The organism is Brevundimonas sp. SPF441 (assembly GCF_009661015.1).
In the GTDB taxonomy this organism is placed as follows: domain Bacteria; phylum Pseudomonadota; class Alphaproteobacteria; order Caulobacterales; family Caulobacteraceae; genus Brevundimonas; species Brevundimonas vesicularis.
Genome location: NZ_WJWX01000001.1, coordinates 111,863 through 167,458, shown reverse-complemented (window position 1 = coordinate 167,458; position 55,596 = coordinate 111,863). Strand labels below are relative to the sequence as shown.

Here is a 55,596-nt window from a genome sequence, read left to right as displayed (position 1 = left end):
CCAAGTCGCTGGAGGGGATAGCTGACGGTCGTCTGGCCGAGGCCCTGCGCGGACTGATCCCTTGGGACCTACAGCGGCGGCTGGACGAGCTGGCGCCCCCGCGTCTGGTCACGCCGCTGGGCTCGGCGGCCATCGATTACGCCGCCGAGGGCGGGCCGCGCGTGGATATTCGCGTGCAGGAGCTGTTCGGCGTGACGACGCATCCGACCGTGGGCGGCGTGCCGTTGACCCTGGCCCTGCTGTCGCCGGCGCGACGGCCGGTGCAAGTCACCAAGGACTTGCCGCGCTTTTGGTCGGGCTCGTGGGCGGCGGTGCGCGCGGAGATGCGCGGCCGTTATCCCCGTCACCCGTGGCCGGAAAATCCCGCCGAGGCGCAAGCGACGAACCGGGTCAAGCCGCGCGGAACCTGATCGCCTTGACGTGGCGGCTGGGAAACGGGCATCGCTGGAACAACCGGGAGAAGAAGATGTCCGACGTCCTGCCGAAGAACTCTACCGGCCGCGTGCTGTTCGCCAGCCTGATCGGCACGACGATCGAGTTCTTCGACTTCTATATCTACGCCACGGCGGCCGTGCTGGTGTTTCCGACGCTGTTCTTCCCCGGCGAGGATCCGGGTACGGCGCTGCTGTCCTCGTTCGCCACCTTCTCCATCGCCTTCTTCGCGCGGCCCATAGGCGCCTTGGCCTTTGGGCACTTCGGGGACCGGGTGGGGCGCAAGGCGACGCTGGTTGTGGCCCTGATGACCATGGGCCTGTCCACGGTGGCCATCGGTCTGTTGCCGACGCACCAGCAGGTCGGCCTCCTGGCGCCCTTGCTGCTGGCCCTGTGCCGGTTCGGCCAAGGCTTGGGTCTGGGCGGCGAGTGGGGCGGGGCGGTTTTGCTGGCGACAGAGAATGCGCCGCCCGGAAAGAAGGCCTGGTTCGGCATGTTCCCCCAACTGGGCGCGCCCATCGGCTTCATCCTCTCCACCACATCCTTCATCGTCCTGACGTCGACGATGAGCGAGACCGCGTTCGAGGGCTGGGGCTGGCGCATTCCGTTTTTGGCGAGCGCCGTGCTGGTGTTCGTCGGCCTGTGGGTGCGGCTGAAGATCACCGAGACGCCCGAGTTTCAGAAGGCGGTGGACCGCGACGAGCGGGTCAAGGCGCCGGCCGTGACCCTGTTCGCCCATCACAAGGCGGCGCTGGTGCTGGGGACGTTCAGCGGCGTGACGACCTTCACCCTGTTCTATCTGATGACCGTCTTCGCCCTCGGTTGGGCGACGACGGGAATGGGGCTGGCGCGGGCCGATGTGCTGCCCATCCAGTTGATCGGCGTGCTGTTCTTCGCCGCCTTCATCCCGGTGACAGCCTTGCTGGCGGATCGATACGGGCAGGTCAGGGTGCTGATCGCCTCGTCGGTCGGGATCGGCCTGTTCGGCTTTCTGTTCGCGCCGCTATTCGGGGGCGGCCTCAGCGGCCTGCTGGTCTTCTTTGCCCTGGGGTTCGCCCTGATGGGCTGCACCTATGGCCCCATCGGCGCGGCCATGGCGCGGCCGTTCCCGACGGCGGTGCGCTATACCGGGGCGTCGATGGCCTTCAATCTGGCGGGCATCCTGGGCGCATCGTTGGCGCCGTACATTGCGCTGAAGCTGGCCGAACGGTTCGGGCCGGGAGCCGTCGGCGGCTATCTGGCGATTTCGGCCCTGGTCACCATCGCCGCTCTTTGGGGCATGGGCCGGGTGGCGCCGGACGAGAAGCGCTAGGCTTCATCCGTCGCGGCATAGACCATGATGCCGGTGGCGATGGCCAGATTCAGGCTGTCAGCGCGGCCGCGCATCGGAATCTTGACGTTGACGTCGCAGGCCGCGGCCAGGGCGTCGGTCAGTCCTGCCTGCTCATTGCCCATCAGGATAAGCGACGGCTGTTGCATGACGGCCGAGCGGTGACTGACCTTGGCGTCCAGTCGTGTGCCGACGACGCTGCCGGGCCAAGTCTTGCGCCAGGCAAGGAAAGCCTCGGGCGTCGTCTTGGTGATCGAAACGGCGAAGACCGAGCCCATGGTCGCGCGCACGGCCTCAACCGAATAGGGATCGACGCAATCGCCGATCAGGATGACGCCGCCGCAACCGGCCGCGTCCGCCGTGCGGATGATGGTGCCGAGATTGCCGGGATCGCGCACCTGCTCCAGCGCGACCCAGCAGGGAGCCGAGGCGGGATTTAGGTTGTCGAGAGCCGCATACGCCTGTTCGAACACGCCGAGAACGGTCTGCGGATTGTCGCGGCGGCTGATCTTTTCGAGGATGGCGTGGGTGACGACGATGATGTCGCCGCCGGCCTTGATCGTCGCGGCCTTGGCGCGATCCAGCAACGGATGAGGGCGGGCGTCCTCGCCGACCAGCAGCATCCGGGGCGCGCGCCCCTGGTCCAGCGCCTCGCCGATGAATTTCAGACCTTCGGCCAGGAAGGTGCCGGTCAGGTCGCGTTCCTTGCGCATATGCAGGGCGCGGACGCCCTTGACCGTGTCGTTGGTCAAGGAGGTGATGACGCGTTCGGTCATTGGCTCCACCGCGCGAAGAAGGACAGGCCGATGGCGCGGGCGTCAGGGCCATCTTCGGACAGGGCCAGTTCGCCCCAGTCGATCCGGCCGCCACGATCCTGGGTCGCCTCGACCATCAGATGCGCCAAGGACAGGCCGGATACGCGCGCCGCATAGGCGTTCAGCAGCAGGAAGTCGGCGTCGTCGGACAGCAAGGCGGCGCAGTCCCTGAGCAGGCCCGGCATGTCCTCGAACAGGCGCCAGACTTCACCCGTAGGGCCGCGCCCGTATTTCGGCGGGTCCAGGATTATGCCGTCATACTTCGAGCCGCGACGAACTTCGCGCGCGACATACTTGCGCGCGTCCTCGACAATCCACCGGATCGGATGCTGGGCCAGGCCCGACTGCTCGGCGTTCTCTCGGGCGTAGGCGACCGACTTCTTGGAGGCGTCGACGTGAGTGACCTCTGCGCCCGCGGCGGCTGCAGCCAGGCTGGCGACGCCGGTATAGCCGAACAGGTTCAGGATCTTTGGAGCACGGCCGGCCGAACGTGTGAAGTCCCGCACCCGCCCGTCCAGCCATTCCCAGTTGGCCGCCTGTTCAGGGAAGAAGGCGAGGTGGCGGAAGGGGGTGAAGCGCCCGGTGAACTTGACGTCGCGCCACTTCAACGGGAAGGCGTCGATGGGGCCGTGCTTATCGAACCGCCAGCGACCGCTGTCATCCTCTTCCTGCTGCGGATCGAACGTCGCTGTGGCGTTGTCGAAGGCTTTCGGATCGCGGGGCGACCAGAAACACTGCGGCTCGGGCCGGACGACGGTGTAGCGACCATATCGCTCCAGCTTCTTGCCGTCGCCGCTGTCCAGCAGGGCATAGTCCGACCAGCCGGAGGTCACGAGCGTTTCGGGAGTTTTGGAAAGGACGGGCGCCATCGTCGGGCTGATAGGCGCTCAGGCCGCCTCGCGTCCAGCGTCCAGCGCCACGACGGTCAATTCCGGCATCTGATCGTCGCGATCGTGCGGGGTCTTGTCCCAGACGTGCGGTTCGACCGCCAGCCGCCAGACCGCATGGACGAAGGCCAGACTGAGCAACGCCCAATAGGCTGGCGCAGCTAGCAAATCGCCCAGCCGATAATCGAGCCCGGCGCGTCGCGCTCCGACCGCACAACTCATCCAGGCGGCTATGACGCCCAGCGCCAGCACGCCTAGCGAGCCACCGGGCAGGGGCGGCAGGACGCCCGACAGCGCCCAGACGGCGATGGCTAGAACGAGCCAAGCCAGCGTCGGAGCGTGAGCGGCCGCTGAAAGGATCGCCGCGCCCAAGGTCATGACCAGCGACAAGCTTCCGCGCCGGCCCAAGGCGTTAGGACGCCGCGTGTGTACGCCCCATGTCTGCATATAACCCTTCAGCCACCGGGTGCGCTGGGGCAGCCATCGGTCCATCGCGCCCGGCGGCGTCTCCCAGGTCGGACTGTCGATGACGCCGAGCTTCCAGCCGAGCGACCACAGGCGAAAGCCCAGGTCGGCGTCCTCGGTGACATTGTGCGCGTCCCAGCCGCCGGCGCCGCGCAGCGCCGTCATGCGGATATGATTGCTGGTGCCCCCCAGCGGGAAGGGCAAGCCCAGCCGCGCCATGCCCGGCAGAGTAACCTCGAACAGGGCCGCATATTCAAAGGCGAACTGTCGATCCAGAAACCAGGAGCCAGTCCTGCCGGATCCTCGGATGCGCAGCGGCGCCTGAAGACAACCCAGCCGCGGCTGGGCGACGAAGCGCGCCGCCGCCTGACGGAGCTGTTGCGGATGCGGTCGGTCCTCTGCGTCATAGATGGTGACTAGATCGCCCCGCGCATGGCTAAGGGCGTAGTTCAAGGCGCGCGGCTTGGTCTGGGGACTGCCCGGCGGCGCGATCAGGATTTTCAGCCAAGGCGGCTTGGGCGTCGCCTGCGCTGCGGCCAAGGTGGCCTCATCATGCGCCTCCAGCACGATGAAGGCCTCCAGCCTGTGCGCCGGATAGTCGATCCGGCTGAGGTTGGCGATCAGTTGCGGCGTCACCGCCTCCTCATCGTAAAGCGCCGCCAAGATGGTGTAGCGCGGCCATTCGATCGGGCGCGGAACGGGCGCGGGACGTCGCAGGCTGACGATGCCGATGACGGCCTTCCACAAAGCGCAGACCACGAAGGCGGCCTGGAACAACACTAAGGCGACGTTGATCGCGGTTTCGGGCCAGCGGATCAGCGCTACGACGGATGTCAGGGTAAGAAGGATCAAGGTCGTGATCTGGAAACCGCTGGGCGTGCGTCGTGAGGCGCCGTTTCGGCGGGGCCTGATCCCTGGATGCGCCCAATCCTTCACCGCATCCGCCCCCAAAGCGCCACAACCGCTAATCGCTATTTGAAACAACCTTGTTCTGCAAGTCGGTTGGCGTCCGGGACGGATTGTCGCTATTCAAGGCGCCTCACCCGGAGCAGCGGCTTGTCTGAACTTTCGAACGCCTCGCGCACGACCCGAAAGCCCAAGGGCGAAGGCCATTCGCGGAGGGGCGAAATCCTGGCGGCGGCCGAGCGCATCTTCGTCGAGCACGGCTATGAGGGCGCGACGATTCGCAAGATTGCGGACGAGGTCGGTTTGTCGTCCACGGCGCTGTACATGCATTTCCCCGACAAGGGCGCGATCCTGCAGGAAATCTGTCGCGACGCCTTTTCACGCTTGATCGCAGCCAATGCGGCTATGGCGGACGAGGATACGCCGGCCATACGCCGGTTGCGGCGGATGATCGACGGCTACGTCGATTTCGGCTTCGCCCATCCCAACGCCTATCGCCTGATCTATCTGACGCGGCCGGTCGAGGCGCGCGAGGGCGCCCAGGACATGGCGCGCGAACTGGGGGCGGGCCTGTTCACGACCTTGGAAGCGACGGTCGCCGATGCGGTGGCGGCGGGCGACCTGAAAGGCGATCGCAGCGTCCTGGCGCAAGCCATATGGGCGACGGCGCACGGGGTTGTGTCTTTGATGATCACCAAGCCGTATTTTCCGTGGACGGATCGTCAAGTGCTGGTGGACACGATGTTGGACGCCCTGTTCGCCGGTTTGCCTCGACCATGAAGCGCAGTCTTGGGGCCCTGGCGGGCCTGTTTTTGATCGCTGGGCCAAGCGTGGCCGAGTCCGAGCCGTTGCGGGTCATGGCGCTTGATCAGTGTGCGGATCAATATGTTCTGGCGCTTGCGCCGGATGCGGAACTGGCCCTGTCGCCGCGCGCCGACGATCCCGACGCCTGGTTGCGGCGCGAGGCGGCCGGACATCGGCGTTTGCGGCCGACTCTGGAGGCTGCGGTCGGTTTCAGGCCGGATGTGGTGGTCCGCTATTGGGGCGGCGAACCCCGGCTGTTGACGACGCTTGAACAGCGCGGGGTCAAGGTGATCACGATCAATGACGCCGTCGATCTGGAGCGCGTTCGCCAAAACATCCGGACGGCGGCGCGCGATCTGGGCCAAGTGGAGCGGGGACGCCGGCTGGAGCAGCGGATGGACGCCAAGCTGGCGCGGGCGGCGCCGGTCGGCCAGACGACGAAGGCGCCGGGGGCGGTCTATCTGACCTCGGGGGGCTTCACCTCCGGGCCGGGCACGCTGATGGATGCGATGATGCGCGCAGCGGGATTTCGCAATCTGACCACGGCCCCCGGTTTCGGCGCCGTCAGCGTGGAGCAGATCGCGCTGAACCCGCCGGCGCGGTTCATCCTAGGCTTCTTCGATCAGTTGCGGGCCGATCTGCGTGGGCCTGGGCGGCACCCGGTTGTGCGCCGTGCGGCCGAGGGAAGGACGGCGGCGCGGTTGCCGGCGGCCAGCCTGACCTGTCCGGCGTGGTTCGCCGCAGATGCGGTGGCGATGATGGCTGAGGGGCGACCGTGACCGGGACGGTGCGGCTGTGTTTGATTCTGTGCCTGTCGATCGTTGCGGCCATGGCCGTGGCGATCCTGGCGGGCGAGACGGCGTTCAGCGGCGCGCAATACGCCGCCGCATTCGGCGATCCGACGTCGGGCCCGGCCGAGGTGTTGTGGCAGGTAAGAGCCGCGCGCGCGGTCTGCGCCCTGGTCGTCGGCGCGGCCCTGGGGCTGGCGGGCGCTGTCATGCAGGGACTGTTGCGCAATCCGCTGGCCGATCCGGGCGTGTTGGGGGTGTCGGCGACAGCGGCCTTGGGCGCGGCGCTGGCCATCGTGTTGGGCGCGGCGGCCGTGCCGGGATTGGTCGAGGTGTCGGCCTTGGCGGGTGCGGCGCTGGCGGGGGGACTGTTGATCGCGGCGTCCAGGGCCATGCGGGCGCCGGAGGCCCTGATCCTGTTCGGAGTGGCGCTGTCCAGTTTTGCGGGCGCGGCGACGGCCTTGATCTTCAACCTGTCGCCGTCGCCCATCGCCCAGGCCGAGGTCATGTCCTGGCTGCTGGGGTCGGTGCAGAACCGCAGCTGGGTCGATGTAGCCTGGGTCACGCCCGCGGTGGTCGTCGCGGGCGTGTTCGCCGGCCTGTCTGGGGCGGGGCTGCGGATGTTGACCCTGGGTGACGAGGGGGCGGCGGCATCAGGGTTGAATATGGGACGATTGAGGGCCTTCGCCCTGATCGCGGCGGCCTTGGCCACAGGCGCGGCGGTGGCGGTGGCGGGCGTCATTGGGTTCGTGGGCCTGGCGGCGCCGCATCTGGTGCGCGCGGCGGTGCGCGGTGATGCGAAGCGGATCCTGGCGCCCTCGGCGCTGGCGGGCGGGCTGATGCTGGTCGTCGCGGACCTGCTGGCGCGGCTGACGCCGACGGATCAGGAGCTGAAGCTGGGTGTGTTTACGGCGCTGATCGGAGCGCCTCTGTTCGCCCTGATCGCCTGGCGCGCGGCGCGGGAGTGGCGACTGTGAGCCTGTTGTCGCTGGAGAAGGTTCAAGCGCGGCTAGGCAAGGCCGTGGTGCTGGATGGGGTGAGCCTGTCGGTCGCGGCGGGCGAGGTCGTGGCCCTGTGCGGGCCGAACGGCGCGGGCAAGAGCAGCGCAATCCGCGCCGCCGTAGGCCTTTTGGCCACGACCGGCGGACAAATCAGGTTGGGCGGAGAGAACATCGTCGATCTGTCCCATCGCCAGCGGGCGCAGCGCGTCGCCTATTTGCCGCAGGAACGACGCATCGCCTGGAATCTGCCGGCCATCGAGGTGGCGGCGTTAGGCGCGCCCTTCCTGTCGGGGGCCGAGGCCTTGGCGCGAGCCGGGGCGGCGCTGGACGAAGTCGGAGCCGGTCATCTGGCGGATCGCGGCGTGGCGGAGATGTCGGGCGGCGAGCGCGCGCGTGTTCTGCTGGCGCGAGCCCTTGTTGTCGATGCGCCGCTGCTGCTGGCCGACGAGCCGATCGCGGGGCTGGATCCGGATGCTCAGCGGCTGGTGCTGGAGCGCCTGAGGGCGCGCTCTGACGACGGGGCAGGGGTGCTGGTCAGTCTGCACGACCTGACCTTGGCTGCAACCGTGGCGGATCGCATCGTTGTGCTGGATCACGGACGCGTGGTCGCGGACGCCTCTCCGATCCAGGCCCTGTCGCCCGCCGTCCTGCGCGAGGTTTTCGGGCTGGACGGCGAGTGGATCGAGGGGCCGAACGGGCCGCTGCTGGCGGCCCGCCGGGCTCAATAGGCGATATAGGGCCGCGCGCCAGCCGCCGATCCGCGCGAGATGTCGGCCGACGGCGTCAGCGGCGCCGTGCCGCCGTTCAGGCGCGCCTTGTAGACCGCCATGTTTTCCATCACCCGCATCATGTAGTTGCGCGTCTCGGTGAAGGGCGCGCACTCGATGAAGTTGATGGTCTTGATCGCATCACCGCGCGGGTCGCCGCAGCGGGCGATCCACTGGCTGGGGCGTGCCGGTCCAGCGTTGTAGCCAACCGTCGCCAGCAGCATGGAGCCGTTGTTCGAGGCCATCAGCTCGCCGAGGTGATAGCTGCCCAAGGTCATGTTGTAGTCGGGATCCCACAACTGCTCGGCCGAATAGCTCATGCCCAAGCGGCGGGCGACGCCCGAGGCCGTGGACGGCAGGAACTGCATCATGCCGCGCGCATCGGCGCCGGAGCGGGCGCGGGGATCGAAGCTGGATTCCTGGCGCGTGATCGCCTGGGTGAACTCAAGCGGCGCGGCGCCAGCGACCTGAGGCGGGACGCGGACCGGATACATGCGCTCGGGCATGACGAAGCCCCGTTGGCTGGCGGCGCGCCCAACCATCATGGCGGTGAAACCCTCGCCATAGCCGCGCGACAGGTCCATCAGCAGGGCCAGGTCGTTGATGGTCGGCAGGTCGTTGTCGAGCTGATAGGCGAAGACGCGCAGCAGGCTCATCTCGCCCGTCTCGCCCAGGATTCGTGTGGCGCGGACGATCTCATTGCCTTCGAAGCGGGCGATGTCGGCCTGTGACGGCACGGGCTCCCCCGGCAGCTGAAGGGTGGTCATCCCCGCCTTCTCGGCCGCCAACTGCCCATAGAAGGTCTGCCAGTGCTGGGCGCCGTTACGATAGTAGGCGAGGGCTGCGTCGCGTTCGCCGCGCGCCTCGGCGGCGCGACCCAGCCAGTAGAAGGCGCGGCCTTGAGTGATCGGCGTGGATGATGCGGTGCGCAGAGCTTCAAAATGGCGGGCGGCTATTTCGGGCTGGTTCAGCTTGGTCAGGGCGACCCAGCCGGCGAAGAACTCGGCGTCCACCATCCGGTCGCCCGAGGTGAAGCCGTGGCCGTTCATTGCGTCATAGGCTGCGCGCCAGTTGCCCTGTTGCAGGGCGTCGAGGAAGTAGTTGCGGCGCTCGCTCCACAGGGTGTTGTCGCCGGTCGTATGGCCCGGCGCCGGCGGAAGATTGGCCAGCAGAGCAAAGCCTTCGGACTGCCGGTTCTGCGATCGCAGCAGGCGAACGCGCTCCAGCACGACCGCCGGATCGGCCGCCTGGGCCGGCGTCAGATTGGCGATGACGGCGTCGGGGCTGTAGGCCGAGCGAAGGGTCATGACCGTGTTCGCGATGGCGGCGCGATCGGGCGAGACCAGATTGATCATGCTGCGCGTCGCCGGTCCGTGCGGACCGAGCAGCAGCATACTCAGCCGCGCCTCGTGATCGGCGGGCGTCAGCCAAGAACCCCATTGACCGAGGATACGCGACTGCGGCGCGTCGTCGAACGAGCGGGTGCGCCACCAGTCGCGGACCAGGGCGCGCGCCTCATCCTGGCGGCCGCGCTGCTGCAGCGCGGAGGCGTAGGCGATGGCCCCCTCGACCGTCGTCGGCTTGCCGTCAGACATCAGGGCCAAGGCAGCGTCCGCGCCCATGCCGGAGCGGTCCAGCACCTTTTCGGCGGCGGCGCGTCGCGATTCGCCGCGCGGCCATCCCGCCAGATCGGACTGACCGCGCGCGAGGTCCGAGTAGGACAGCTGCTCGCCCGAGGTGTCGATCAGCGCCCATTCAACCAGCTTGCGAGCCGAGGCGTCCCTGATCTGCGACATGGCGGACTGGGCGCCGAACACATCACGCGCACGGGCCGCCGCTAGCCCCTGACGAAACAGCGCCGTGTCCTGATCGTTCAGCACGCGGCCCTGATAGGTCGCCGAATAGCCGGGCACGGACGAGGACGCCGAGGCATAGGGCACAGGCTGGGTGGGCAGGACGTCCTGCGGGTTCGGCGCAAGGACGGCGAGGGCCGCCGCCAGACTGGTCGCGATCATGATCTGTCCTGTTCCCATTCAATCCCGGTTGCGGCGGAGCCGCTGGCGACCTAACGTCCCGCGCTCATTGCAAAGGCGATGAACATCCGTCCATCGTCACTCCCCACGCAGGCCAGCTTAGTCTCATGAACGCCCCCTTGTTCAAGGGCGTGATCACCGCCCTGATCACACCACTTCGTGACGGAAACGTGGACGAAGCCGCATTCGCCAAACTGCTCGAGCGTCAGATCGCCGCAGGGGTTCACGGCGTCGTCCCGATGGGCACGACGGGCGAGGGCGCCAGCATGGATCTGGATGAGCACAAGCACGTCATCGAGCTGTGCGTGCGTCTGACGGCGGGGCGCGTCGCCGTCATCGCCGGCACCGGATCGCCCTACACCAAGGAAGCCATCGACCTGACCCGCCACGCCAAGACGGTGGGCGCGGACGGGGCTTTGATCGTGACGCCCTATTACATTCGTCCGTCCCAGGCGGGCATGGCGGCCCATTTCGAAGCGGTCGCTGACGCCGTTCAGCTGCCCATCCTGCTGTACAATGTGCCGGGCCGGACGGGGTCCGATCTGTCCAATGAGACAGTGGCGCGGCTGGCGGCCCACCCGAACATCGTCGGCATCAAGGACGCCACGGGCGACATGAGCCGCGTCAGCTGGATGCGCGCGAACATCGATAGTCAGTTCGACCTGATCTCGGGCGACGACCCCAGCTATCTCGGCTACCACGCCCATGGCGGCGTCGGCCTGATCTCGGTGGCGTCCAATGTCGCGCCGGAGGCCATGGTCGCCTTGCACAATGCGATGACCGCCGGCGATTATGCGACAGCACGTGACTGGCAGGACCGACTGATTAGTTTGTGCAAGGCGCTGTTCCTGGACAACTCGCCCGCGCCGACGAAGTACGCCCTGGCCAAGCTTGGCTTGTGCAATGAGGAGGCGCGTCTGCCGCTGTCGCCGACCTCCGATGCGGTCAAACCGTTTATTGATCGCGCCATGGCGGCGGCGGGCGTCATCTGATGGCCCCCAAGCCGCAATCGAAATCCAAGGTCATTGCCGAAAATCGCCGCGCGCGGTTCGACTATTTCCTGGAAGACAATATCGAGGCCGGGATCCAGCTGCTGGGCACCGAGATCAAGGCGCTGCGCGACGGCCGGGCCAATATCGCCGAAAGCTATGCGGCGGTGGAGGGGCGCGAGATCGTGCTGATCAACGCCGATATCCCGCCGTACAAACAGGCAAACCGCTTCAACCACGAGCCGCGCCGACCGCGTAAGCTGCTGCTGCACAGAAAGCAGATCGACAAGCTGATGGGCGCGGTGCAACGCGACGGCCAGACCATCATTCCGCTGAAGCTCTACCTGAACGATGCGGGCAAGGCGAAGCTGGAGATCGCGCTGGCCAAGGGCAAGAAGCTGCACGACAAGCGCGAGGCCTCGGCCGAACGCGACTGGCAGCGCGATAAGGCCCGCCTGATGCGTGACAAGGGCTGAGACTCAGGACTCGATCAGGGTTCGGGCGCGCGCGAAGATGTCTTCGAACATCTGCGGCGTCAGGCGACCGGTGTTCGTGTTCAGCCGGGAGCAGTGATAGCTGTTCAGAATGACGTAGCCGCCGGCTTCGCCCTGCGCCCCGTGACCCGCCGGCATCGCTGACGCAGGCCGTCCGAAGGCTTTCAAGATATTGCGGCGCGAGACGTCGCCCAGGGTCACGATCACCTTCAGATTCGGCAGCAGTTTGAGCCGGTCGATCAGGAAGGGACGGCAGGTCGTCTCCTCGATCGGCAGAGGCTTGTTCCCGGGCGGAGCGCATCGGACCGCATTGGTGATCATGCAGTCCGTCAGCGTCAGGTCATCGTCGCCGTTGGGATCGTAATGGCCCTGTGCAAAGCCGGCCTTCTTCAGGGTGTCGTACAGCAGCCAGCCGGCGTGATCGCCGGTGAAGGGACGTCCCGTCCGGTTGGCGCCGGTCCGGCCGGGCGCGAGACCGGCGATCAGCAGACGGGCGTTCGGATCGCCGAACGAGGCGGCCGGCCCGTTCCACCAGTCTGGATTCTGGCGCGCATTCTCCTGACGATAGGCGACCAGGCGAGGGCATAGGGGGCAGTCGCGGGGCGGTTCGGGCGTCAGGGTCATTGGGCGGCCTTCGGGCGACCGAAGTCGGTCATTAGATCGTTCAGGTCCAGGAAGGCGTCGGCCTGACGACGCAGTTCGTCGGCGATATGAGGCGGCTGCGTCTTCTGGGTCGAGATGACAGTGACCCGCACGCCCCTGGCCTGGACTGCCTGAACCACCCGCCGGAAGTCGCCGTCGCCGGAGAACAGCACCGCATGGTCGATGTGCGGCGCCAGCTCCAGCATGTCCACCGCGATCTCCATGTCCATATTGCCCTTGATCCGGCTATGGCCGCTAGTGTCCGTGAACCGCTTCACCGGCTTGGTGACGACCGAAAAGCCGTTGTAGTCGAGCCAATCCACCAGCGGTTTGACCGGCGAGAATTCTTCGCCCTCGACCACGGCCGTATAGTAGTATGCGCGGGTCAGGATGGACCTCTCGCGGAACCAGTCCAGCATCCGCCGGAAGTCCATGTCGTGCTGCAAGGCGCGGGTGGCGGAGTAGAGGTTGGAGCCGTCGATGAAGATCGCCAGCCGGTCGGTGGGATGAAACATGGTCGAAGCCGTCGAAAGAGATGAAAAATCGGATCGCGCGGTCGCTGTCGGAATCGATGACAGGTTCGACCTGAATGACGCAGTCATCGTGGCCCTGGGCTGCAATGACAAGGGGGCATGGTCGTCCTGCACCGAAGCGCTGGAGGCGGCGCTCGCGCGTTTTCGCAGCGAAGGAATTGATGTCGTTGCACGCTCGTCGTGGTGGTCTTCCCAGGCCTGGCCCGATCCGCACGATCCAGCCTTTCTGAATGGCGTGGTCATCGTCCGCACAGAACACGATCCGCATGCTCTGATGGCGGCGCTCGGCCGGATCGAGGACGCGTTCGGCCGCGAGCGGTCGGTTCGCAATGCGCCGCGGACGCTGGATCTGGACCTGATCGCCTACGGACGATTGAGTGGTGATCTGCAGGGGCTGATCCTGCCCCATCCTCGCGCGGCCGAGCGGCGGTTTGTCATGGGCCCCATCGCCGAGATCGCGCCGAATTGGACGCATCCGCATGGCGGGTCCGCGAGCGATCTGGCCGCTTCCGCCTCCGTCGGCGCCGACGCCCACCCGAGCTGACGCCCAACTTCCGCCCCTGTGGCGTTGCAAAAAGCCGTCCTCATCTGTATTTGACGCGGTTCTCCCCCGCGTTCGAGGAATTTCATGGCCCGCGTCACCGTCGAAGACTGCATCGAGAAGGTTCCGAACCGCTTTGGTCTGGTGCTGATGGCTGGCCACCGCGCCCGCAGCATCGCCAACGGCGCCGCCCTGACGATCGACCGCGACAACGACAAGAACCCTGTCGTCGCCCTGCGCGAAATCGCTGACGACACCGTTGTGCCGGACGAACTGCGCGAAACCATCATCACCACGCTGCAACGTGTCGATGAGCGGACGGAAGCCGAGGATGAGGCGGAAACGGTCGCCCTGCTGGCTTCGCCGCAGCACATGAACATGGCCGAAGCCGAACTGATCCGCGCCCTGCAAAGCGACCGCGACGGCGGTCAGGAGGAGCGGTACTGACGCCCGAGGGAGCCCCTGGCGTCACTATCCTGCCGGCGCGGACCGAGACGGTTCCGCCGGCGCCCCAAGCTGCAAACAAAAACGACCCCCAGACGGCGCTCGTCGATCCCGCGCCGCAGCCCAAGCGCGCGCCGATCCTGCGTCAGTTTGAGCTGATCGAGGCCGTCAAGGCCTATGACCCTACCGCCGATGAAGCGCTTCTGAACCGCGCCTACGTCTATGCGATGAAGATGCATGGCTCGCAGTTGCGAGCCTCGGGCGATCCCTATTTCGCCCACCCGATCCAAGTCGCGGGGATCCTTACCGACTATAAGCTCGACACCGCCACCATCGTCACCGCCCTGTTGCATGACGTGGTCGAGGACACGTCGGCGACGCGCGACGACATCGCCGGCATGTTCGGTGAAGAGGTCGCGGTCCTGGTCGAGGGCGTGACCAAGCTGTCGCGGCTGGAGCTTCAGGCTGAACACACGCGCCAGGCCGAGAACCTGCGCAAGTTCATCCTGGCAATCAGTCGGGACGTGCGGGTGCTTTTGGTCAAGCTGGCCGACCGTCTGCACAATATGCGGACGCTCCAGTTCGTGAAGCCGGAGAAGCGCGAGCGGATCAGCCGCGAGACGCTGGAAGTCTATGCGCCCCTGGGTCGGTCGATCGGCATCCACTCGATCGCGTCCGAGCTGGAAGAACTGGCCTTCACCCATCTGAACCCAACGGCCAAGACCGCCATCGAGCGGCGGCTGGAGGCATTGAAGCTGGAGCACGGTCGCGCCATCGACGGCGTGGCGAGAGAGGTCGAGCGCGTCCTGTCAGAGGCGGGCCTGAAGGCCAATGTCTATGGCCGGCAGAAGACGCCCTATTCGATCTGGCGCAAACTTCAGCGCAAGTCGGTCGGCTTTTCGTCCCTCTCGGACATTTACGGGTTCCGCGTCATCGTCGAGGCGGAGGACGACTGCTATCGCGCGCTGGGTGTGATCCACCGCGAATGGCCGATGGTGCCCGAGCGGTTCAAGGACTTCATCTCGACGCCCAAGTCTAACAACTATCGCTCGCTGCACACCACCGTCGTCGGCCCCCGGGGCCTGCGGATCGAGATGCAGATCCGCACCGAGGACATGGATCGGATCGCCGAGGACGGGGTCGCCGCCCACTGGCGCTACAAGAACCATTCCTACGGCTTTGACCGCGAGGCGATGGAGCAGGGCGGCGGGCGTGACCCGCTTCAGAACCTGCGCCACCTGGTTCAGGTGATCGAGCACGGCGAGGGCGGCGAGGACTGGGTCGAGCACGCCAAGCTGGAAATGTATCTGGACCAGGTTTTCGTCTTCACGCCGAAGGGGCAACTGGTCACCCTGCCGCGCGGGGGAATGCCTCTGGACTTCGCCTATGCCGTCCACACCGAGGTCGGCGACACCGCCGTCGGCGTCAAGGTCAATGGCGAGTTGAAGCCCATGCGCACGCCACTCCAGAACGGCGACGTGGTCGAGATCATTCGGGGCTCCAAGCGCGAAGTGCCTGCTGACTGGCGCAGCCTGACGGTGACGGGCCGCGCGCGTTCCGCCATTCGCCGCCATATCCGCACCTCCGAGCGCGAAGAGTTCATCAAGCTGGGTCGCGTCGCGCTGGATCAGACCCTGGGCCGGGTCGACAAGACCCTGACCGACGTGTCGCTGAAGCCGGTTCTGGAACTGCTGGCGGTCGCGAGTGACGACGATCTATTCGAAGGCTTGGGTCGCGGGCGGTTATCGCCGACGACGGCGGCCGAAATCCTGTTCCCCGCACTGAAGGGGCGGTTGAAGGCCGGGCCCGAGAAGCAACGGATCGAGGGCGACAAGGCGCGGCTGTTCGTGCGCGGCGGCGGGCTGACGCCCGGCGTGACGGTGCATTTCGGCCAGTGCTGCACGCCGGTGCCGGGCGACCGGATCGTGGGCATTCTGGAGCCGGAATCCGGCCTGACCGTCCACACCATCGATTGCCAGGCCTTGGCCGCCTTCGCCGATGACGATTCGGTCTGGCATGACCTGCAATGGACGCCTCAGGCCGAGACGGACGCGGTCGCCGCCGCCCGCATTCGCGCGACGATCCGCAATGCGCCGGGCGTGCTGGGTCAGGTCACGACCCTGATCGGGGAGGCCGGCGGCAACATCATCAATCTGTCGATGGCGCACCGTCAGCAGGACTTCTTCGACGTGGACGTGGATGTCGAGGTCGAAGACGCCAAGCATGCGACCATGATCATGGCGGCGCTGAGGGCCAATCCGTCGGTCGATTCCGTCGAGCGCGCGCGCGGCGAATGAGCGACCCGACAAAGCCGAATGCGGCGCAGATGGCCTCGCCGTCCTATCGCATGGCGGCGATGGATCAGGACTTCCTGCTGGGCGATTCGATGCGCGGCGTGCGGTTCCTGATGGAATACGCCAAGCCCGAGGAGGCGTTGCGGGCCTGGGGCGTGCGCTCGACCCTCGTCGTCTTCGGCAGCGCGCGCGTCCGCGAAGGGCATCGCTGGTATGACGAGGCGCGCGCCTTTGGACGTCTGGCGTCGGAGCGTGGCGGGGCTTTACGAGGACGCGTCGGCGAACCCCGCGACAATGTCATCGCCACGGGCGGCGGACCGGGCATCATGGAGGCGGCCAATCGCGGGGCCGTAGACGCCGGGGCGCCGTCCGTCGGGTTCAACATCACCCTGCCGCATGAGCAGGAGCCGAACGCCTATTCGACGCCGGAGCTGACGTTCCGCTTCCACTATTTCGCGATGCGGAAGATGCATCTGGCGATGCGCGCCAATGCGCTGGTGGTGTTTCCCGGCGGCTTCGGCACCTTCGACGAGATGTTCGAGATGCTGACCCTGCGCCAGACGAAGAAGGCGCCGCCGGTTCCGGTCGTTCTGGTGGACAAGGCCTACTGGACCTCGGTGATCGGTTTCGACGCCTTGGTCGAGCACGGAATGATCGCCGCGTCTGACCTTGACCTGATCGGTTTCGCCGAAGACGCCGAGGGCGTCTGGGCCGAACTGCTCTCACGCGGGCTGCGGCCGAACGAAAACATCGAATGAAGCGTCGCCGCAGGGTTCATCCGCGCGCGATCCGGGTCTAGAACCCTCTCATGAACACTGAAGACGTCCTCAACGAGTTTCGCGACGCCGGCGCCCTGCGCGAAGGCCATTTCGTCCTGTCGTCGGGTCTGCACAGCCCGGTCTTCCTGCAGAAGAATTTAGTCTTCATGGATGGCGCGCGATGCGAGCGGCTGTGCAAGGCCTTGGCCGAAAAGATCGTCGCCACGGTCGGCCCGGTCGATGTCGCCATCTCGCCGGCCGTGGGCGGCATCATCCCCGGTTACGAGACGGCCAAACACCTGAAGGTCCGTTCGATGTACGTCGAGCGCGAAGGCGGTCAGTTCAAGCTGCGTCGCGGCTTCTCGGTCGAGCCGGGCGAAAAGGTCGTCATGGTCGAAGACATCGTCACGACTGGCCTGTCATCGCGCGAATGCATCGCCGCCATCCAGGCCGCCGGGGGCGAGGTGATCGCCGCTGCCTGTATCGTCGATCGCTCGGGCGGCAAGGCGGATGTGGGCGTGCCTCTGATCGCTCTAGCGTCGCTGGAGGTCCCGGCCTGTGCGGCCGACGCCCTGCCGCCGGAACTGGCCGCGCTTCCGGTCGAAGATCCCGGCAGCCGTAGATTGTCGAAGTAGAGCCATGCGCGAACGGGTCAGGCTGGGCGTCAACATAGACCACGTCGCCACGGTGCGAAATGCGCGGGGAGGGACGCACCCCGATCCGGCCCGCGCGGCAGAGGCGGCGCTGGCGGCCGGGGCCGACGGCATCACCGCCCATCTGCGCGAAGATCGCCGCCACATCACCGACGCCGATATCGACGTGCTGAGCGCCCTGTGTGCGCGAGCGGGCAAGCCGTTGAATTTCGAGATGGCGGTGACGACCGAGATGCTGGCCATCGCCCTGCGTCACAAGCCGCATGCCGCCTGTCTGGTGCCCGAGCGGCGCGAGGAGGTCACGACCGAGGGCGGTCTGGCGGTGGCTGGCCACGAGGCGCGCATCGCCCCCGTGGTCAAGACGCTGGCGGACGCCGGCATCCGGGTCTCCCTGTTCATCGAACCGTCCGAAGCGCAGGTTGAGGCGGCCGCCGCCGTGGGCGCCCAGGTGATCGAGTTCCACACCGGCCGCTACTGCCACCTGACCGATCCCGGCGAGCGGGAGGTCGAGTTCGAACGCCTTGCCGCCGCCGCCGCCCAGGCCGATATCCTGGGACTGGAGGTCCATGCGGGCCACGGGCTGGATTACGACACGGCTCCGCGCATGCTGGCGATCCCGGAAATCCGCGAGCTGAACATCGGCCATTTCCTGATCGGCGACTCGATCTTCATCGGCCTGGACGGGGCGATCCGCCGGATGCGGGCTGCGATGGATGCGGCATGATCATCGGCGTCGGCGCGGATCTGTCGGACATTCGTCGCATCCAGACGTCGCTGGATCGGTTCGGGGATCGCTTCAAGACCCGCTGCTTTACCGAGTTGGAACGCGCCCGCTCGGACCGGAAGCCGGACCCGGCCTGGAGCTACGCCAAACGGTTCGCCGCCAAAGAGGCCTGCGCCAAGGCCCTGGGGACAGGTATGCGGGCCGATGTCTATTGGCGCGACATGGGGGTGGTGAACCTGCGCTCCGGTCAGCCGACGATGGCGCTGACCGGCCATGCGGCTGAGCATCTGGCGCATCTGACGCCGCCCGGACACGAGGCGAGAATTCACCTGACGCTGAGCGACGAACATCCCTATGCGCTCGCCTTCGTGGTGATCGAAGCCTTGCCGCAGTCGTAATCAGGTTATAGGCGTGCGCGATGACCGCGCGGACGCGGCGAGGATGCCTGATCGCATGAGCGAAGACCAAAAGCCCGACGACGCCAATCGCGACGCCACCCCCGAAGAACGATTTGCGGCCTCGGAGGCGGACGCTCCGGTCAAGTCGGTGCAGGAGCCGACGACGGCGACCCAGAAGGTCTATGCCAAGACGCCCAAGGGCGGTGACAAGGCGACCTCGGCGGCCAGCGAAACCGGCGAAATCTTCAAGACCATCGTCTTCGCCCTGCTGATCGCGATGGTGCTGCGCATCTTCCTGTTCCAGCCCTTCACCATCCCGTCGGCCTCGATGGAGCCGAACCTCTACGAAGGCGACTATATCGTCGTCTCCAAGTGGTCGTATGGCTTCTCCAAGCACTCGATCCCGTTCAGCCCGCCGCTGTTCGATGGACGGATCATGGGTTCGGCGCCCAAGCGTGGCGACATCGTTGTGTTCAAACTGCCGCGCGATAACAAGACCGACTTCATAAAGCGCGTGATCGGCCTGCCGGGCGACCGCATCCAGATGATCGCCAACAAGCTCTATATCAACGACAAACCGGTGCAGGACGTCGTGGTCAGCGAGCAGGAGATCAACGACATCTTCGGGCCGCGTCCTGTGACCGAGGTCCGCGAGACCCTGCCGGAAGGCAAGAGCTTCATGACCCAGGACTTCGGTCCCGGAAACGACTTGGACGACACCCCCGTCTATGAGGTCCCGGCCGGACACTACTTCATGATGGGCGACAACCGCGACAACTCGATCGACAGCCGTGTCGAACAGTCCAGCGGCGTGGGCATGGTCCCGGCCGAGAATCTGGTCGGCAAGGCGCAGATCATCCTGTTCTCGTGGAAGCCCGGTTCGTCGCTGTGGAACCCGGTCAGCTGGTTCAACGTGCGGCTCGACCGGTTCTTCAACGTCCTTCACTGATGGCCAATCTGAGAGCCGAAGCGGTCGCGGCGCTGGAAATGCGCCTGGGACACAGGTTCAAGGACAAGGCCCTGCTGGAGCGCGCCCTGACCCATGCCAGCGTGGGTGAGGGAGCGCCGGTCGGCATCCACGGTCCACGCGACAACGAGCGGCTGGAGTTTCTGGGCGACCGGGTGCTGGGTCTGCTGGTCGCCGAGCGCCTGTCGGCTCAGTTTCCGACGGCGGATGAAGGCCAACTCTCGTCCAGCTTGCACGCCTTGGTCGACAAGGGCGCCTGCGCCCGCGTGGGCGAAGCCCTGGGCGTTGGGCCCGCGCTGCGGCTATCGCCAGGCGAGACCAAGACCGGTGGGCGCCGCAAGGCCGGCGTAATCGCCGATGCGGTCGAGGCCATATTGGCGGCGGTCTATCTGGACGGCGGGCTGGATGCCGCCAAGGCCGTGTTCGAACGGGCCTGGTCCGACGAACTGTCGGCGCCGCCATCCCGCACCGTGACCAATCCGAAATCGGCGCTTCAGGAATGGGCGCAAGGGTTGGGCAGGCCGCTGCCGACCTATCGCGTCGCCGCTCGGACGGGTTCGGATCATGCGCCCACATTCACCGTCGAAGTGTCCGTGCAGGACGTGCAGCCCTTGACCGCGCAAGGGCGTTCGCGTCAGGAGGCGGAAAAGGCGGCCGCAACGGCTCTCCTCAAACGTGAAGGCGTCATTTGACCGATATCGAAAACCAGCGCGCAGGCTTTGCCGCCATCATCGGCGCACCCAACGCCGGCAAGTCCACGCTGGTGAACCGGCTGACCGGATCCAAGGTCTCGATCGTCACGCAAAAGGTGCAGACGACGCGCTTCCCCGTGCGCGGCATCGCTATGGAAGGCGACGCCCAGATCGTGCTGGTCGACACGCCCGGCATCTTCACCCCGCGCCGTCGCCTGGACCGGGCCATGGTCGCCTCAGCCTGGGGCGGCGCGGAAGATGCGGACATCGTCGTTCACCTGATCGACGCCCAGTCGCACATCAACGCCGAAGGCCGGGAGGGCACGGCGGCCGATCGTCGCTCGGCCGAGGACACCGAGACCATCATCGCCAACCTTCAGTCCACCGGAACCAAGGTTGTTCTGGCCCTGAACAAGATCGACGGCATGCGCCGCGACACCCTGCTGGCGCTGTCGCAGAAGCTGTTCGAAAGCGGTGTCTATTCCGAGGTCTATATGATCTCGGCGGCCAACGGCGACGGCGTCGAGGACCTGAAGCAGCGTCTGGCCCTGTCCATGCCCAAGGGGCCGTGGCTGTATCCCGAGGATCAGGCCGCCGACGTGCCGGTGCGGGTTCTTGCGGCGGAGATCACGCGCGAGAAGGTCTATCTGCGCGTCCATGAGGAGCTGCCTTATTCGGCGGCGGTCGAGACCACGAGTTTCGAGGACCGCGCCGACGGTTCGGCCCGGATCGAACAGACCATCTATGTCGAGCGCGAGAGCCAGCGGCCCATCGTGCTGGGCAAGGGCGGCCAGACCCTGAAATGGATCGGCCAGAAGGCGCGCGAGGAGCTGAACGAAATCCTCGGCCGTCAGGTCCACCTCTTCCTGACCGTCAAGGTCGATCCGAAGTGGCAGGACAGTCGCGCCCTCTATGCCCAGTTCGGTCTGGATTTCGACGTCTGAGTTCCTGTGTTTGATGTGCCGCGTACCGCCGGGGGTCATCCTCGGCTCGTTCTGGGCGTCCTCGGGGCGCTGATCCTCGGCGGCGCGGTCTGGGGCGGCATCGCCACGGCCGTGGCGCCCAAGACTGATGTGGAACTGGCGACCGAGCGCGCCGATGCGCCGCCACGACCACCCGTGGTCGTGGTTCAGGACCTGCCGCAACTGGCCGCGCGCCTGGATCGCGAAGCTGCTTCAGGCCGCTTCACGGGCGCGGTTCTGGTGGCCAAGGGCGACAAGGTCCTGTTCCGCCAGGTCTATGGCAAGGCCAACTACGAGCAGAATCAGCCGCTGGCGCTGGATTCGCGTTTCCGTCTGGCCTCGATCTCTAAACAGTTCACGGCGACGGCGATCCTGAAGCTTCAGGACGAGGGCAAGCTGAACGTCTCCGATCCAGTCTGCAAATGGATCCAGCCCTGTCCGCAGGCCTGGGCGCCGATCCGCATCAGCCATCTGTTGTCGCATACTTCGGGCATTCCTGATCTGATGGCGCGGCCCGGTTGGGGCATGCGCCGCACGACGCCGGCGACGCTGGACGAACTGACCGAGGATTCGAAACGGTTCGGCCTTCAGTTCGAGCCGGGCGCAAAGGTTCAGTACGACAACGCCGGTTTCAATCTAGCCGCCGCCATCGTCGAAAAGGCCAGCGGCAAGCCCTTTCAGACCTATATGCGTGAGACCTTCTTCAAGCCTCTCGGCATGAAGGATAGCGGGCTTGATCTCGATGGCGGCGATCACGGCGTCATCATGGGCTACGCCAACTTCCCCGGCGGTCTGGCGGCCCAGCCGAACGCCAACACCTCTATCGTGGCGGGCGCCGGCGCGGTCTATTCGACGCTGGACGACCTGCTGGTCTGGCAGAGGGCGCTGCACCGCGGCGGCCTGCTGACCCCCGTCAGCTATCAGCAGATGCTGGCTGACCACGCGCCGGCCGACACCAAGCCGAACGAGCGCAGCCATCCACGTCGGGACTGGGGTTTCGGCATCTTCGCCAACCGTCTTGGCGATCAGGTGCGGCCGAGCTTCCAGGACCGCCAGATCTATCACACCGGCAGCTGGGGCGGATTCCGCAACCTGATGCTCTATCAGCCGGACGCCGACGTGACGGTGATCGTCCTGTCCAACAACTATCACCTGCGTGACCAGGTCTTCTTGATCAGTCAGCAGGCGATGGCCGAGGCCTTGGGCCACGAGTTTCCGACCACGCTGGCGCGCTGAGGCGTCCGACTGTTTCCCGGCGAGGAGAACAGGAGTAGAACAAGACCATGATCGCTCTTCTTGCCGCTCTCGTCCTTTCCGCTTCGTCGACGCAGGCTGCGGGCGATCCCGTCGTCGAGGCCGGCGCCGTTTTAGACCGAATGCACGCGGCGGCCTCGCGAGCGGACGGCGAGGCCTATTTCGATCTGTTTACGCCTGATGCCCGGTTCATCGGCACGGATGCGACCGAGCGCTGGTCGCTGGCTGAGTTTCGCGCCTATGCCACGCCCTATTTCTCACAGGGGAAAGGCTGGACCTATCGCCCGCATGACCGGGTAGCGACCCTGGCGCCGGGCGATTGCCGCTGCATCGTCTGGTTCGATGAGTTGCTGGACAACGACGCCTACGGCCTGACGCGAGGCTCAGGCGTGCTGCGCCTGACCCACGACGGCTGGAAGATCGAGCAATATGTGCTCAGTTTCACCGTGCCGAACGACAAGGCCAAGAGCGTGGTCGGGCTGATCGCTCAGGATCCGGCGGACTGATGGACTTCCACGAAGAGGCGTTCGTCCTGTCGGCGCGCAGCCACGGCGATACGGGCGCCGTGGTCGATCTGCTGACCGAGAACCACGGCAGGCGCTCTGCCTATGTGGCGGGCGGAGCGTCACGCAAGATGAAGCCGTTCCTGCAGGCGGGCGCGCGAGTCGTGGCCGATTACCGCGCCCGCACCTCGGATCACCTCGGCGCTGTGCGGCTGGAGCCGGTAGGCGAGGGGCCCAGCGCCCTGTTCGACGACGCCTTGGCGCTGACCGGACTGGCGGCGGCGGCAGGCGTGACCCAAGGAGCGTTGCCGGAGCGTGAGCCGCATCCCGGCGTCTTTCTGGCGTTCGAGGCGCTGATGGCGGCGTTCGAAATGCCTGCGGTCTGGCCTGCGATTTTCGTGCGATTCGAGGCGGGGCTGCTGGAAGATCTGGGCTTTGGCCTGGACCTGTCGAAATGCGCCGCGACCGGCACGGCCGACGACTTGATCTACGTCAGTCCTCGCACCGGCCGGGCGGTCAGTCGCGACGCCGGCGTTCCCTATGCCGACAAGATGCTGACCCTGCCGCCCTTCATGCTGGGCGCGCAATCCGGTCTGATCGAGGGCGACGTCCGGGCCGGGTTCGACCTGACGGGGCATTTCCTGGAGCAGTTCGTCTTCCATCCGCAGAACAAGCCCCTGCCGCCTGCGCGCGTGTGGATGCTGGACAAGCTGGGCGACGCCGGTCGGCTCTAGCCGAAAGTGAAGGCGAAGACCTGAACGCCGGGATCCAGGAACTCGATCTCGAACGTCCGTTCGCGCACCGCGCCCGTTTGACGGACCAATTGGTACAGCCGCTCGCCATCGACGCGCCCAAGGCCTTGGGCGTCGATATCGCTGCCGGCGTTCGCGCCCGGCGGCGCGCCATCGATCCGGACACGGAAGCGGACGGGTGCCCCCGGCTTGCTGGGGCCCATGACCAGATGGAGATCGCGCGCCTTGAAGCGGAAGGCGATACGGCCGCCGGCCGCCTGCAGGTCGGCATGCTCACGCGTCACGCGCCAGCGGCCCGACAGGCTCCAATCGTTCAGTTTCAGCGGCGCGGCGACATAGTCCTTGATCACGTCGTTGGCCAGGCCGCCGGGAGAGCGGAAGTTCGCCGCGCGGCCATAGCCGACGTACGTCTCTGGCGATTCGACCTGGGCCATGTCGGCGGCGGCCTCCGCGCCCTCAGCCTGGACTGTGACGACATTGCTGGCGACGTTCGCGGCGCCCGCTTCCTTCAGAAGTTGCTGAATCACGCGTTCGGAGCCCGCATAGTCCCCTTCGCCGAAATGGTGGTGACGGATCTGCCCCCTGGCGTCGATGAAGTAGTGGGCCGGCCAGTACTGGTTCTTGAACGCCCGCCAGATGGCGAATTCATTGTCCATGGCGACCGGATAGGTAATGCCCAGCCGCTGGATGTTCTGGCGGACATTGGCCTCGGATTTCTCGAAGGCGAACTCGGGCGTGTGCACGCCGATCACCACCAGACCCTGGTCCTTGTACTTCTCAGCCCAGGCGCGGACGTAGGGGATGGAGCGGATGCAGTTGATGCAGGAGTAGGTCCAGAAATCGACAACAACCACCTTGCCCCTCAGCTGCTCGGTCGTGAGCGGCGGGGTATTGATCCAGGTCGTCGCCCCGGTCAGCGGCGGCATCACCCCTTCGACGGGCAGATTTGCCAGATCGGCCGGGGCCTGGTTCGTCGGCATGCCGCGCCCGATCCCGCCCAGCAGCGCCTGTTCGATCCGGCCCGTGCTGGCGGCCGAAATCCGGGTCAACAACCCCGTGTCCGCACCCAGGCCAATCACGACCACGCCGATCAGCACCAGCACGCCCAGGCCGCGCCTTACCCATTCGCCGACGCCTAGTGCGCCCTTCATGGCCTTGAACACGCGACCGCCCACCAGCAGGGCTAGGCCGAGCGATGTCGCCGCGCCTGCTGCATAGGCCAGCAGCAGAACCGTCGTTCCGACGCCGGCGCCCTGAAGCGCTGCGCCCGTCAGGATCACGCCCAGAATGGGTCCGGCGCACGGCGCCCAGAGCAGCCCTGTTGCGACGCCGAGCAGCAGGGACGAGCGCACGTCGCCCTGATCGCCGCCCTGGCGCTCGGCGCGATCGGTCAGCCAGGACCCCGCCGCCACGAACGGCCGCATCAGGCGATCGCCCACGGCCGGAAACAACAGGCTGACGCCCAGCACCGCCATGACGGCCAAGGCGATCCAGCGCCCGACCTCATTGGCCCGAACCGCCCAGCCGCCGCCCAGCGCCGCCAGCGTCGCCACGCCCGCAAAGGTAACGGCCATCCCGACCAACAACGGCAAACCGTTGCGGATGAAAGGCCGATCCGCCCGTGCGAAAACGAAGGGCAGAACCGGCAGGATGCAGGGACTGACGATGGTCAGAACGCCGGCGAGATAGGACAGCAGGAACAGGATCATGGCGCGGCCTGACGAGGGTGTGTCTCTCACATACGCACGGCGGAGCGGTTTGGTGACTCCCCAGCGCGCTTATCCCCCAATCTGGCGCCTTACGGGCTAGACTTCCCGCTTCCGATCCCCGATTCGCAGAGCCATGACGATCCACGCCCCGCCGCCGGAAGGCGGCCGCATCATCGACGAGCCGATGGAGACGGCGCTCAGCCGCCGCTATCTGGCCTACGCCCTGTCGACCATCACCAATCGCGCGCTGCCGGACGTGCGTGACGGTTTCAAACCCGTGCACCGACGCATCCTCTACGCCATGCATCAGATGCGGCTGAACCCGCAGGCGGCGGCGCGCAAATGCGCCAAGGTCGTCGGCGAGGTGATGGGCGGATACCACCCCCACGGCGACGCCTCGATCTATGAGGCCCTGGTGCGCTTGGCCCAAGATTTCGCCCAGCGTTATCCGTTGGTCGACGGTCAGGGGAACTTCGGCAATATCGACGGCGATAGCGCCGCGGCCATGCGCTACACCGAGTGCAAACTGACGCCCGCCGCGGTCCTGCTGCTGGACGGCATCGATCAGGACGCCGTCGATTTCCGGCCCACTTATGATGATCAGGACGAGGAGCCGATCGTCCTGCCCGCGGGCTTCCCGAATCTTCTGGCCAATGGCTCGTCGGGTATCGCGGTCGGCATGGCCACCTCGATCCCGCCGCACAATGTCGGCGAACTGATCGACGCCTGCCAATTGCTGCTGGAGCGGCCGGACGCGACGACTGAAGACCTAGTGCAGCATGTACCGGGCCCCGACTTCCCGACCGGGGGCGTTGCGGTTGAGGGTCATGCCTCGATCCTGGACGCCTATGAGACGGGCCGGGGCGGGGTGCGCCTGCGCGCGCGCTGGGAAACTGAGGATCTGGGGCGCGGCGTGTGGCGGATCATCGTCACCGAAATGCCCTATCAGGTGCAGAAGTCGCGTCTGATCGAGGCGCTGGCGGACCTGATCGAGCAAAAGAAGGCGCCTCTGCTGGGCGATGTGCGCGACGAATCGGCCGAGGACATCCGCCTCATCCTGGAGCCCAAGAACCGCACCATCGAGCCTGAAATGCTGATGGAAAGCCTGTTCAAGCTTTCCGATCTGGAAGTCCGCTTCCCGATCAACATGAACGTGCTGGACGCCAGCGGCACGCCTCGCGTCATGGGTCTGAAAGACTGCCTGCGCGCCTTCCTGGATCACCGGCGCGAGGTGCTGAACCGGCGTTCGCAATGGCGGATCGAGCGGGTCGAAAAGCGCCTCCACCTGCTGGAAGGCTTGCGCATCGTCTTCCTCAACCTTGACGAGGTGATCCGCATCGTCCGTGAGGAGGAGCAGCCGAAGGCTGTCCTGATCGCGCGGTTCGGCCTGACGGAGGTTCAGGCCGACTTCATCCTCGACACCCGGCTGCGTCAGTTGGCGCGTCTGGAAGAGATGACGATCGAAAAGGAATTCAATGCGCTGTCGGAGGAACTTGCTAATCTGAAGGCGCTGACGTCGTCTGAAGGCAAGCAATGGAAGGCGATCTCCAAGGAGCTGGAGGCCGTGCGCAAGGCGCTGATCTCGCCGCGCCGGACCACGATCGCTGAGGCGGTGGATACGTCGGCCTTCGTCGCGCCCGAGGCCTTCATTCCGCGCGAGGCGATCACCGTCATCCTGTCGGAACGCGGCTGGATCCGCGCCGCCAAGGGCAAGGTCGAGGATCCGTCGGAGCTGAAGTTCAAGGAAGGCGACCAACTCGCCTATCTCGTGCCCGCCTATACGACCGATAAGCTGCTGGTGGCGGCGTCGGACGGGCGCATCTTCACCATCGGTGCGGACAAGCTGGCGTCCGGACGCGGCCATGGCGAGCCGCTGCGCCTGATGATCGATCTGGACGAGAAGGCCGAGATCATCAACGTCCTGGCCCACCAGCCGGGCGGCAAGCTGTTGATCGCATCAAAGGCCGGATACGGCTTCATCGCGCCTGAAGACGACACCCTGGCGCAGAAGCGCGGCGGCAAACAGGTGCTGAACGGCGAAATGCTGGCGGTGCTGCGGGTGACCGGCGATCGTGTCGCGACCATCGGCGAGAACATCAAGACGCTGATCTTCCCTCTCGCCGAACTGCCCGAAATGGGACGCGGTAAGGGCGTGAAGCTGCAAAGCTTCAAACAGGGCGGCCTCGCCGACATCACCGTCTTCAACGCAGAGACGGGACCGGAATGGGCCGACGGCGGCGGACGTCGTCGCAACTGGCCCGACTGGAAAGACTGGCTGGGCAAACGCGCCGGCGCCGGTCGTCAGGGCCCAAGAGGCCTGCGGAAGTTCAGATAGGCGACCCGCCCGTCAGTTCTAGAACAGAACTGACGGGTTCATGATGCGCTTGGGATCGATGGCGCGGCGGATGGCGGCCATGGTTCCGATCTCGAGCGGGGACTTGTAGCGCTTGACCTCTTCGGTCTTCAGCCGACCCAGACCGTGTTCGGCCGAAATCGAGCCGTCGTAGGCTCCGACAACATCGTGAACCACTTGCGAGCCTTCCTTCCAGCGGCCGATGAAGGCGGGGATGTCCTGACCGACGCCCGGCAGAATGTCGTAGTGCAGATTGCCGTCACCGACATGGCCGAAGACCGAGATGCGGGCGCCGGGGTGGAAGCGTTCGACGGCGGCCGAGGCTTCGTCGATGAAATCGGCGATGCGGCTAATGGGGACGGAGACGTCGTGTTTCCAGCCGCCGCCCTCGGGCTTGAGGGCCGCCGAATGTTCTTCACGCAGACGCCAGAAGGCGGCGCGCTGTGCGTCGTTCTGGGCGATGGCGGCGTCGGTGATCAGGCCTCCCTCGAAGGCAACCTCGAGCAGCGCCTCCATCTGGGCCTCGGCGCCGCCGGGCGTGCCCGAAGCGATCTCGATCAGAACGTACCAATCGGGCGCCGAGTCCAGCGGCTCGCGGGTGTCGGGAATGTTCTTCAGCACCAGTTCCATGCCGAGGCGCTTCATCAGTTCGAAGGCCTCCACCCCGCCGCCCGTCTCGGCCTTGGCGCGGGCGAGCAGTTCGACCGAGGCGGCGGCTGTTTCCAGCCCGACCACCGCGACGGCGCGCGAGCGTATGATGGGGAAGAGTTTCAGCGTGGCGGCGGTCACGACACCCAATGTGCCCTCGGCGCCGATCAGCAGCTGTTTCAAGTCGTAGCCGGTGTTGTCCTTACGCAGCCGCTTCAGGCCCCGGAAGATTTCGCCGTTGGGCATGACCGCCTCAAGACCCAAGACCAGATCGCGCATCATGCCGTACCGAAGAACCTGGGTGCCCCCGGCGTTGGTAGAGATGACGCCGCCGATGCTGGCCGAGCCTTCAGCCGCCAGGCTGAGCGGGAAATAGCGGCCGGCCGCCGTCGCCGCCTGCTGCGCCTCCAGCAGGGTCAGGCCGGCTTCGACCGTCATGGCGTCGTCAAGCGGAGTCACATCGCGGACGGCGCGCATCTTGCGGGTCGACAGCAGGACCTCGCCGAAGGGGATCTGGCCGCCGACCAAGCCGGTGCCGCCGCCTTGGGGCGTGATGGCGACGCCCTCTCGAGCGCAGATCGTCACAGCGCGCGCAACCTCTTCCGTCGAACGAGGTGTCACCAGGATCGGCGTGTTGCCGGTCCAGCGATTGCGCCATTCTGTCAGCGACGGCGCGATGAACTCGGGATCCTGGGTCCAGCCGCCCGGACCGAGTGCGGCCTTCAGTTCGTCAAGCACGGCGGCGGAGGGGGCGGGCGTCTGCATGCCCCCTTTTGTCAGGGGTCGCCTTGCGTTGGAAGGGCGGCGAGGCCCTTAGACGTCGAGTTCTTCTTTCACGAACTGAGCATTTTCCTGAATGAACTGGAAGCGCGCGTCGGCGCGCTTGCCCATCAGGCGCTCGACCAGGTCTTCGATGCTGGCCTCGGCGTCGGGCACCGTAATGCGCGCCAGGGTGCGCTTCTTGGGATCCATAGTGGTCTCCTTCAGCTGGGAGGCCATCATTTCGCCCAGGCCCTTGAACCGGCCGATCTCGGTCTTCTTGCTTTTGAATACGGTCCCCAGCAGTTCGTCGCGATGGGCGTCGTCGCGGGCGTATTCGCTCAAAGGCCCGGCGCTGATGCGATAGAGCGGCGGCAGGGCCATGAAGACCCGACCCTGGCGGATCGTCTCGGGCATGACGCGGTAAAAGAAGGTGATCAGCAGGGCCGCGATGTGCGCGCCGTCCACGTCGGCGTCGGTCATGATGACGATCCGCTCGTAGCGCAGGTCGTCGATGTTGAACCGGTTGCCGGGCTGGACGCCCAAGGCCAACGCCAGGTCGGACAGTTCGACGTTGGCGCGCAGCTTGTCGGCCGTGGCGGACGCGACGTTCAGGATCTTGCCGCGCAGGGGCAGTATCGCCTGGGTCGTGCGGTCGCGCGCCTGTTTGGCCGAGCCGCCCGCCGAATCGCCTTCGACGATGAAGAGTTCGGTACCCTGGGCCGACTGACGGCTGCAGTCCGACAGCTTGCCGGGCAGGCGCAGCTTGCGCGTGGCGGCGGCGCGCTGGACCTCCTTGTCCTTGCGGCGCCGCAGCCGGTCCTCGGCGCGATCGACTACGAAGCCCAGCAGGGCGTTGGCCTGTTTGGGGCTCTCGGTCAGCCAGTGGTCCAGCGGGTCGCGCAGCAGTTGCTCCACAATGCGCGCACCCTCGGGCGAGGACAAACGGTCCTTGGTCTGGCCCTGGAATTCGGGATTGCGGATGAAGACGCTGATCAGGGCGCCGGCATTGGCGATGACGTCCTCGGCCGTGATGATCGCGGCGCGCTTCTCATTGGTCAGTTCACCGTAGGATTTCAGCCCCTTGACCAGGGCGGCGCGGAAGCCGGCCTCGTGCGTGCCGCCATCGGGCGTGGAGACGGTGTTGCAGTAGGACTGGATGAAGCCGTCCGATTCACCAAAGCCAATCGGCGACCAGGTGACGGCCCATTCGAAGGCGCCCGCTTCGCCTTGGCGCTCGGCGCGGCCGGCAAAGGTGGGGGTGACGGTTTCCAGCTGACCGATACGGTCGATCAGGGCGTCGGCGAGGCCGCCGGGGAAATGCAGACTGGCTTGAGCGGGAGTGGCGTCGGTGATCCGCTCCGGCGCACAAGTCCAGCGAATTTCAACGCCGCGGAACAGATAGGCCTTAGACCGCGCCATGCGGAATAGACGAGCGGGCTTGAAGGCCGCGCCCATGCCGAAGATTTCGTCGTCGGGCTTGAAGCGGATCAAGGTGCCGCGCTTCTTGGACGGGCCAATTTGCTGGATCGGGGCCAGGACGTGGCCGCGGCTGAAGGCCTGTTTCCATTCGAAACCGTCGCGCCAGACCGTGACCTCGACGCTTTCGCTCAGGGCGTTGACGACCGAGACGCCGACGCCGTGCAAACCACCTGAGGTTTCATAGGCTTTGCCGGAAAACTTGCCGCCGGAGTGGAGGACGGTCATGACGACTTCCAGCGCCGACTTGCCGGGATGTTTCGGATGCGGATCGACCGGGATGCCGCGTCCGTCGTCGCGCACCGACAGATAGCCGTCGGCGTCCAGATCGACGGTGATCAGCTTGGCGTGTTTGGCCACCGCCTCGTCCATGGCGTTATCCAGGACTTCGGCGAACAGGTGGTGCAGGGCGCGCTCGTCGGTGCCGCCGATATACATGCCGGGGCGTTTGCGAACGGGTTCAAGCCCTTCCAGCACCTCGATGGATGAGGCGGAATAGCCGGTGGCGGCCGCCGTCGTAGCTGTGGCCTGAACAGGTGGCGGCGCGGGGGGGGGGCGATAACGGACGCAGCCGCAGGCGGGGTCACCGCAACAGGCTTGGGCGGCTCGGGTTTGCGAGCTTCGGGTTCGTCGTCAAAAGCGAAGAGGTCGGCGGCCATTCACATAGTCTGAGGCGATTCGGGACCGGGTCTGGTAGGCCCGTGAGGCCGGTCGAGCAAGCGGCGCACGAACCGGGGCCGGATCGAAGGTCACGGAGCGGGCCATAATCGCCAACATCAGGATCCACGGCAGGTTAGCGTGGGTCAGCAGGACGCTCTCTGACAGGCTCAAAGCGGTGAAGGCGGATAGATAGGCGATGCTCCAATAGCCTTCGCGCGCACCGAGCCCGTTCGTGCGCGCGATGACGAAGATCGCAGAGAGCGCCATGATGGCCCCTACCGCCACCGCACCGGGCCAGCCCAGTTGCACGAGCAGATCGATCCAGCCGTTGTGGGCGGAGGGGACGGGCCATTGGGTCTCGATGCGGATTTCGCGCGCAGGGATCGAGTCCACGCCCCAGAAGGCGCTGAAGCCATATCCGGTCCAGGGGCGCTCGGCGACCTTCCGCATAAGGGCTTCCCAGATCAGGGTGCGGCCTGTCAGCGACGGGTCCTTGCCCAGCGCCTCGAGGATTGCGGCGGAGTCGGAGTTCCACAGCCAGGTTGCGCCCGCCGCAACGATGACGGCAAGCCAGATGCCGATGACGGTGATGACGGCGCCGCCCTGTTTCAACGCCCACCATCCGCCGATCATGCCCAGGCCCAAGCCCCAGCACAGAAGCGACGTCTTGGACTGGGTGGCAAGCACCAAGAGCGTGGTGAGGCCCAATGTCAGCAGGCAGATCCAGAACCGATGGCTGCGTCCCGCGATATGATCGGCGGCCAGGGTCGCTGCGGCGGAGACGGCGCCTACCACCATGACCAGCCCCATCTGGTTCTTCTCGTACCAGAGGCCGCGCCACAGGCCGGCGTTGTCGAACTGGTGCACCCCGACCTTCGGATAGCCGAACACCATGATCAGGCTGCCGATCGCCATCACCAAACAGGTGTACATCAGGACGCGCGGCAGGGCGTCGTCACGGAACCGGGCGCCCAGATAGACGGCGAAAGCGCTGTTAATCGCCATGGCGATGACGCGGCGCTCAGTGACCTCGGGGTCGATGGACCAGTATTTCGAGACGAAACACAGGGCGACCAGAGCGAACATCATCAGCCAAGCGGGCCAGGCGCGTATTACCTTGTCGAAGCGAAAGACGATCAGGCCGGCGATGACGGCATAGACCGGCAACCAGATGAAACGCAGGATCGGCGTTTCGACCTGGGTCGGCGCGATCACGGGCGCGATCAAGGCGCCGGTCAGCATGAAGATGACGAAGCCGGCCGCCCACTGTTCCCACAGCGGCGGCGAATCATCCGGGGTCTGAACGGGCGGTTCGCGCACGGGCGCACAGTCCTTTGCGGCGCTTAAGGAACCGTGAGCGCGGCGGTGAAGGCGGCGAGACCTCGTTCCAAATCGGCGATCAGTTCGGAGGGGTCTTCCAAACCGACATGCAGTCGGATCAGTTCGCCCTCAAGCACGGGCGGATGGCAGCGGTAGTCCATCTGATGGGTCTCGTGGGTGATCAGGCTTTCGAACCCGCCCCAGGAATAACCGAGGCCGAACAGTGTCAGGGCGTTCAGGCACGCCTCGCCCGCCGCCTTGTCGCCGCCCTTCATAACCACGCCCATCAGGGACGCCGCGCCGGTAAAATCTCGCCGCCACACGTCATGGCCGATCGAGCCGGGCAGGGGTGGATAAAAGACGCGGGACACCTCGGGTCGAGCGTGCAGCCACTCCGCGATGATCAAAGCCGACCGGGCCTGTTCGGCATAGCGCAGCGGCAGGGTCCGCAGGCCGCGCAGCGCAAGCCAGGCGTCATCGGGCGACACATGCCAGCCGAGATCCTCGATGGTGTCGCCGATCGCGCGCAGGCAGGCGGGATTGTTCGACGCAATACAGCCCATCAGCACGTCCGAATGACCGCCGACATATTTGGTGACGGCCTGAACGCTGACATCCACGCCATGGGCCAGCGGACGATAGGCCAGGCCGGCGGCCCAGGTATTATCGACCACCGTCAGGACGCCTCGTGTGCGGCAGGCCTGGGCCACGGCGGCGACATCGACCATTTCGAATGTGAGAGAGGCTGGCGACTCCATCAGCACCAACCGCGTGCGTTCGCCGATGGCGGCCAGAACAGCCTGCGCGTCTGCGTCTGCGGGCAAAAAGCGGGTCGTGACGCCGCGGGTCGATTGATAACGGCTCAGGAACCGGCGCGTCGGACCATAGACGGCGTCTGTTGTGACCACCTCGTCGCCCGGTCTCAAAAGCGCCAGCAGCGGAACTGTGACGGCCGCAAGGCCCGACGGAACGAGGAAGGCCCCCTCCGCGCCCTCCAGATCGGCCAGGGCGCGGCGAAGATCGCGGGCGGCGCTGGTCCCGCTGAGGCCATAGGTCGGCCCGTCGGTCTCGTCGCGCATGACGGCCGCGCTATCGCTCAACATCGTCGAGGCGCGCTCGATCGGCGGATTGACGCCGCGCCGGCCCTGGCCGCGTCGCGTGGCGGCGGCGATCAGGCGGGTGCGGTCCGAATGCGGCGACATGGCCCCTCCGATGGGTTGCGGATCGAGCCCTAAAGGCCTCTAAAGCCAGCGGGGCGCAAGCGGCGAGGGACTGGAACGCGATGCGGTGCTGGATGATCGGAGCGATGGCGGCGGTGCTGCTGACGGCGGCTTGCGGGCGCAAGGACGCCAATCCTGCGCCGGAAACCAGCCCTGTCACGTCCGCGCAAGCGTCCTCGACTGCGGTCGCGAAAAGCCCGACGCTGGCCGCCATCAAACGCCGCGGTCGCTTGAACTGCGGCGTGCATCAGGGATTGGTCGGCTTTGCCTACACCGACAATCGCGGCCAGTGGCGCGGCTTCGACGTGGACTTCTGTCGCGCGACGGCGGCGGCGGTGCTGGGCGATGCCGATGCTGTGCGGTTCGTGCCTTTGTCGGCGTCTGATCGATTCACGGCGCTGAACGACGGCCGCATCGATGTGCTTTGGCGCAACTCGTCCTGGACGATGAGCCGCGACGCGGGCGAAGGGTTCGTCTTCGCCGGCGTCAACTATTACGACGGCCAGGGCTTTCTGGTCCGGCGTTCGCTGAACCTGAACAGTGCGACAGAACTGACGGGCGCGCGGGTCTGCGTTCAGTCGGGTTCGACATCCCAGGCCAACGCCGCTGACTATTTCCGGTCTCGCGGCATCGAATATCGGCCCGTCGTGTTCGAGACGGAGGAAGCGGCGCGCGACGCCTATGGCCGTGAAGATTGCGACGCGTTCAGCGCCGACATCTCTGCGCTAGCCGCCGCGCGGACTGTGCTGACCAATCCCAACGAACATGTGATCCTGTCCGACGTGGCGTCCAAGGAGCCGCTGGGGCCGGTGGTAAAGGCGGGCGACGAACGCTGGGCCTCGACCGTCCGCTGGACCCTGAACGCCCTGATGCTGGCCGAAGAACTCGGGGTCACCAAGGCCAATGCCGAAGATCAGTTCAAGACGACGACGGACCCACGCGTGCGACGTCTTTTGGGCGCCGAGGGCGAGTTCGGACCCATGCTGGGGCTGTCGAACGCCTGGGCCAAGGACGCGGTCGAAGCCGTCGGGAATTATGGCGAGATCTTCGAACGAAATCTGGGATCGCAATCGGCGCTCGACCTGGCGCGCGGTTTGAACGCACAATGGAACGCGCGCCCGGCCGGCTTGATCTATGGCCTGCCGATCCGATAGGCGCCGACGCTTGCATCGCTTCCTGGGGGACAGATGACCGAGACAAAACGCGGCGGCCTTGCGCTGCACTGGCTGATGTTGATCGGTTTCGCGGTCGGTCTGATCGGGGGATTGCTGGTCAATCTGACGCTGGGAGCGGATACGGCCTGGGTGGTCTGGCTGACGGACAACGTCACCGGACCGCTGGGCCAGATCTTCCTGCGTCTGCTGTTCATGATGGTCATTCCGCTGCTGTTCTCGGCCCTAGTAGTCGGCGTGGCCGAGATGGGCGATCTGAGCTCGCTGGGACGGGCGGGAATCAAGACCCTCTTGTTGACCATTCTGGTGTCCAGCATCGCCGTGGTGATCGGCCTGGTGATGGTCAATGTGTTCCAGCCCGGAAGAGGCGTGGACCCGGTCCTCGCGCAGCAACTGCTGGACCAGGGACGTGACGGCGCGGCCGGCATCGTCAGCGGCGCGCCTGAAACCATCCAGTTGGGTGATTTCTTCCTGGATCTGATTCCGTCGAACGTCTTCACCGCTGCCTCCGAGAACCAGATCCTGCCGGTGATGGTGTTCGCTCTGTTCTTCGGCATCGGCCTGGTGATGGCCAAGTCGCCTGCGACCGACCGCTTGCAGCAGGTCATCGAGGGCATGTTCGAAGTGACGATGAAGCTGATAAACCTCTTCATCAAACTGGCCCCCATCGCCATCGCCTGCTTGATGTTCAACCTGGCGGCCCTGTTCGGCTGGGACCTTTTGGTGCGCCTCGCGGCCTATGTCGGCGTCGCGGTGGGCGCGATGGCGATCCACATGTTCGTCGTCTATCCGCTGGTGATCTGGATCCTTGGCGGCCGGTCGCCGATCGCATTCTTCAAGGGCGTGCGCGAGCCGATGGTGGTGGCCTTCTCGACCGCTTCATCCAACGCGTCTCTGCCTGTGTCGCTTAAGGCGGCCGAGCAGGAGCTGAAGCTGCCGCGCAAGATCGCCCGCTTCGTCCTGACGGTCGGCGCCACCGCCAACCAGAACGGCACGGCCCTGTTTGAAGGCGTGACGGTGCTGTTTCTGGCCCAGTTCTTCGGCATCGACCTGACGATCACGCAGCAGATCATCGTCATGCTGGTCTGCATCCTTGGCGGTATCGGTACGGCGGGCGTGCCGGCCGGTTCGCTGCCGGTCGTGGCGATGATCCTGGTGATGGTGAAGGTACCGCCGGAGGGCATCGGCCTGATCCTGGGCGTGGATCGCTTCCTGGACATGTGCCGCACGACGCTGAATGTCACGGGCGACCTGGTTCTGGCGACTGTCGTTTCGCGCGGCGAGGAAGACGAGCCGATCGACGCCGACGATGTCGTCCCCGTGGCGCCGCCGGCCTGATCTCAGCCGGTTTCGACGGGGGTGTCCGTTCGGGCGCCCCATTCAGCCCAGGAACCGTCATAAAGCCGCGACGAGCGACCGAGTTCGGCTAAGCCCAGTGTCAGTATTGCAGCGGTCACTCCGGATCCGCAGGTCGTGATCACGGGTCGGCTGATATCCACGCCAGCGTCCGCAATGGCCTGCGCCAAGGCCGCACCACGCTTCATAGTGCCATTGTCGTTTAGCAAGCGACTATAGGGGAGATTGCGCGCGCCGGGCATATGGCCGCTGCGAACACCGGCGCGAGGTTCGGGCGCCGCACCTTTGAAACGCGGTGCGGCGCGCGCATCCACGACCTGGGCGTCCTGGGCCAAAGCCGCGCGCACGTCATCCAACGAGGCGACAGCATCGAGCGCCATCTTGGCATGGAAGTCTTTTGCATCTGCGACTGAAGGCCCGGAGACGGTTGGTAGGCCGTCGCCACGCCAGCGCGGCAGGCCGCCGTCGAGCACCTGAACCCTCGTCGCGCCCATCGTCTTCAGCATCCACCAAACGCGCGCCGCCGAGAACAATCCGGCTGTATCATAAACGACGATCTGGTCATCGACGGAGAGGCCCAGCGTCCCGACCGCCGCCCCAAAGGCCTCTGGCGTCGGCATCATGTGGGGCAAAGCGCTGTCGCGATCCGATATCGCGTCCAGATCGAAGAAGACTGCGCCAGGGATATGGGCCTGTTCGAAATCGGCGCGCGCGTCGCGGCCGTCCAGATGCCAACTGCCATCGACGATCCGCAAATCGGGCGCGCCCAATCGCGCGGCAAGGTCCGTTGTCGAAATCAGCGGGTTCATGGGCGAGACAGGCTCAGTTGGATGACGTCGGTGCGGCGAGAGCGGAAACCGGCCTCGCAATAGGCCAGATAGAAGCGCCAGAGCCGGCGGAATCGTTCGTCAAAGCCGGAAAGCTTGCTGATTTCGCCCCAGGACGCCTGGAAACGTTCATCCCAAAGCTTGAGCGTCGCAGCGTAGTCGAGGCCGAACCGCTCCACCGACTGCCACGACAGTCCGGCTTTCGACACGACCGGCGCCAGCCGGTCTTCGGAGGGCAGCATTCCGCCGGGGAAGACGTACTTCTGGATGAAATCCGTCCGGGCATTGTATTCGTCGAACAGGTCGTCCTGGATCGTGATGATCTGCAGTCCGGCCTTGCCGCCAGTTTGAAGCACGTCGTGGACCTTGCCGAAGTAGGCGGGCCAGTACTCCATGCCCACAGCCTCGAACATCTCGATGGACGCCACCCGATCAAATCGACCCTGCACATCGCGGTAGTCGATAAGCTGAATATCGGCGCGGTCGCTAAGACCCGCGTTGAACATGCGCTGGCGAGCGAAATCGTGCTGCTCTTTGGAGATCGTGATCCCGGTGACCTTGGCGCCGATCTCGCGCGCCGCGAACTCGGCGAAGCCGCCCCAGCCGCAGCCGATTTCCAGCACTGACATGCCCGCCCGAAGATCCATCATTCGGGCCAAGGCGGCGTATTTCTTACGCTGCGCCGTCTCCAGCACCTCACCATCGCGGCTGAAGCGGGCCGATGAATAGGTCATCGTCCCGTCCAGCCACTGGGAATAGAAGGCGTTGCCCAGATCGTAGTGGGCGTGGATGTTCTTCTTCGACCCGGTCTTGCTGTTGCGATTGGTGCGGTGGCTCAGCCAGTTGACCACCCACATGATCAGATTTCCGTCGAACAGACGCCGGATGTGATCGTAATTGTCCACCAGGGTTTCGAGCAGGCCGGCCAGGTGCGGACTGTCCCACTCGCCCGCGATATAGCCTTCGGCGAAGCCGATATCGCCGGCCGCCAGCACGCGGCGTGCGAACCGGTAGTCGCGTACGGTCATCATGCCGCTGGGACCCGGCTGCTTGCCCTGAAGCACATGGGTCTCGCCATTGGGCAGTTGCACCGTCAAGCGCCCGAAGGTCCAGTTGGCTGCCAGAAGCCGCAGCAACATGGCGAACACGCGAGGTGCTCGGCTGGCGACGGCTTCGATATCGGCGTGTGCGACGCTCATCTTTTGACTTTCAACGCGGAATACAAAGGGGGTCAATCACGGTCGCTGTGGTCGTCGCCGCGACCGGAAACGGTCTTCAGGGCAGCGAGCGCCCGGGCCCGACCCTTCTCATGTTCGACGACCGGTTTGGGGTAATCGCGCCCTAGAACGATTCCGGCGTCACGCAGCACTTCAGCTGGTGCGGTCCAGGGCGACTGTAGCCAGCGGTCAGGCAGGCGGCGAAGTTCCGGCACCCACCGACGCACATAGCCGCCGTCGGGATCAAACTTTTCACCCTGCGTGATGGGATTGAAAATGCGGAAGAAGGGGGAGGCGTCTGCGCCAGAGCCTGCGACCCACTGCCAGTTTTGTACATTGCTGGCCCGGTCAGCGTCCACCAGCGTGTCCCAGAACCAGGCTTCGCCTTCGCGCCAGTCGATCAGCAGATGTTTGATCAGGAAGGAGGCGACGACCATCCGAACCCGATTGTGCATCCACCCCGTCGTCCAGAGCTGGCGCATACCGGCGTCCACCAACGGGTATCCGGTCCGTCCCTGTCGCCACGCCTTGAGGCTCGCGTCGTCCTTACGCCAGGGCATGGCGTCATATTCGGGACGGAACGCGCGCTCGGTAAGATAGGGAAAATGGTGCAGCAGGTGCGCGGAGAACTCGCGCCAGCCGATCTCAGCAATGAATTTGTCGGCCTCCGACGATGACACCTTGCCGTCTTTGGCTGCCTGTTGGGCTCGGTCTATTGCACGCCAAGGGCTGATCTCGCCCCAGTGAAGATGCGGCGACAGGCGGCTGTTGGCGCCTTTCCGGTCGGGAAAGTCTCGATCCTTGGCATAGGTCTTCAGTCCGGATGGTATGAATCTGGACAAGGCTTGTGAGGCCCCGTCTTCTCCCGGCGTCCAGTCGAAGCCTTTGGACCAATCTGGACGATGGGGGTGCAGCTCCCAGCTGTCGAGGTCGTCGGATTGAGCCGTTTCGGGCGTCTGGATTTGGCGCGGTCCCGTTGTGTGAGCCGGCGCCTCGGCCGTGGCCAGCAGGGCTCTCAAGAACGGAGTGAAGACCTTGTACGGTTGGCCCGAACCGTTCAGGACATCGCCGGGGCGGCAGAGCAGGGCGCCATTGAAGCCACGGCATTCGACGCCGTCCGCCTTGAGCGTATGGGCGATTTCGGCGTCATGCTCAAACGCCTCAGGTTCAAACAGGCGATTCATGAAGACGGTGTCGGCATCGGTTTCGGCGATCAGCGCCTGAAGCTGTGTCAGAGCATTGGCCTTGCGCAGAATCAGGCGCGAACCGCGATCTTGAAGCGCCGCATCCAGCGCCCTCAACGACTTGTCGAGCCACCAGCGCGACGCGGCGCCCATCGGCCGCTCGAAATGCTCGTCCAGAATATAGACGGGCAGGATTGGTCGCCCCGTCTCCGCCGCGTGGTTCAGGGCGGGATTGTCATGCAGTCGCAGATCGCGGCGAAACCACAGGATGACAGGTTTGGTGGCCACGCGGGCGAACTCCGTGATAACTTGCGCTCATCCCTTCAGAGCGCCACCTGATGGCCCAATAGCTGCGGCAAAAGCCGCCTCCACAACACCGAACGTCGAAAGAGCCGCCTCGTGAGCCGACCCAACGCTGTCATTACGTTGTCCGAAGGTCTTCGGACGCCTGTCGTCATCGGCGGCGGCGCAAGAATCGCTTTCATCGCCGGTCCTTGCCAGATGGAGAGCCGCCAGCACGCGCTGGAGACGGCCCATGCCCTGAAGGAAATCGGCGAGCGGTTGAACGTCGGCATCATCTACAAGACCAGTTTCGACAAGGCGAACCGGACCAGCGCCAGCGCCGCGCGGGGCATCGGTCTGAAAGACGCCATGCCGATCTTCGCCGAGATTCGCGAGGCGACCGGCCTGCCGACCCTGACAGACGTTCACTCCGAGGTTCAGTGTGGTCCGGTCGGCGAGGTCGTCGATGTACTGCAGATCCCGGCCTTCCTCAGCCGCCAGACCGACCTGCTGTTGGCCGCCGCCGCTACCGGCAAGGCGATCAACATCAAAAAGGGTCAGTTCCTGGCTCCCTGGGACATGAAAAACGTTATCGCCAAGGTGGTTGGCGCCGGCAATCCCAATGTCATGGCCTGTGAACGCGGCGCCAGCTTCGGCTACAACACTCTGGTCAGCGACATGCGGGCGCTTCCGGTGCTGCGCGAGATCGGCTGCCCCGTCGTGTTCGATGCGACCCACAGCGTTCAGCAGCCGGGCGGGCAGGGCGCGTCGTCGGGCGGTCAGCGCGAGTTCGTGCCGGTGCTAGGACGCGCGGCGGTGGCCGTCGGCGTCGATGCGGTCTTCATGGAAACGCACCAGGACCCGGATAATGCGCCGTCGGATGGCCCAAACATGGTGCCGCTGAGCCAGTTCGAGGCCCTGGCCGCCGAACTGATCGCCTTCGACGACCTGGCCATCAAGATCGGGGCCAAGGCGCCGGTGGCGCAAGCCGCCTGAATCCTCTAGGTCGGACCCATGTCTGACACCTTGGATCTGGGCGCCCTGCAAAGCCTGTTGGAGCGCGTGCGCGGCCTGAAGATCGCCTGCGTCGGCGACCTGATGCTGGATCGCTACGTCTATGGCGAGGTCAGCCGCATCTCGCCCGAGGCGCCGATCCCTGTACTCCGCACCAGCCGCACCGTCGCCATGCCAGGCGGCGTCGGCAACGTCGCGCGCAATATTGCGGCTCTGGGTGGTGTGGCGCGGCTAGGCGCCGTGATCGGCGACGACGCGGCTGGCGCGGAACTGACCGCTCTGATCGCCGCCGAGCCGCACATCGAGGACGTCGTGGCGAGGCCGGCAGGCGCGTCCACAATCGTAAAGACACGCTTCGTTTCGGGCGGCCAACAGCTCTTGCGTTTGGATGACGAGGCTGCGCCGACCGCGATCCACGATTCGGACGCGTTTACTGATGCCTCGGTTTACTTGCTCTCAGACTACGCCAAGGGTGTCGTCAGCGATGCGCTCCTGGCTTCGGCGCTGAACGCGGCGAAGAAATCTGGTGCGCCGGTCGTCGTCGATCCAAAGGGAAGGGATTTCGACCGCTACGGCGCCGTCGATGTCATCAAGCCCAATGCGTCGGAACTGGCCGGCGCCACCGGCCTGCCGGTCGGTACGGACCCCGAGGTCGAGACGGCGCTGGCCGCCTTGCTGGCCGCCACGACCGCCAAGGCGATCATCGTCACCCGTGCGGGCAAGGGGATGAGCCTGGCGCGGCGCGGTGAACCCGTGAAGCACTTCCCGGGCCGGGCGCGCGAGGTCTTCGACGTGTCTGGCGCCGGCGATACAGGCCTGGCCGCCATTGGGTTGGCGCTGGGCGCGGGTGCGTCGCTGGAGATGGCGGTCGAGTTCGCCATCCTGGCCTCTGGCGTGGTTGTCGGGAAGGCCGGGACGGCTGTTATCACACCCGCCGAGCTGATCGAAGCCGAGCTGAGCCAGCACGCCACCGCTGCGGTATCCAAGGTGACGCCGATCGACGAACTGGCGGTCGAGGTCGAGGGCTGGCGACGTCAGGGCCTGAAGGTCGGTTTCACCAATGGATGTTTCGACATCCTGCACCGCGGCCATGTGGCCTATCTGGCGCAGGCGCGCAGCTGGTGCGATCGCCTGGTCGTGGCGCTGAACACCGATGCCTCGGTCAAACGACTGAAGGGCGAAGGGCGACCGGTGAATGATCTGGACAGTCGCGCCGTCGTCATCGGCGGGCTGGCCAGCGTCGATCGCGTCACCAGTTTCGATGACCCGACGCCCATCGCCCTGATCGAACGGCTGCGTCCTGATGTTCTGATCAAGGGCTCGGACTATACGCGAGAGGGCGTCGTGGGCGGCGATCTGGTCGAAAGCTGGGGCGGCGAGGTCAAGCTGGCGGATTTCAAGGATGGCTATTCGACCACGCGAACGATCGAGAAGATGACAGGGAGCGCTCAGTGACGCCGAGAATGATCGTCGTGACCGGCGGCGCCGGTTTCATTGGTTCAAACATCGTTGCGCGGCTGACAGCCGAGACCGCCTATGATGTCGTCGTCTGCGATCGGTTGGAGACGGCCAACCTGGCCAAGTGGAAGAACCTGGCCAAACACGCGATCGCTGACTTCTGGTCGCCCGAAGAATTGTTCGAACAGATGGAGCGCCACGCCGAGCGGATTGAGGCAGTAGTGCACATGGGCGCGATTTCTTCGACGACCGAGCCGGACGCTGACCTGATCCTGCGGACAAACTTCACCCTGTCGCGCGACCTATGGGACTGGTGCGCAATTCGAGGCTCGCGGATGATCTACGCGTCTTCCGCTGCCACTTATGGCGACGGCGAGACGGGCTTCAACGACGATGACGATGCAGACTCATTGTCGCAGCTTCGCCCGCTAAATGCTTATGGCTATTCGAAAATGCTGTTTGACCAGTATGCTGTTCGGCAGGCGGATCGGGGTCAGGCGCCGCCCCAGTGGGCGGGGCTGAAGTTCTTCAATGTCTATGGCCCGAACGAAGGTCACAAAGGCGGAATGAAGTCGGTCGTGGCTCAAATCTGGCCCAAGGTCGCGGCAGGCGAGACCGTGACCCTGTTTCGGTCGCACAATCCGAACTATGCGGATGGCGGCCAGATGCGAGACTTCGTCTACGTCGACGATGTGGTCGATATCATCGAGTTTTTGCTCCAGTCGCCGCAGGTCTCTGGCATATTCAACGCCGGCTCGGGCCAGGCGCGGTCGTTCGCCGATCTTGCCCGCGCCACCTTCGAGGCCGCCGGCAAGACGCCTTCCATCGACTATGTCGATACGCCCCTGTCGATCCGCGACCGCTACCAGTATTTCACCGAAGCCCGAATGGATCGCATCCGCGCCGCAGGCTTCGAGGGTCAATCCACGCCGTTGGAAGAGGGCGTGCGGCGCTATGTGCAGGACTTCCTCGCCACGGCTGATCCGTACCGCTGATGCGTCGGCTGACCTTCAGGCAATGGGTCGGATATGCAGGCTTCGCCGCCGTCTTCGTGCTGACGGCCGCCGTTGCGGTGTGGAGCGGCGACATTCTGAGGGCCGGGCTGGACCCGCAGGTGCCGTTCCAGACCTACAAGCCGCCGCCTGCACCCGACTATAGAAAGACATCCGCCTGGGCGCTGATCGACCAGGGCGCGCCCAACCAGGCGGCGGTCTTCTTCGTCATGCCGACCACCTTCGATGGTGGCGCCGAGTGGAATGGGCCGATCGACGATGCGCGGGCCAACGCCTATATGCGGCGCGTCGTGCTGCCGAATTATGCGTCGCCCTTCGCTCGAGAAGGCCGGGTCAGCGCGCCGCTGTACCGCCAGGCCAGCCTTTACACCCGGCTGACCTTACGCGATGACGCGCGCGAGGCGCGTGCCTTCGCTTATGAGGACGTAAAGGCCGCCTTCGAACTGTGGCTGCAACGGCATCCCGCCGGCCCCATCGTTATCGCCGGCGTCGAACAGGGCGGAGAGCTGACAGCGCGTCTGGTTCGCGACCAACTCCGCGCCAATCCGGCCCTGAAGGACAGGCTTGTTGCCGCTTATCTGATCGAGACCTTGGTCGGGCGCGAGATGTTCCGGCAGGCGATCTCGCCCTGCGACGCCGCCGATCAAACGGGATGTATCGTGGCCTGGGCGTCGGTGCAGGACGGCGACGAAAGGGGCGCGCGGCGCAAGCTGAGACGAGCTCTGGAATGGGACGATCGCGGCGATCTGGTAAGCCTGTCTACTGACCCCGTCTGCGTAAATCCGGTCACGGGTGCTGCGAGCCAGCCGCGTGCCGCGGCGCGTCAGCACAGCGGCGCGACCAATGCGACCGGCCTGGAATGGGGCGCCCGGCCGGCTCTCACGGGTCGGTTGATATCCACGGAATGTCGTGGTGGCCTGTTGTGGCATAGCGCGCCGGACGCCGATTTTCTGACGGCTGGCGGCAGTTGGGCGGATCGGCGCAAGATCGTGCCCTACAATCTTTTCTACGGCGACATCGAACGTGACGTCAGCATGCGTTTGGCGGCTTGGCGGGCCAACCACGGCCTTTAAGGCGGCCATCCTCTCGGTTTGTCTGGCGCCGCTCGCGCACAGCGGGTAGGCTTGCCGCGTCAGGGAGGGATTTGAATGGACGTGACCACCATCTTCGCCGGCGTCGTGCTGCTGCTGGCCATCGTGCTGTTGATCAGCGTGATCAAGATCGTGCCGCAAGGCCGTGAATTTACGGTCGAACGCTTCGGCAAATATACCAAGACGCTGAGTCCCGGCATCGGCTTCCTGACACCGTTCGTGGAACGCGTCGGCCGCCGCATGAACATGATGGAACAGGTGCTGGACGTGCCGACGCAAGAAGTCATCACCAAGGACAACGCCATGGTGAAGGTGGACGGCATCGTCTTTATCCAGGTGATGGATTCCGCCCGCGCCGCCTATCGCGTCGACGATCTGCCCTATGCGATTTCGCAACTGTGCATGACCAATCTGCGGACCGTGGTTGGTTCAATGGAACTGGATGAGGTGCTGAGCCAGCGCGACAGCATCAACACCCGCCTGCTGCATGTCATCGACGCGGCGACCGAGCCGTGGGGCGTCAAGGTCAATCGGATCGAGATCAAGGATCTGACCCCGCCGACCGATATCACCAACGCCATGGCCCGCCAGATGAAGGCCGAGCGCGAACGCCGCGCCGTCATCACCGAGGCCGACGGCGAGAAGTCCGCCGCCATCGCCCGCGCCGAGGGCGCCAAACAGGCCGCCATTCTACAGGCCGAGGGCCGCAAGGAAGCCGCCTTCCGCGACGCTGAGGCCCGCGAGCGTGAGGCTGAGGCCGAGGCCCGCGCCACGGCCATGGTGTCTGAAGCCATCGCCCGCGGGGACGTGAACGCCATCAACTATTTCGTGGCTCAGAAATACGTCGAGGCCTTCGCTGAACTGGCCCGCAGCCCGCAGCAACGCACCGTCATCGTGCCCGCCGAAATGGGCGCCCTGGTCGGCACGATCGCCGGCATCGGCGAGATGGTCAGCCTGGCCAAGGACCAGAACTCGGGCGCGACGCCGCCGGTGCGGCCCGCGCCGCCCCGCCGCCCCGCCGGGGGCTCCGTTCCACCCTCGGCCTGATCGAAGGAGGCTGACCGATGATGTCGCTTGCTGATCTCTATGTCGCCCAGCCGTTCTGGATCTGGTTGGCGATCGGGGTTCTGCTGCTGGCGGTCGAGGCGATGTTCTCGACCGAATGGCTGCTTTGGCCCGCTGTTTCGGCCGGCGTTGTCGCGGTCATGACGGCGGCAGGCTTGCGGTTGGGGCTGCCGGGCGAGGTGGCCGTCTTCGCGGTTCTGACCGTCATCGCCACCCTGCTGTCCCGCCGTCTGATCTCCAAAGCCAATCCCGACGGTCCCGACATCAACGACCGCGACAGCCGTCTGGTCGGCCAGCGGGCGCGGGTAGTCGAAACGTTCGTTTCGGGCCGCGGTCGCGTTTTCATCTCCGGCGCCGAATGGCCGGCCGAGATCGTGGGCGAGGCGCCGGTCGAAGGACAGGATGTGGTCGTGATGCGCGTGAACGGCTCTTTGCTGACGGTGCAATCACCCGTCTGAACGCAACGGTGGCATCGGCGTTCGTCAGGCATGACAGAACCCCAGAACGCCGTCACTGACGGCTTGCCGACACCCAGGCGCTACTGGGCCATTGTGTCCATCGGCTTGGGCATCACGCTTGCCGTTCTGGATGGCGCGATCGCCAATGTCGCCCTGCCGTCGATCGCGCAGGATTTACAGGCGTCATCGGCCGCCTCGATCTGGATCGTCAACGCCTATCAGATCGCCATCGTGGTCGCTCTTTTGCCGCTGGCGTCGTTGGGCGAGATCGTTGGCTATCGGCGTGTGTCGCAGGCAGGTCTGGCCGTGTTCACCCTGGCCTCCATCGCGTGTGTGTTCGCCAACTCCATCGAGACGCTCAGCCTCGCCCGCGTTGTTCAGGGGTTCGGTGCAGCGGGCATCATGAGCGTCAACGGAGCCTTGGTCCGTTACACCTATCCGCAGCGACTGCTGGGTCGCGCGGTCGGAATCAACGCGGTGATCGTTTCGCTGGCGGCGGCGGCGGGGCCGACCATCGCCAGCGCTATCTTGGCTGTCGGACACTGGCGCTGGCTGTTTGCGCTGAATGTGCCGATAGGCCTGTTAGCGGTGTCGCTGGCGGGTTTCACCCTGCCGTACAACCGACTTCAGCCGCGAAAGCTGAATTGGGTCGGGGCTGCGCTGAACGCCGCCGCGTTTGGCCTGCTGATCACCGGCCTTCAATCGCTGGCGCATGGCGAAGCGGCCGTTTTGGGTTTCGGGCTGACAGGGGCAGGGCTCGCAGCCGGGATCTTGCTGATTCGCCGCGAGCGCTCACGCACGTCGCCGCTGATCCCCCTCGACCTGCTGGCGCGACCGATGTTCAGCCTGTCGGTCGCAACATCGGTCATATCCTTCACAGCCCAGATGATGGCGTTCGTGGCCTTGCCCTTCTTTCTCCAGGGCGCGTTGGGGCTTACGGCGGTCCAGACCGGCTTGCTTATGACGCCTTGGCCACTGGCGACCATGATCGCAGCGCCGCTGGCCGGCCATCTGTCTGATCGCTATTCGGCGGGCGTGCTGGGCGCCATCGGCCTTAGCCTGTTTGCTTGCGGCCTGATGGCGCTCAGTTTTCTCAATGCCGATTCGAGCCATTTCGACATCATCTGGCGCATGGCCCTTTGCGGCACGGGCTTCGGATTTTTCCAGTCGCCCAACAATCGCGCCATGTTGTCGGAGGCCCCGAAAGATCGCGCCGGCGCAGCGGGTGGCACCCTGGGCATGGCGCGGGTCGTCGGGCAATCCCTGGGCGCCGTGGTGGTGGCTTTCCTACTGTCGGCCGCGCCGATCAACGGCGTCGGTCACGGGTTCCAGATCGCGGCCGTCACGGCTCTGTTTGGCGCGGTGATGAGCGGTTCGCGCGTCCGCCGAGGTCCAGCCGAGCCGGACAAGGAGGTGGAGGCGGTCTAGCGCCGGGGCAGTTCCGCGACACCGCGATTCGCCAGTTGGTCGGCGCGTTCGTTCAGTTCATGTCCAGCATGACCCTTCACCCATCGCCATTTCACGTCGTGACGCAGGCGCGCCGCGTCCAGACGCTGCCACAGGTCTGCGTTTTTCACAGGCTTCTTGTCGGCCGTCAGCCATCCGCGCGCCTTCCAGCCGCGCATCCATTCGGTGATTCCCTGCATCACGTACTTGCTGTCGGTATGCAGTTCGACCTTGCAGGGCCGTTTCAGGGCTTCCAGCGCCATGATCGCGGCCATCAGCTCCATGCGATTGTTGGTCGTGTTGGGCTCGCCGCCCCACAGTTCCTTCTCGTGGCCACCGCCGGCCTGAAGCACGGCGCCCCAGCCTCCTGGGCCCGGATTGCCCTTGCAGGCGCCGTCGGTGTGGATGATGACGTGATCGGAGGGACTCATGGTCGCGCAGACCTACAGCCTCCCTTGGCGCGGGGCCATCACTGCGCCTATATGCGGGTCGAATAAGAGTGGATGGGATCGGATGACCGATCCCCGCGAGGAGATTAGCCATGGGCTCCATGAGCATCTGGCATTGGGCCATCGTCATCGTCGTCATCGCGCTGCTGTTCGGCGGCCGGGGCAAGCTGTCGGGCATCATGGGCGACGCCGCCAAGGGCATCCGCGCCTTCAAGGACGGCCTGAAGGACGAAGACAAGAAGGACGGCCCGCACGAGGGCGTCAGTTCGCTGCCGCGCACCGAGGCGGAAAAGGAAGAGCTGAAGCGCTAGTCGTCGTCTGTAAGGGCTGACGCATGGGCGGGCTCGGCCCCGGTATCGGGGGTTTCGAATTAGTGGTGATCGGTCTGGTGGCCCTGCTTGTGGTGGGGCCAAAGGACCTGCCTGTCCTGATGCGTCGCGTCGGTCAGATGGTGGCCAAGGCGCGCGCCATGGCCAATGAGTTCCGATCCAGTTTCGACGAGATGGCGCGTCAGTCCGAACTGGACGACCTGCGCAAGGAGGTCGAGGCGCTGCGGACGGGGCAGGGGGCCATGTATCCCCTGGGCGCCGAGGCGGACGCCGCCTTCAAGGACATCAACGCCGGATTGACCGGCCCGACTGCGGCGGCTGCCCTGCCTGCGCCCGAGCCGGAGGCGCCGGTCATGACGCCTGCGGTGGACGAATGGCCGGATACACCGGCGCCCGTTGAGCCCGTTACGACGACGAAATCCAAGCGAGCGGCCCCCAAGGCAAAGACGGGGGGGGCTGTCGCCGGATCGGCGACGGCCAAACCTCGCTCAGCCGCCAAGCCGAAGACCGCCTCGCCTGCGGCCAAGACCAAGCCTGCAGCCGCCAAGCCCAAGACCTCGCGCAAGAAAGTCGTTGACCTGTGACGCCTTCCGATCGTGACGAGGCCGAGATCGAGGCGTCGCGCGCGCCCTTGATGGATCACCTGATCGAGTTGCGCGGGCGGTTGCTGATCTGCGTCGTGGCCTTCTTCTTGGCGTTCATCCTGTGCTTCGCCTTCGCCAATCAGATCCAGATCGCCCTGATCAAACCCTATCAGGCAGCTGTCGCGGTTCATGCGGCGGCCATGGCGACCGGCGGGCACGCCAATCCCATCGAACTGATCGCGGTGATGACGGGGATCAAACCTTATCCGCCAGGCAGCGCCGCCGTTGTCCAGCTGATCGCCACGGCCCCGCTGGAACAGCTCTTCACCAAGATGAAGATCGCGGCCTTCGGCGCGGCGGTCCTGACCTTCCCGGTCATGGCGTGGCAGATGTACCGGTTCGTGGCGCCGGGTCTTTATCGCAACGAGCGCGGGGCGTTTCTGCCGTTCCTGATCGCCGCGCCTGTGATGTTCTGCCTCGGCGGGGCGCTGGTCTATTACGTCATGCTGCCGTTCGTGATGCTGTTCTCGCTGAGCCAGCAAGTCGCCACGGACGGCATATCCGTGGCGCAAACCACCAAGATTTCCGACTACCTCAGCCTGGTGACCTCGTTGCTGCTCGCCTTCGGTCTTTGCTTCCAGCTGCCCGTGGTGACGACCCTTCTGGGCCTCGCCGGTCTGATCAGTTCCAAGGTCATGGCGGCCGGTCGGCGCTACGCCATCGTCGCTGTCGTCGTTGTCGCAGCCGTGGTCACGCCGCCCGATCCGATCAGCCAACTGATGCTGGCCGTGCCGCTGGTCATTCTCTACGAGATTTCAATCTGGTGCGTGCGACTGATCGAGCTGCGTCGCAAGAAGGCGGACGATATGGAAGCCGAGATCGCTTAGCGCCACGTCGGCGTGTCGATCGCTGCTCGAAGCAGTCAAGCCACGCAAAAAGGGCCGGGGAGCGATCCCCGGCCCTTTGTCTTGACTGCGACCAAGTGATCAGCAGCTGTAGTACATGTCGAACTCGACAGGGTGCGGATGCAGTTGCAGACGCATCACCTCTTCCATCTTCAGCTCAATATAGCTGTCGATGAAGTCGTCATCCATGACGCCGCCCTTCTTGAGGAAGGCGCGGTCCTTATCCAGGTTCTCCAGCGCTTCACGCAGCGAGCCGCAGACCTCGGGGATCGAACCGCGCTCTTCCGGCGGCAGATCGTAGAGGTTCTTGTCGGCCGGCGCGCCCGGATCGATACGGTTCTCGATCCCGTCCAGACCGGCCATCAGCAGGGCGACGAAGGTCAGATAGGGGTTGCCCATCGGATCGGGGAAGCGAGCTTCCAGACGCTTGGCCTTGGGCGAGGAGACGTGCGGGATGCGGATTGAAGCCGAACGGTTGCGGGCCGAATAGGCCAGCTTCACCGGGGCTTCATAGCCGGGGACCAAACGCTTGTAGCTGTTGGTGGTCGAGTTGGCGAAGGCGTTGATGGCCTTGGCGTGCTTGATGATGCCGCCGATGTACCACAGACATTCCTGCGACAGACCGGCGTACTGGTCGCCGGCGAACTGGGGCTTGCCTTCCTTCCAGATCGACATGTGGACGTGCATGCCCGAACCGTTGTCCGCAAACATCGGCTTGGCCATGAAGGTCGCCGACTTGCCATAGGCGTGGGCCACATTGTGGATCACGTACTTATAGAGCTGCAGGCGGTCGGCCATGGTCAGCAGGTCCGAGAACTTCAGACCCAGTTCGTGCTGAGCCGGAGCCACCTCGTGGTGGTGCTTCTCGGGCTGAAGGCCCAGATCGCGCATGACACCCAGCATTTCGCCGCGCAGGTCCTGGCCGGAATCGACCGGATTGACGGGGAAATAGCCGCCCTTGGGTCCAGGGCGATGGCCCATATTGCCTTCGGAATATTCGGCGCCGGTGTTGGCCGGCAGCTCGGTCGAATCGTAGCTGTAGCCGGTGTCGTGCGGCTGGGTGGACCAGCGTACGTCGTCGAAGATGAAAAACTCGGCTTCCGGTCCGAAGAAGACCTGGTCGCCCACGCCCGACGACTGGACGTAGGACAGCGCCTTCTTGGCCATCGAGCGGCTGTCGCGGTTGTAGGGCTCGCCGGTGTCCGGGTTCAGCACGTCGCAGAACAGGAACATCGTCTTCTGCTGATAGAAGGGATCGATATAGGCCGTGGTCAGGTCCGGCTTCAGCAGCATGTCGGACTCGTTGATGGCCTTCCAGCCGGCGATCGACGAGCCGTCGAACATCGTGCCTTCGTTCAGGAAGTCCTCGTCGACCAGATCGACGTCGAAGGTGACGTGCTGCAGACGGCCACGCGTGTCGGTGAAGCGGACGTCCACATATTGGACCTCCTCATCCTTGATCTCTTTGAGGATCTTGCTGGCGCTCATTCTCGGAAAGTCCTGTTCTTGTCGTTTGGGGAGGAGACCGGACAACGACCCGCGGGCCGAGGGCCGGGGAGGGGGGTCAAATCAGACGGCTTGAGCTCCGGTTTCGCCGGTGCGGATGCGGATCACCTCGGCGACGTCGGACACGAAAATCTTGCCATCGCCGATCTTGCCTGTGCGGGCCGAGCTCTGAATGGCCTCGACAACTGCGGGCGCGAGGTCGTCGGCGACGACCACCTCGATCTTGATCTTGGGCAGGAAGTCGATGACGTATTCCGCGCCGCGATACAGTTCGGAATGACCTTTCTGGCGACCATATCCCTTAGCCTCCAGCACAGTCATGCCTTGCACGCCCACGTCCTGGAGCGCCTCTTTGACGTCATCCAGCTTGAAGGGCTTGATGATGGCTTCGATTTTCTTCATGGCGACCCCGGAGCGGCGCACGGAATGCAGCGGCGCTCGGGCGCGAATGGGACACAGCAGGGCCGCTCAAAGCAAGCGATTTTCGCAGGCTGGCGACGGATAATCGGAACGCGGATGATAGAAACCAACGACCCGGCGATCTGGCGCAATTTTTTGCCTTGGCCGAGCGCGGAAACGCACAAGCATGCGCGTGGACGTTTGGCCGTCGTTTCAGGAAAGGCGCATCATACGGGCGCTGCGCGGCTTGCAGCCCATGCGGGCCTCAGGATGGGCGCTGGGGTCGTGCGAATCCTTTGTCCGCCAGATGCGGCGTCGGTGATCGCGCCAGCTGTGCAGGCGGTGATGTTGACGCCCTTTTCTTCACCCGAGAACTTAAGTCGAGAAGCCGACGGCAGCGACGCCGTGGTGATCGGGCCGGCCGCAGGCCTCGACGATGCGACGATCGCGAACATTCAGGCGCTGGGCTCGACCGGCGCCGTTCTGGTGATCGACGCCGATGGCCTGTCGGTCTTCAAGGGGCGAACAGCCGAACTGTTCGCCGTGTTGGATCGCGACGACATCCTGACGCCGCATGAAGGCGAGTTCGAACGACTGTTCCCAGGCCTGCTTGCGCAAGGCCGCGAAATGGCCGTTCAAGAGGCTGCGCGAGCGGCCCAAGTGACGATCGTCTTGAAGGGCGCCCAGACGCTGATCGCATCGCCTGACGGCCGCGTCCGCCGAAACGAAAACGGCTCGCCGTGGCTGGCGACAGCCGGAACCGGCGACGTTCTGGCAGGCATGATCGGCGGATTGGCGGCCCAGCGCATGGACAGCTTCGATGCCGCTTGCGCGGCCGTCTGGCTTCATTCCGATGCCGCAGAACGCTTTGGTCCCGGACTGACCTCGGACGACATCTACGATGCCTTGCCGAAGTCCTTGTTCGAGCAGTGGAAGGCTTGCGCCACCTAGCTCGTCCTAAACGACCTCAATATCTTTATTTTCCAGATGGCACAGGGTCGGAAGCTGTGGACGTCCGGTGTCGGAATGAGGACGGCGCACGCGCGCCGCGATGCGGCTCAGCACGATGTCGAAACAGTAAGCGTCACTCGGCATCCATTGTGTGCATCCAATCCTATTCGTTTTACGCTGAAAGCGCCCACCAGTACCTCCATAGCCTCGTCTAGTTCACGCCATAGCTGATCAAAAGGGCGTCGAGGAGCGCCATGACGCGCCGGTTGTCGAAGTCGGGGCCGCGGCAGGCGAAGGCGATCTGGCGAACCGGAGCACTCTTGCCCAAGGAGATTTCCTGCACCGGATAGGCGCTGATCATGCGCCCTCGCACCTGAGGCAGGATCGACACGCCAAGGCCTGCGGACACCATGGCCAGAACCGCCTCGATGGATTCCAGCTCGAACCGGGGTCGGAGCCCCGGCGCAAGCTTGTGCATGTGGCTAGCGGCCACGCGCCCGCTGGTCAGAGAGGTGTCGAACTGCAGCCACGGATAGCGGCCGATCAAGGTCCTGATCGATTGAGAGGTCGCGTCCGGCGGCGCGACGAAGACGAAGGGCTGTTCGGCGAGATCGCGCCAGTAGAGTCGACTGGACCCCCCTGACGTCGGCCGAATAAGCGCGACGCCGTCAAGGCGGCCGGCCTTGAGCTGATCCAGGAGTTCGACCGAATCGCCCTGGATGACGCGGACGCTGAGCTCGGGGTGGCGTTGACTGATTTCGGCCAGGACCAGGGGGACAAGCGTGGGCTGAAGCGAGCGGATCGTGCCGAGCATCACTCGGCCAGTGAGGGCGACGGTCTGGCGCGTGCGCGCGGCTTCCACGGCGTCCAAGGCGACGCGGATATTGTCCGACAACTCGCGGGCCAGCGGCGTTGGGCGGGACGTCCTAGCCGACCGGTCGAACAGGGGCTGGCCGAGGTATTCTTCGAGCCGCTTCATTTGCAGGCTGACGGCGCTGGGCGTCAGGCCGAGATCGTCGGCGGCCGCGGCGAAACTGCCGTGCCGAAGGATGGCGTCCAGAGTGATGAAGAATTCGAACTTCATGCCGACGCTCCCAAACGCGACCGCGATGTCCGCGACCTCCGGCCGCCATCTGTCCATGCAACCGTTCCATTGATGAGGATACATCATCAATGGAACGATGAAACATCACTATTTCTTTCGCTGAACGGCCGGTACCAATGAGATGTCGCTGGCCGGGACATCCGAGCACGCGGCAAATAACCGACACGTCCGGAGAGACGGTTGCGGTTAGGGAAACGAGGAAGATGGCCCAAGGGACGAGTGTCCAGAATTTCGTGGCCGGCGCATGGACTGAGGGCGAGGGCGCCGTGGTCGATGTGACGGACAAGTTCACCGGCGAGGTGATCGCCTCGGTGCGCTGCGCCTCGACAGCGCAGGTCGATGCGGCCGTCGCCGGCGCCAAGGCCGGCTTCGCGACCGTCAAGCTTGAACCGCATGAACGGTATCGGTTGCTGAGCCGGGTGGCCGATCTGATTTTGGAGAACCGCCAGGGCTTGGCCGAGACCATCGTCGCTGAGTCCGGCGTGCCGTGGAAAGATTCCGACAACGAGGTCGCACGGGCGGCGGAAACCTTCCGGTTATCGGCGGAAGAGGCGAGGCGGCTCGTCGGCGAGGTCGTGCCGATCCAGGGCGCGTCAGGCCAATCGCACCGAATGGCTTTCACGATCCGCACGCCGCGGGGCGTCGTCGGCGGCGTCAGCGCCTTCAATTCACCGTTGAACATGGTGGCGCACAAGGTCGCGCCGGCTTTGGCGGCGGGAAATACGGTGGTGTTCAAGCCGCCGCTCGTGACCCCGCTGTCGGCGACCCGCCTGTTCGAACTGATGCTGGCAGCCGGCGTGCCGGCCGGCCACATCGCTCTTGTTCACGGGGACGGCGATCCTGTCGGCCAACATCTGGTCGAACACGGCGATATCGACTTCTTCACCTTCACCGGGAGCACCCCGGTCGGCAAGCGGATCAAAGCGGCGCGGGGCATGCGCCCCGTGGCGCTGGAGCTGGGCAGCATCGCGGCCACCATCGTCTGCGCCGACGCGGACCTGAAGCGTGCGGCGATGCGATGCGCCCAGTCTGGGTTTCGGCGTCAGGGGCAGGCCTGCACCTCGACGCAGCGGCTGTTTGTCCAGCGTGATGTCTTGGACGCCTTCAAAGCGCTCTTCCTGGCGGAGGTCGCCGGCCTTGTCGTCGGCGATCCGCGCGATCCCGCGACCGACGTGGGGCCGATGATCACCGAGGCCGAGGCGGTCCGCGCCGAAACCTGGGTCCGCGAGGCGGTCGCGCAAGGCGCCGAAGTCCTGGCGGGCGGGGTGAGGCAGGGGGCGGTGCTCCAACCGACCGTCCTCGCCGGCGCCACGACGGACATGAAGGTCCTGTCGGAAGAGATCTTCGCGCCCGTCCTGTCGATCCTTCCGTTCGACACGCTCGATGAGGCGATCGATCAGGTCAATGCAACGGAGTTCGGCCTGGCGGCCGGGCTCTTCACGCAGAACATCCAGGCCGCTTTGCAGAGCGCCGCGCGCCTGCATGTCGGCGTGGTGCACCTCAATGACGCCTCCAGCAGCCGTGTCGACCTGATCCCCTTCGCGGGCGTCAAGGACAGCGGCGTGGGCGTCGAAGGCCCGAAATACGCAATCCGCGAGATGACCGAAGAGCGTCTCGTGACGGTGACCCTGTGATGGAAGACACGATGACTGAAACCGGTGTGACGGGCGCGATCTTCATGGCGCAGTGCCTGAAGGCGGAGGGCGTGGAGAAGGTTTTCGGCCAGTGCGGCCATACCAACTACGCCCTGATCGACGCCTGCCAGAGGTTGGGGATCGACTATGTGTCGTTCCGCCACGAACAGCAGGC

At 65.4% G+C, this 55,596-nt stretch carries 54 protein-coding genes and 1 pseudogene (2 of these 55 only partly in view); 37 read left to right on the top strand and 18 right to left on the bottom strand.

Annotated elements, in window-relative coordinates:
* A protein-coding gene (hrpB, locus tag GGC30_RS00810; protein ID WP_153921897.1) for an ATP-dependent helicase HrpB crosses the window boundary here: on the top strand, positions 1–410 show its 3' end. 2,017 nt of this gene lie to the left of the window's left edge; only the last 410 of its 2,427 coding nucleotides appear in the window; its start codon lies beyond the left edge, outside the window; the stop codon is at positions 408–410.
* A 56-nt stretch (positions 411–466) separates the two neighbouring features.
* Positions 467–1,744: an MFS transporter gene (locus tag GGC30_RS00805; protein ID WP_153921895.1), complete on the top strand. Its 1,278-nt coding sequence runs from the start codon at positions 467–469 to the stop codon at positions 1,742–1,744.
* Here the strand turns inward: GGC30_RS00805 and GGC30_RS00800 are convergent.
* The 3 genes from GGC30_RS00800 to GGC30_RS00790 are packed head-to-tail and all read right to left on the bottom strand — an operon-like array spanning position 1,741 to position 4,781.
* Positions 1,741–2,538: an RNA methyltransferase gene (locus GGC30_RS00800; RefSeq protein WP_153921892.1), complete on the bottom strand. Its 798-nt coding sequence runs from the start codon at positions 2,536–2,538 to the stop codon at positions 1,741–1,743. The two genes, GGC30_RS00805 and GGC30_RS00800, sit on opposite strands and share 4 nt — an antisense overlap.
* Complete coding sequence (locus tag GGC30_RS00795; RefSeq protein ID WP_153921889.1) at positions 2,535–3,446, bottom strand: class I SAM-dependent methyltransferase; 912 nt, start codon at positions 3,444–3,446, stop codon at positions 2,535–2,537. Before GGC30_RS00795 ends, GGC30_RS00800 begins: the two co-directional genes overlap by 4 nt.
* A gap of 18 nt (positions 3,447–3,464) precedes the next feature.
* The gene (locus tag GGC30_RS00790; RefSeq protein ID WP_153921885.1) at positions 3,465–4,781 is read right to left on the bottom strand and encodes a glycosyltransferase family 2 protein; all 1,317 of its coding nucleotides are present in this window, start codon (positions 4,779–4,781) and stop codon (positions 3,465–3,467) included.
* Between the two features lie 204 nt (positions 4,782–4,985).
* Between GGC30_RS00790 and GGC30_RS00785 the strand changes: the two genes are divergently transcribed.
* The 4 genes from GGC30_RS00785 to GGC30_RS00770 are packed head-to-tail and all read left to right on the top strand — an operon-like array spanning position 4,986 to position 8,156.
* The gene (locus GGC30_RS00785) at positions 4,986–5,615 is read left to right on the top strand and encodes a TetR/AcrR family transcriptional regulator (protein ID WP_153921882.1); all 630 of its coding nucleotides are present in this window, start codon (positions 4,986–4,988) and stop codon (positions 5,613–5,615) included.
* Positions 5,612–6,418: an ABC transporter substrate-binding protein gene (locus GGC30_RS00780; protein WP_153921880.1), complete on the top strand. Its 807-nt coding sequence runs from the start codon at positions 5,612–5,614 to the stop codon at positions 6,416–6,418. The genes GGC30_RS00785 and GGC30_RS00780 overlap by 4 nt, the downstream gene beginning before the upstream one ends.
* A gap of 50 nt (positions 6,419–6,468) precedes the next feature.
* Entirely contained in the window at positions 6,469–7,404 is a 936-nt protein-coding gene (locus GGC30_RS00775) for an iron ABC transporter permease (RefSeq protein WP_153922291.1), read from the top strand.
* Positions 7,401–8,156 carry an ABC transporter ATP-binding protein gene (locus GGC30_RS00770; RefSeq protein ID WP_370451808.1) on the top strand — a complete coding sequence of 252 codons (756 nt, stop codon included), beginning with the start codon at positions 7,401–7,403 and terminating at the stop codon, positions 8,154–8,156. The genes GGC30_RS00775 and GGC30_RS00770 overlap by 4 nt, the downstream gene beginning before the upstream one ends.
* On the opposite strand, the gene GGC30_RS00765 is transcribed toward GGC30_RS00770, so the two are convergent.
* Positions 8,150–10,210, bottom strand: a complete 2,061-nt coding sequence (locus tag GGC30_RS00765; protein ID WP_194943494.1) for a lytic transglycosylase domain-containing protein — start codon at positions 10,208–10,210, stop codon at positions 8,150–8,152. The genes GGC30_RS00770 and GGC30_RS00765 overlap by 7 nt on opposite strands.
* Before the next feature lie 125 nt (positions 10,211–10,335).
* Between GGC30_RS00765 and dapA the strand changes: the two genes are divergently transcribed.
* Both dapA and smpB read left to right on the top strand, forming a co-directional pair.
* Complete coding sequence (gene dapA / locus GGC30_RS00760) at positions 10,336–11,220, top strand: 4-hydroxy-tetrahydrodipicolinate synthase (RefSeq protein ID WP_153921871.1); 885 nt, start codon at positions 10,336–10,338, stop codon at positions 11,218–11,220.
* A complete protein-coding gene (gene smpB, locus GGC30_RS00755) occupies positions 11,220–11,693 on the top strand; it encodes an SsrA-binding protein SmpB (protein ID WP_055809902.1) in 474 nt (157 codons plus the stop codon). The genes dapA and smpB overlap by 1 nt, the downstream gene beginning before the upstream one ends.
* A 3-nt stretch (positions 11,694–11,696) precedes the next feature.
* Here smpB and GGC30_RS00750 read toward each other — a convergent pair whose 3' ends face one another.
* Positions 11,697–12,335 carry a uracil-DNA glycosylase gene (locus GGC30_RS00750; protein WP_153921868.1) on the bottom strand — a complete coding sequence of 213 codons (639 nt, stop codon included), beginning with the start codon at positions 12,333–12,335 and terminating at the stop codon, positions 11,697–11,699.
* The gene (locus tag GGC30_RS00745) at positions 12,332–12,868 is read right to left on the bottom strand and encodes an NYN domain-containing protein (protein WP_153921865.1); all 537 of its coding nucleotides are present in this window, start codon (positions 12,866–12,868) and stop codon (positions 12,332–12,334) included. Before GGC30_RS00745 ends, GGC30_RS00750 begins: the two co-directional genes overlap by 4 nt.
* Here GGC30_RS00745 and folK point away from each other — a divergent pair.
* The 13 genes from folK (at position 12,867) to recO (ending at position 23,810) form a co-directional block, all read left to right on the top strand.
* Positions 12,867–13,430, top strand: a complete 564-nt coding sequence (gene folK / locus GGC30_RS00740) for a 2-amino-4-hydroxy-6-hydroxymethyldihydropteridine diphosphokinase (protein ID WP_153921863.1) — start codon at positions 12,867–12,869, stop codon at positions 13,428–13,430. The genes GGC30_RS00745 and folK overlap by 2 nt on opposite strands.
* A gap of 84 nt (positions 13,431–13,514) precedes the next feature.
* Entirely contained in the window at positions 13,515–13,874 is a 360-nt protein-coding gene (gene rpoZ, locus GGC30_RS00735; protein ID WP_017504892.1) for a DNA-directed RNA polymerase subunit omega, read from the top strand.
* A 134-nt stretch (positions 13,875–14,008) separates the two neighbouring features.
* Positions 14,009–16,168 (top strand): bifunctional (p)ppGpp synthetase/guanosine-3',5'-bis(diphosphate) 3'-pyrophosphohydrolase, encoded by a 2,160-nt coding sequence (locus tag GGC30_RS00730; protein ID WP_370451825.1) that lies wholly within the window; start codon positions 14,009–14,011, stop codon positions 16,166–16,168.
* Positions 16,165–16,923, top strand: a complete 759-nt coding sequence (locus tag GGC30_RS00725) for a TIGR00730 family Rossman fold protein (RefSeq protein ID WP_153921857.1) — start codon at positions 16,165–16,167, stop codon at positions 16,921–16,923. The genes GGC30_RS00730 and GGC30_RS00725 overlap by 4 nt, the downstream gene beginning before the upstream one ends.
* A 50-nt stretch (positions 16,924–16,973) precedes the next feature.
* On the top strand, positions 16,974–17,558 hold the full coding sequence (gene pyrE / locus GGC30_RS00720) for an orotate phosphoribosyltransferase (RefSeq protein ID WP_153921852.1): 585 nt from the start codon (positions 16,974–16,976) through the stop codon (positions 17,556–17,558).
* Positions 17,559–17,562: 4 nt separating this feature from the next.
* Complete coding sequence (locus GGC30_RS00715) at positions 17,563–18,300, top strand: pyridoxine 5'-phosphate synthase (protein WP_153921849.1); 738 nt, start codon at positions 17,563–17,565, stop codon at positions 18,298–18,300.
* Positions 18,297–18,698, top strand: coding sequence for a holo-ACP synthase (gene acpS, locus GGC30_RS00710; RefSeq protein ID WP_153921845.1), 402 nt, complete (start codon positions 18,297–18,299; stop codon positions 18,696–18,698). Before GGC30_RS00715 ends, acpS begins: the two co-directional genes overlap by 4 nt.
* 55 nt (positions 18,699–18,753) lie before the next feature.
* A complete protein-coding gene (gene lepB, locus GGC30_RS00705) occupies positions 18,754–19,647 on the top strand; it encodes a signal peptidase I (RefSeq protein WP_091746762.1) in 894 nt (297 codons plus the stop codon).
* Positions 19,647–20,357 carry a ribonuclease III gene (gene rnc, locus GGC30_RS00700; RefSeq protein WP_153921842.1) on the top strand — a complete coding sequence of 237 codons (711 nt, stop codon included), beginning with the start codon at positions 19,647–19,649 and terminating at the stop codon, positions 20,355–20,357. The genes lepB and rnc overlap by 1 nt, the downstream gene beginning before the upstream one ends.
* Positions 20,354–21,301, top strand: a complete 948-nt coding sequence (gene era / locus GGC30_RS00695; protein ID WP_091746766.1) for a GTPase Era — start codon at positions 20,354–20,356, stop codon at positions 21,299–21,301. The genes rnc and era overlap by 4 nt, the downstream gene beginning before the upstream one ends.
* Positions 21,302–21,316: 15 nt before the next feature.
* Complete coding sequence (locus GGC30_RS00690; protein WP_370451807.1) at positions 21,317–22,555, top strand: serine hydrolase domain-containing protein; 1,239 nt, start codon at positions 21,317–21,319, stop codon at positions 22,553–22,555.
* Positions 22,556–22,602: 47 nt separating this feature from the next.
* Positions 22,603–23,079 (top strand): nuclear transport factor 2 family protein, encoded by a 477-nt coding sequence (locus tag GGC30_RS00685; RefSeq protein WP_153921839.1) that lies wholly within the window; start codon positions 22,603–22,605, stop codon positions 23,077–23,079.
* Complete coding sequence (gene recO / locus GGC30_RS00680; RefSeq protein ID WP_153921836.1) at positions 23,079–23,810, top strand: DNA repair protein RecO; 732 nt, start codon at positions 23,079–23,081, stop codon at positions 23,808–23,810. The genes GGC30_RS00685 and recO overlap by 1 nt, the downstream gene beginning before the upstream one ends.
* Here the strand turns inward: recO and GGC30_RS00675 are convergent.
* Positions 23,807–25,537 carry a cytochrome c biogenesis protein DipZ gene (locus GGC30_RS00675; protein WP_153921833.1) on the bottom strand — a complete coding sequence of 577 codons (1,731 nt, stop codon included), beginning with the start codon at positions 25,535–25,537 and terminating at the stop codon, positions 23,807–23,809. The genes recO and GGC30_RS00675 overlap by 4 nt on opposite strands.
* A gap of 133 nt (positions 25,538–25,670) precedes the next feature.
* Between GGC30_RS00675 and parC the strand changes: the two genes are divergently transcribed.
* Entirely contained in the window at positions 25,671–27,872 is a 2,202-nt protein-coding gene (parC, locus tag GGC30_RS00670) for a DNA topoisomerase IV subunit A (RefSeq protein ID WP_153921830.1), read from the top strand.
* 18 nt (positions 27,873–27,890) lie between these two features.
* On the opposite strand, the gene GGC30_RS00665 is transcribed toward parC, so the two are convergent.
* The 4 genes and pseudogenes from GGC30_RS00665 to metC form a co-directional block, all read right to left on the bottom strand.
* Positions 27,891–29,303 (bottom strand): FAD-binding oxidoreductase, encoded by a 1,413-nt coding sequence (locus tag GGC30_RS00665; protein WP_153921826.1) that lies wholly within the window; start codon positions 29,301–29,303, stop codon positions 27,891–27,893.
* A gap of 48 nt (positions 29,304–29,351) precedes the next feature.
* Positions 29,352–31,340 (bottom strand): annotated as a pseudogene (locus GGC30_RS00660) (DNA topoisomerase IV subunit B); the annotation flags it as partial.
* 69 nt (positions 31,341–31,409) lie between these two features.
* Positions 31,410–32,756 (bottom strand): O-antigen ligase family protein, encoded by a 1,347-nt coding sequence (locus GGC30_RS00655; protein ID WP_370451806.1) that lies wholly within the window; start codon positions 32,754–32,756, stop codon positions 31,410–31,412.
* A 23-nt stretch (positions 32,757–32,779) separates the two neighbouring features.
* Positions 32,780–33,958 carry a cystathionine beta-lyase gene (metC, locus tag GGC30_RS00650; protein WP_153921823.1) on the bottom strand — a complete coding sequence of 393 codons (1,179 nt, stop codon included), beginning with the start codon at positions 33,956–33,958 and terminating at the stop codon, positions 32,780–32,782.
* A gap of 92 nt (positions 33,959–34,050) precedes the next feature.
* On the opposite strand from metC, the gene GGC30_RS00645 reads away from it, so the two are divergent.
* Both GGC30_RS00645 and GGC30_RS00640 read left to right on the top strand, forming a co-directional pair.
* Positions 34,051–35,130 carry an amino acid ABC transporter substrate-binding protein gene (locus tag GGC30_RS00645; RefSeq protein WP_228763510.1) on the top strand — a complete coding sequence of 360 codons (1,080 nt, stop codon included), beginning with the start codon at positions 34,051–34,053 and terminating at the stop codon, positions 35,128–35,130.
* Between the two features lie 33 nt (positions 35,131–35,163).
* Positions 35,164–36,486 (top strand): dicarboxylate/amino acid:cation symporter, encoded by a 1,323-nt coding sequence (locus GGC30_RS00640; protein WP_066628371.1) that lies wholly within the window; start codon positions 35,164–35,166, stop codon positions 36,484–36,486.
* Positions 36,487–36,488: 2 nt separating this feature from the next.
* Here GGC30_RS00640 and sseA read toward each other — a convergent pair whose 3' ends face one another.
* Genes sseA through GGC30_RS00625 form a run of 3 tightly spaced genes read right to left on the bottom strand, consistent with a single transcriptional unit; the run spans position 36,489 to position 40,020 of the window.
* Entirely contained in the window at positions 36,489–37,313 is an 825-nt protein-coding gene (sseA, locus tag GGC30_RS00635; RefSeq protein WP_153921820.1) for a 3-mercaptopyruvate sulfurtransferase, read from the bottom strand.
* Positions 37,310–38,530, bottom strand: a complete 1,221-nt coding sequence (locus tag GGC30_RS00630; protein ID WP_153921817.1) for a cyclopropane-fatty-acyl-phospholipid synthase family protein — start codon at positions 38,528–38,530, stop codon at positions 37,310–37,312. Before GGC30_RS00630 ends, sseA begins: the two co-directional genes overlap by 4 nt.
* A 32-nt stretch (positions 38,531–38,562) precedes the next feature.
* The gene (locus GGC30_RS00625; protein ID WP_370451805.1) at positions 38,563–40,020 is read right to left on the bottom strand and encodes a deoxyribodipyrimidine photo-lyase; all 1,458 of its coding nucleotides are present in this window, start codon (positions 40,018–40,020) and stop codon (positions 38,563–38,565) included.
* 111 nt (positions 40,021–40,131) lie between these two features.
* Here GGC30_RS00625 and kdsA point away from each other — a divergent pair, with 111 nt between their 5' ends.
* The 7 genes from kdsA to GGC30_RS00590 all read left to right on the top strand — a co-directional run bounded on the left by kdsA (position 40,132) and on the right by GGC30_RS00590 (position 47,541).
* Positions 40,132–41,010 carry a 3-deoxy-8-phosphooctulonate synthase gene (gene kdsA, locus GGC30_RS00620; protein ID WP_370451804.1) on the top strand — a complete coding sequence of 293 codons (879 nt, stop codon included), beginning with the start codon at positions 40,132–40,134 and terminating at the stop codon, positions 41,008–41,010.
* A gap of 18 nt (positions 41,011–41,028) precedes the next feature.
* Positions 41,029–42,483: a D-glycero-beta-D-manno-heptose 1-phosphate adenylyltransferase gene (gene rfaE2, locus GGC30_RS00615; protein WP_153921814.1), complete on the top strand. Its 1,455-nt coding sequence runs from the start codon at positions 41,029–41,031 to the stop codon at positions 42,481–42,483.
* An 8-nt stretch (positions 42,484–42,491) separates the two neighbouring features.
* Positions 42,492–43,481, top strand: coding sequence for an ADP-glyceromanno-heptose 6-epimerase (gene rfaD / locus GGC30_RS00610; protein WP_055809991.1), 990 nt, complete (start codon positions 42,492–42,494; stop codon positions 43,479–43,481).
* Entirely contained in the window at positions 43,481–44,572 is a 1,092-nt protein-coding gene (locus GGC30_RS00605; RefSeq protein WP_153921811.1) for a DUF3089 domain-containing protein, read from the top strand. Before rfaD ends, GGC30_RS00605 begins: the two co-directional genes overlap by 1 nt.
* A 75-nt stretch (positions 44,573–44,647) precedes the next feature.
* A complete protein-coding gene (locus tag GGC30_RS00600; protein ID WP_153921808.1) occupies positions 44,648–45,637 on the top strand; it encodes an SPFH domain-containing protein in 990 nt (329 codons plus the stop codon).
* 17 nt (positions 45,638–45,654) lie between these two features.
* The gene (locus GGC30_RS00595) at positions 45,655–46,113 is read left to right on the top strand and encodes an NfeD family protein (protein ID WP_153921805.1); all 459 of its coding nucleotides are present in this window, start codon (positions 45,655–45,657) and stop codon (positions 46,111–46,113) included.
* 30 nt (positions 46,114–46,143) lie between these two features.
* On the top strand, positions 46,144–47,541 hold the full coding sequence (locus tag GGC30_RS00590) for an MFS transporter (RefSeq protein ID WP_153921802.1): 1,398 nt from the start codon (positions 46,144–46,146) through the stop codon (positions 47,539–47,541).
* On the opposite strand, the gene rnhA is transcribed toward GGC30_RS00590, so the two are convergent.
* Positions 47,538–47,990, bottom strand: a complete 453-nt coding sequence (gene rnhA, locus GGC30_RS00585) for a ribonuclease HI (RefSeq protein ID WP_066628408.1) — start codon at positions 47,988–47,990, stop codon at positions 47,538–47,540. The genes GGC30_RS00590 and rnhA overlap by 4 nt on opposite strands.
* A 110-nt stretch (positions 47,991–48,100) precedes the next feature.
* Here rnhA and GGC30_RS00580 point away from each other — a divergent pair, with 110 nt between their 5' ends.
* Genes GGC30_RS00580 through tatC form a run of 3 tightly spaced genes read left to right on the top strand, consistent with a single transcriptional unit; the run spans position 48,101 to position 49,808 of the window.
* Complete coding sequence (locus tag GGC30_RS00580; protein WP_017503863.1) at positions 48,101–48,319, top strand: twin-arginine translocase TatA/TatE family subunit; 219 nt, start codon at positions 48,101–48,103, stop codon at positions 48,317–48,319.
* A gap of 23 nt (positions 48,320–48,342) precedes the next feature.
* Positions 48,343–48,921, top strand: a complete 579-nt coding sequence (tatB, locus tag GGC30_RS00575; protein ID WP_153921799.1) for a Sec-independent protein translocase protein TatB — start codon at positions 48,343–48,345, stop codon at positions 48,919–48,921.
* A complete protein-coding gene (gene tatC / locus GGC30_RS00570; protein WP_370451803.1) occupies positions 48,918–49,808 on the top strand; it encodes a twin-arginine translocase subunit TatC in 891 nt (296 codons plus the stop codon). Before tatB ends, tatC begins: the two co-directional genes overlap by 4 nt.
* Positions 49,809–49,907: 99 nt before the next feature.
* Here the strand turns inward: tatC and glnA are convergent, their stop codons facing one another.
* Together glnA and GGC30_RS00560 are read right to left on the bottom strand one after the other, a co-directional pair.
* On the bottom strand, positions 49,908–51,314 hold the full coding sequence (glnA, locus tag GGC30_RS00565) for a type I glutamate--ammonia ligase (RefSeq protein WP_153921796.1): 1,407 nt from the start codon (positions 51,312–51,314) through the stop codon (positions 49,908–49,910).
* 81 nt (positions 51,315–51,395) lie between these two features.
* On the bottom strand, positions 51,396–51,734 hold the full coding sequence (locus GGC30_RS00560) for a P-II family nitrogen regulator (RefSeq protein ID WP_153921793.1): 339 nt from the start codon (positions 51,732–51,734) through the stop codon (positions 51,396–51,398).
* A 24-nt stretch (positions 51,735–51,758) separates the two neighbouring features.
* Between GGC30_RS00560 and GGC30_RS00555 the strand changes: the two genes are divergently transcribed.
* Positions 51,759–52,682 (top strand): NAD(P)H-hydrate dehydratase, encoded by a 924-nt coding sequence (locus tag GGC30_RS00555; RefSeq protein ID WP_228763509.1) that lies wholly within the window; start codon positions 51,759–51,761, stop codon positions 52,680–52,682.
* A 211-nt stretch (positions 52,683–52,893) separates the two neighbouring features.
* Here GGC30_RS00555 and GGC30_RS00550 read toward each other — a convergent pair whose 3' ends face one another.
* Positions 52,894–53,766, bottom strand: coding sequence for a LysR family transcriptional regulator (locus GGC30_RS00550; protein ID WP_194943493.1), 873 nt, complete (start codon positions 53,764–53,766; stop codon positions 52,894–52,896).
* Positions 53,767–53,990: 224 nt separating this feature from the next.
* On the opposite strand from GGC30_RS00550, the gene GGC30_RS00545 reads away from it, so the two are divergent.
* Complete coding sequence (locus GGC30_RS00545) at positions 53,991–55,421, top strand: aldehyde dehydrogenase family protein (RefSeq protein WP_153921787.1); 1,431 nt, start codon at positions 53,991–53,993, stop codon at positions 55,419–55,421.
* A gap of 11 nt (positions 55,422–55,432) precedes the next feature.
* Positions 55,433–55,596: the start of a thiamine pyrophosphate-binding protein gene (locus tag GGC30_RS00540; RefSeq protein WP_194943492.1), read on the top strand. Its footprint extends 1,585 nt past the window's final position; only the first 164 of its 1,749 coding nucleotides appear in the window; its start codon is at positions 55,433–55,435; its stop codon lies off the right edge, out of view.

Excerpts from the sequence above, each read along its gene's own strand:
- GGC30_RS00630 (WP_153921817.1), bottom strand. The coding sequence starts at position 38,530 with ATGAGCGTCGCACACGCCGATATCGAAGCCGTCGCCAGCCGAGCACCT.
- tatB (WP_153921799.1), top strand. The coding sequence starts at position 48,343 with ATGGGCGGGCTCGGCCCCGGTATCGGGGGTTTCGAATTAGTGGTGATC.
- parC (WP_153921830.1), top strand. The coding sequence starts at position 25,671 with ATGACGATCCACGCCCCGCCGCCGGAAGGCGGCCGCATCATCGACGAG.
- sseA (WP_153921820.1), bottom strand. The coding sequence starts at position 37,313 with ATGAACCCGCTGATTTCGACAACGGACCTTGCCGCGCGATTGGGCGCG.
- GGC30_RS00805 (WP_153921895.1), top strand. The coding sequence starts at position 467 with ATGTCCGACGTCCTGCCGAAGAACTCTACCGGCCGCGTGCTGTTCGCC.
- GGC30_RS00560 (WP_153921793.1), bottom strand. The coding sequence starts at position 51,734 with ATGAAGAAAATCGAAGCCATCATCAAGCCCTTCAAGCTGGATGACGTC.
- rfaD (WP_055809991.1), top strand. The coding sequence starts at position 42,492 with ATGATCGTCGTGACCGGCGGCGCCGGTTTCATTGGTTCAAACATCGTT.
- GGC30_RS00550 (WP_194943493.1), bottom strand. The coding sequence starts at position 53,766 with ATGAAGTTCGAATTCTTCATCACTCTGGACGCCATCCTTCGGCACGGC.
- rfaE2 (WP_153921814.1), top strand. The coding sequence starts at position 41,029 with ATGTCTGACACCTTGGATCTGGGCGCCCTGCAAAGCCTGTTGGAGCGC.
- GGC30_RS00545 (WP_153921787.1), top strand. The coding sequence starts at position 53,991 with ATGGCCCAAGGGACGAGTGTCCAGAATTTCGTGGCCGGCGCATGGACT.
- GGC30_RS00775 (WP_153922291.1), top strand. The coding sequence starts at position 6,469 with ATGGCCGTGGCGATCCTGGCGGGCGAGACGGCGTTCAGCGGCGCGCAA.
- acpS (WP_153921845.1), top strand. The coding sequence starts at position 18,297 with ATGATCATCGGCGTCGGCGCGGATCTGTCGGACATTCGTCGCATCCAG.
- smpB (WP_055809902.1), top strand. The coding sequence starts at position 11,220 with ATGGCCCCCAAGCCGCAATCGAAATCCAAGGTCATTGCCGAAAATCGC.
- rpoZ (WP_017504892.1), top strand. The coding sequence starts at position 13,515 with ATGGCCCGCGTCACCGTCGAAGACTGCATCGAGAAGGTTCCGAACCGC.
- GGC30_RS00800 (WP_153921892.1), bottom strand. The coding sequence starts at position 2,538 with ATGACCGAACGCGTCATCACCTCCTTGACCAACGACACGGTCAAGGGC.
- GGC30_RS00645 (WP_228763510.1), top strand. The coding sequence starts at position 34,051 with ATGATCGGAGCGATGGCGGCGGTGCTGCTGACGGCGGCTTGCGGGCGC.
- lepB (WP_091746762.1), top strand. The coding sequence starts at position 18,754 with ATGAGCGAAGACCAAAAGCCCGACGACGCCAATCGCGACGCCACCCCC.
- GGC30_RS00605 (WP_153921811.1), top strand. The coding sequence starts at position 43,481 with ATGCGTCGGCTGACCTTCAGGCAATGGGTCGGATATGCAGGCTTCGCC.
- glnA (WP_153921796.1), bottom strand. The coding sequence starts at position 51,314 with ATGAGCGCCAGCAAGATCCTCAAAGAGATCAAGGATGAGGAGGTCCAA.
- GGC30_RS00795 (WP_153921889.1), bottom strand. The coding sequence starts at position 3,446 with ATGGCGCCCGTCCTTTCCAAAACTCCCGAAACGCTCGTGACCTCCGGC.
- GGC30_RS00590 (WP_153921802.1), top strand. The coding sequence starts at position 46,144 with ATGACAGAACCCCAGAACGCCGTCACTGACGGCTTGCCGACACCCAGG.
- GGC30_RS00675 (WP_153921833.1), bottom strand. The coding sequence starts at position 25,537 with ATGATCCTGTTCCTGCTGTCCTATCTCGCCGGCGTTCTGACCATCGTC.
- metC (WP_153921823.1), bottom strand. The coding sequence starts at position 33,958 with ATGTCGCCGCATTCGGACCGCACCCGCCTGATCGCCGCCGCCACGCGA.
- GGC30_RS00765 (WP_194943494.1), bottom strand. The coding sequence starts at position 10,210 with ATGATCGCGACCAGTCTGGCGGCGGCCCTCGCCGTCCTTGCGCCGAAC.
- GGC30_RS00640 (WP_066628371.1), top strand. The coding sequence starts at position 35,164 with ATGACCGAGACAAAACGCGGCGGCCTTGCGCTGCACTGGCTGATGTTG.
- folK (WP_153921863.1), top strand. The coding sequence starts at position 12,867 with ATGGTCGAAGCCGTCGAAAGAGATGAAAAATCGGATCGCGCGGTCGCT.
- GGC30_RS00600 (WP_153921808.1), top strand. The coding sequence starts at position 44,648 with ATGGACGTGACCACCATCTTCGCCGGCGTCGTGCTGCTGCTGGCCATC.
- dapA (WP_153921871.1), top strand. The coding sequence starts at position 10,336 with ATGAACGCCCCCTTGTTCAAGGGCGTGATCACCGCCCTGATCACACCA.
- rnhA (WP_066628408.1), bottom strand. The coding sequence starts at position 47,990 with ATGAGTCCCTCCGATCACGTCATCATCCACACCGACGGCGCCTGCAAG.
- rnc (WP_153921842.1), top strand. The coding sequence starts at position 19,647 with ATGGCCAATCTGAGAGCCGAAGCGGTCGCGGCGCTGGAAATGCGCCTG.
- GGC30_RS00715 (WP_153921849.1), top strand. The coding sequence starts at position 17,563 with ATGCGCGAACGGGTCAGGCTGGGCGTCAACATAGACCACGTCGCCACG.
- GGC30_RS00745 (WP_153921865.1), bottom strand. The coding sequence starts at position 12,868 with ATGTTTCATCCCACCGACCGGCTGGCGATCTTCATCGACGGCTCCAAC.
- GGC30_RS00750 (WP_153921868.1), bottom strand. The coding sequence starts at position 12,335 with ATGACCCTGACGCCCGAACCGCCCCGCGACTGCCCCCTATGCCCTCGC.
- GGC30_RS00685 (WP_153921839.1), top strand. The coding sequence starts at position 22,603 with ATGATCGCTCTTCTTGCCGCTCTCGTCCTTTCCGCTTCGTCGACGCAG.
- recO (WP_153921836.1), top strand. The coding sequence starts at position 23,079 with ATGGACTTCCACGAAGAGGCGTTCGTCCTGTCGGCGCGCAGCCACGGC.
- GGC30_RS00580 (WP_017503863.1), top strand. The coding sequence starts at position 48,101 with ATGGGCTCCATGAGCATCTGGCATTGGGCCATCGTCATCGTCGTCATC.
- GGC30_RS00595 (WP_153921805.1), top strand. The coding sequence starts at position 45,655 with ATGATGTCGCTTGCTGATCTCTATGTCGCCCAGCCGTTCTGGATCTGG.
- GGC30_RS00555 (WP_228763509.1), top strand. The coding sequence starts at position 51,759 with ATGCAGCGGCGCTCGGGCGCGAATGGGACACAGCAGGGCCGCTCAAAG.
- pyrE (WP_153921852.1), top strand. The coding sequence starts at position 16,974 with ATGAACACTGAAGACGTCCTCAACGAGTTTCGCGACGCCGGCGCCCTG.
- GGC30_RS00725 (WP_153921857.1), top strand. The coding sequence starts at position 16,165 with ATGAGCGACCCGACAAAGCCGAATGCGGCGCAGATGGCCTCGCCGTCC.
- GGC30_RS00665 (WP_153921826.1), bottom strand. The coding sequence starts at position 29,303 with ATGCAGACGCCCGCCCCCTCCGCCGCCGTGCTTGACGAACTGAAGGCC.
- GGC30_RS00780 (WP_153921880.1), top strand. The coding sequence starts at position 5,612 with ATGAAGCGCAGTCTTGGGGCCCTGGCGGGCCTGTTTTTGATCGCTGGG.